Source organism: Actinomycetaceae bacterium MB13-C1-2 (assembly GCA_035621235.1).
Taxonomy (GTDB): domain Bacteria; phylum Actinomycetota; class Actinomycetes; order Actinomycetales; family Actinomycetaceae; genus Scrofimicrobium.
The window spans coordinates 403,700-461,370 of the sequence record CP141731.1 but is presented as its reverse complement, the minus strand read 5'-3'; the positions used below and the strand labels follow the sequence as shown (position 1 = coordinate 461,370).

The 57,671-nt window shown below is 56.9% G+C and carries 50 protein-coding genes (2 of these 50 running past the window's edge); 32 read left to right on the top strand and 18 right to left on the bottom strand.

The window, feature by feature from the left end; translation table 11 throughout:
- On the top strand, positions 1–526 hold the 3' portion of the coding sequence (locus U6G28_01880; GenBank protein WRS30465.1) for a hypothetical protein. It extends 257 nt beyond the left edge of the window; the window shows 526 of its 783 coding nt (coding positions 258–783); its start codon lies beyond the left edge, outside the window; it ends in the stop codon at positions 524–526.
- Between the two features lie 161 nt (positions 527–687).
- Here U6G28_01880 and U6G28_01875 read toward each other — a convergent pair whose 3' ends face one another.
- Positions 688–879 (bottom strand): hypothetical protein, encoded by a 192-nt coding sequence (locus U6G28_01875; protein ID WRS30464.1) that lies wholly within the window; start codon positions 877–879, stop codon positions 688–690.
- A 166-nt stretch (positions 880–1,045) separates the two neighbouring features.
- On the opposite strand from U6G28_01875, the gene U6G28_01870 reads away from it, so the two are divergent.
- From U6G28_01870 to U6G28_01835, 8 genes are all read left to right on the top strand, one after another.
- Positions 1,046–2,107 carry an FKBP-type peptidyl-prolyl cis-trans isomerase gene (locus tag U6G28_01870; GenBank protein WRS30463.1) on the top strand — a complete coding sequence of 354 codons (1,062 nt, stop codon included), beginning with the start codon at positions 1,046–1,048 and terminating at the stop codon, positions 2,105–2,107.
- A 264-nt stretch (positions 2,108–2,371) separates the two neighbouring features.
- On the top strand, positions 2,372–3,412 hold the full coding sequence (locus U6G28_01865; GenBank protein WRS30462.1) for a LacI family DNA-binding transcriptional regulator: 1,041 nt from the start codon (positions 2,372–2,374) through the stop codon (positions 3,410–3,412).
- Positions 3,413–3,659: 247 nt separating this feature from the next.
- Positions 3,660–4,385, top strand: coding sequence for an SDR family oxidoreductase (locus tag U6G28_01860; GenBank protein ID WRS30461.1), 726 nt, complete (start codon positions 3,660–3,662; stop codon positions 4,383–4,385).
- Positions 4,386–4,402: 17 nt separating this feature from the next.
- Positions 4,403–5,674, top strand: a complete 1,272-nt coding sequence (locus U6G28_01855; protein WRS30460.1) for an extracellular solute-binding protein — start codon at positions 4,403–4,405, stop codon at positions 5,672–5,674.
- Between the two features lie 6 nt (positions 5,675–5,680).
- Positions 5,681–6,619, top strand: coding sequence for a sugar ABC transporter permease (locus U6G28_01850; GenBank protein ID WRS30459.1), 939 nt, complete (start codon positions 5,681–5,683; stop codon positions 6,617–6,619).
- A gap of 2 nt (positions 6,620–6,621) precedes the next feature.
- Complete coding sequence (locus U6G28_01845) at positions 6,622–7,446, top strand: carbohydrate ABC transporter permease (protein ID WRS31177.1); 825 nt, start codon at positions 6,622–6,624, stop codon at positions 7,444–7,446.
- Between the two features lie 7 nt (positions 7,447–7,453).
- The gene (locus tag U6G28_01840) at positions 7,454–8,437 is read left to right on the top strand and encodes a zinc-dependent alcohol dehydrogenase family protein (protein WRS30458.1); all 984 of its coding nucleotides are present in this window, start codon (positions 7,454–7,456) and stop codon (positions 8,435–8,437) included.
- A complete protein-coding gene (locus U6G28_01835) occupies positions 8,434–9,276 on the top strand; it encodes a PfkB family carbohydrate kinase (GenBank protein WRS30457.1) in 843 nt (280 codons plus the stop codon). Before U6G28_01840 ends, U6G28_01835 begins: the two co-directional genes overlap by 4 nt.
- A gap of 106 nt (positions 9,277–9,382) precedes the next feature.
- Here the strand turns inward: U6G28_01835 and U6G28_01830 are convergent, their stop codons facing one another.
- The 6 genes from U6G28_01830 to U6G28_01805 form a co-directional block, all read right to left on the bottom strand.
- A complete protein-coding gene (locus U6G28_01830) occupies positions 9,383–10,132 on the bottom strand; it encodes a GntR family transcriptional regulator (GenBank protein ID WRS30456.1) in 750 nt (249 codons plus the stop codon).
- A gap of 162 nt (positions 10,133–10,294) precedes the next feature.
- The gene (locus U6G28_01825; protein WRS30455.1) at positions 10,295–11,626 is read right to left on the bottom strand and encodes a M20/M25/M40 family metallo-hydrolase; all 1,332 of its coding nucleotides are present in this window, start codon (positions 11,624–11,626) and stop codon (positions 10,295–10,297) included.
- Complete coding sequence (locus tag U6G28_01820; protein WRS30454.1) at positions 11,623–12,387, bottom strand: ATP-binding cassette domain-containing protein; 765 nt, start codon at positions 12,385–12,387, stop codon at positions 11,623–11,625. Before U6G28_01820 ends, U6G28_01825 begins: the two co-directional genes overlap by 4 nt.
- A 9-nt stretch (positions 12,388–12,396) precedes the next feature.
- Complete coding sequence (locus tag U6G28_01815; protein WRS30453.1) at positions 12,397–13,425, bottom strand: ABC transporter permease; 1,029 nt, start codon at positions 13,423–13,425, stop codon at positions 12,397–12,399.
- 7 nt (positions 13,426–13,432) lie between these two features.
- Positions 13,433–14,455 (bottom strand): ABC transporter substrate-binding protein, encoded by a 1,023-nt coding sequence (locus U6G28_01810; protein WRS30452.1) that lies wholly within the window; start codon positions 14,453–14,455, stop codon positions 13,433–13,435.
- A 40-nt stretch (positions 14,456–14,495) separates the two neighbouring features.
- A complete protein-coding gene (locus tag U6G28_01805) occupies positions 14,496–15,539 on the bottom strand; it encodes an ABC transporter substrate-binding protein (GenBank protein WRS30451.1) in 1,044 nt (347 codons plus the stop codon).
- A 402-nt stretch (positions 15,540–15,941) separates the two neighbouring features.
- On the opposite strand from U6G28_01805, the gene U6G28_01800 reads away from it, so the two are divergent.
- The gene (locus U6G28_01800) at positions 15,942–16,946 is read left to right on the top strand and encodes an SIS domain-containing protein (GenBank protein WRS30450.1); all 1,005 of its coding nucleotides are present in this window, start codon (positions 15,942–15,944) and stop codon (positions 16,944–16,946) included.
- A gap of 282 nt (positions 16,947–17,228) precedes the next feature.
- Positions 17,229–18,230 (top strand): SDR family oxidoreductase, encoded by a 1,002-nt coding sequence (locus tag U6G28_01795; GenBank protein ID WRS30449.1) that lies wholly within the window; start codon positions 17,229–17,231, stop codon positions 18,228–18,230.
- A gap of 542 nt (positions 18,231–18,772) precedes the next feature.
- Here U6G28_01795 and ptsP read toward each other — a convergent pair.
- Positions 18,773–20,461, bottom strand: a complete 1,689-nt coding sequence (ptsP, locus tag U6G28_01790; protein WRS30448.1) for a phosphoenolpyruvate--protein phosphotransferase — start codon at positions 20,459–20,461, stop codon at positions 18,773–18,775.
- Between the two features lie 186 nt (positions 20,462–20,647).
- On the opposite strand from ptsP, the gene U6G28_01785 reads away from it, so the two are divergent.
- Positions 20,648–20,905: an HPr family phosphocarrier protein gene (locus tag U6G28_01785; protein ID WRS30447.1), complete on the top strand. Its 258-nt coding sequence runs from the start codon at positions 20,648–20,650 to the stop codon at positions 20,903–20,905.
- Positions 20,906–21,074: 169 nt separating this feature from the next.
- Here U6G28_01785 and U6G28_01780 read toward each other — a convergent pair whose 3' ends face one another.
- A complete protein-coding gene (locus U6G28_01780; GenBank protein WRS30446.1) occupies positions 21,075–23,993 on the bottom strand; it encodes an FAD-linked oxidase C-terminal domain-containing protein in 2,919 nt (972 codons plus the stop codon).
- A gap of 189 nt (positions 23,994–24,182) precedes the next feature.
- Between U6G28_01780 and U6G28_01775 the strand changes: the two genes are divergently transcribed.
- The 7 genes from U6G28_01775 (at position 24,183) to U6G28_01745 (ending at position 31,026) form a co-directional block, all read left to right on the top strand.
- Positions 24,183–25,130 (top strand): aldo/keto reductase, encoded by a 948-nt coding sequence (locus U6G28_01775; GenBank protein ID WRS30445.1) that lies wholly within the window; start codon positions 24,183–24,185, stop codon positions 25,128–25,130.
- A 53-nt stretch (positions 25,131–25,183) separates the two neighbouring features.
- Positions 25,184–25,870 (top strand): NAD(P)-binding oxidoreductase, encoded by a 687-nt coding sequence (locus tag U6G28_01770; GenBank protein ID WRS31176.1) that lies wholly within the window; start codon positions 25,184–25,186, stop codon positions 25,868–25,870.
- Between the two features lie 173 nt (positions 25,871–26,043).
- Positions 26,044–27,135, top strand: coding sequence for a YdcF family protein (locus U6G28_01765; protein WRS30444.1), 1,092 nt, complete (start codon positions 26,044–26,046; stop codon positions 27,133–27,135).
- Positions 27,136–27,224: 89 nt separating this feature from the next.
- Positions 27,225–27,962, top strand: a complete 738-nt coding sequence (locus tag U6G28_01760; protein WRS30443.1) for a phosphoglyceromutase — start codon at positions 27,225–27,227, stop codon at positions 27,960–27,962.
- Positions 27,963–28,136: 174 nt separating this feature from the next.
- Positions 28,137–28,661 (top strand): CarD family transcriptional regulator, encoded by a 525-nt coding sequence (locus U6G28_01755; protein WRS30442.1) that lies wholly within the window; start codon positions 28,137–28,139, stop codon positions 28,659–28,661.
- 25 nt (positions 28,662–28,686) lie between these two features.
- Positions 28,687–29,550 carry a 2-C-methyl-D-erythritol 4-phosphate cytidylyltransferase gene (locus U6G28_01750; protein WRS30441.1) on the top strand — a complete coding sequence of 288 codons (864 nt, stop codon included), beginning with the start codon at positions 28,687–28,689 and terminating at the stop codon, positions 29,548–29,550.
- 78 nt (positions 29,551–29,628) lie between these two features.
- The gene (locus U6G28_01745) at positions 29,629–31,026 is read left to right on the top strand and encodes an MFS transporter (protein ID WRS30440.1); all 1,398 of its coding nucleotides are present in this window, start codon (positions 29,629–29,631) and stop codon (positions 31,024–31,026) included.
- A 216-nt stretch (positions 31,027–31,242) separates the two neighbouring features.
- On the opposite strand, the gene ispF is transcribed toward U6G28_01745, so the two are convergent.
- Positions 31,243–31,734 carry a 2-C-methyl-D-erythritol 2,4-cyclodiphosphate synthase gene (ispF, locus tag U6G28_01740; protein ID WRS30439.1) on the bottom strand — a complete coding sequence of 164 codons (492 nt, stop codon included), beginning with the start codon at positions 31,732–31,734 and terminating at the stop codon, positions 31,243–31,245.
- A gap of 252 nt (positions 31,735–31,986) precedes the next feature.
- On the opposite strand from ispF, the gene cysS reads away from it, so the two are divergent.
- The 3 genes from cysS to U6G28_01725 all read left to right on the top strand — a co-directional run bounded on the left by cysS (position 31,987) and on the right by U6G28_01725 (position 38,202).
- The gene (cysS, locus tag U6G28_01735) at positions 31,987–33,513 is read left to right on the top strand and encodes a cysteine--tRNA ligase (GenBank protein ID WRS31175.1); all 1,527 of its coding nucleotides are present in this window, start codon (positions 31,987–31,989) and stop codon (positions 33,511–33,513) included.
- Positions 33,503–34,489, top strand: coding sequence for a 23S rRNA (guanosine(2251)-2'-O)-methyltransferase RlmB (gene rlmB / locus U6G28_01730; protein WRS30438.1), 987 nt, complete (start codon positions 33,503–33,505; stop codon positions 34,487–34,489). The genes cysS and rlmB overlap by 11 nt, the downstream gene beginning before the upstream one ends.
- A gap of 86 nt (positions 34,490–34,575) precedes the next feature.
- Entirely contained in the window at positions 34,576–38,202 is a 3,627-nt protein-coding gene (locus tag U6G28_01725) for a proline dehydrogenase family protein (protein ID WRS30437.1), read from the top strand.
- Here the strand turns inward: U6G28_01725 and U6G28_01720 are convergent.
- From U6G28_01720 to U6G28_01710, 3 genes are read right to left on the bottom strand one after another with little or no spacing between them, the layout of a single operon-like run.
- The gene (locus U6G28_01720; protein ID WRS30436.1) at positions 38,199–40,532 is read right to left on the bottom strand and encodes a transglutaminaseTgpA domain-containing protein; all 2,334 of its coding nucleotides are present in this window, start codon (positions 40,530–40,532) and stop codon (positions 38,199–38,201) included. The two genes, U6G28_01725 and U6G28_01720, sit on opposite strands and share 4 nt — an antisense overlap.
- Positions 40,525–41,637 (bottom strand): DUF58 domain-containing protein, encoded by a 1,113-nt coding sequence (locus tag U6G28_01715; GenBank protein ID WRS30435.1) that lies wholly within the window; start codon positions 41,635–41,637, stop codon positions 40,525–40,527. Before U6G28_01715 ends, U6G28_01720 begins: the two co-directional genes overlap by 8 nt.
- The gene (locus U6G28_01710; GenBank protein WRS30434.1) at positions 41,634–42,605 is read right to left on the bottom strand and encodes a MoxR family ATPase; all 972 of its coding nucleotides are present in this window, start codon (positions 42,603–42,605) and stop codon (positions 41,634–41,636) included. Before U6G28_01710 ends, U6G28_01715 begins: the two co-directional genes overlap by 4 nt.
- 159 nt (positions 42,606–42,764) lie before the next feature.
- Between U6G28_01710 and U6G28_01705 the strand changes: the two genes are divergently transcribed.
- The 8 genes from U6G28_01705 (at position 42,765) to U6G28_01670 (ending at position 50,282) form a co-directional block, all read left to right on the top strand.
- Complete coding sequence (locus U6G28_01705; GenBank protein ID WRS30433.1) at positions 42,765–44,048, top strand: adenylosuccinate synthase; 1,284 nt, start codon at positions 42,765–42,767, stop codon at positions 44,046–44,048.
- Between the two features lie 178 nt (positions 44,049–44,226).
- On the top strand, positions 44,227–45,567 hold the full coding sequence (locus U6G28_01700) for a dihydroorotase (protein ID WRS30432.1): 1,341 nt from the start codon (positions 44,227–44,229) through the stop codon (positions 45,565–45,567).
- Between the two features lies 1 nt (position 45,568).
- Entirely contained in the window at positions 45,569–46,453 is an 885-nt protein-coding gene (locus U6G28_01695) for a dihydroorotate dehydrogenase electron transfer subunit (GenBank protein WRS30431.1), read from the top strand.
- Positions 46,450–47,544, top strand: coding sequence for a dihydroorotate dehydrogenase (locus U6G28_01690; GenBank protein WRS30430.1), 1,095 nt, complete (start codon positions 46,450–46,452; stop codon positions 47,542–47,544). The genes U6G28_01695 and U6G28_01690 overlap by 4 nt, the downstream gene beginning before the upstream one ends.
- A complete protein-coding gene (pyrF, locus tag U6G28_01685; protein ID WRS30429.1) occupies positions 47,541–48,281 on the top strand; it encodes an orotidine-5'-phosphate decarboxylase in 741 nt (246 codons plus the stop codon). Before U6G28_01690 ends, pyrF begins: the two co-directional genes overlap by 4 nt.
- Complete coding sequence (gene pyrE / locus U6G28_01680; GenBank protein ID WRS30428.1) at positions 48,274–48,927, top strand: orotate phosphoribosyltransferase; 654 nt, start codon at positions 48,274–48,276, stop codon at positions 48,925–48,927. Before pyrF ends, pyrE begins: the two co-directional genes overlap by 8 nt.
- Positions 48,928–49,857, top strand: coding sequence for an aspartate carbamoyltransferase (gene pyrB / locus U6G28_01675; protein ID WRS30427.1), 930 nt, complete (start codon positions 48,928–48,930; stop codon positions 49,855–49,857).
- On the top strand, positions 49,854–50,282 hold the full coding sequence (locus U6G28_01670; GenBank protein WRS30426.1) for an aspartate carbamoyltransferase regulatory subunit: 429 nt from the start codon (positions 49,854–49,856) through the stop codon (positions 50,280–50,282). Before pyrB ends, U6G28_01670 begins: the two co-directional genes overlap by 4 nt.
- A 162-nt stretch (positions 50,283–50,444) precedes the next feature.
- Here U6G28_01670 and U6G28_01665 read toward each other — a convergent pair whose 3' ends face one another.
- From U6G28_01665 to U6G28_01650, 4 genes are all read right to left on the bottom strand, one after another.
- The gene (locus tag U6G28_01665; GenBank protein ID WRS30425.1) at positions 50,445–51,134 is read right to left on the bottom strand and encodes a hypothetical protein; all 690 of its coding nucleotides are present in this window, start codon (positions 51,132–51,134) and stop codon (positions 50,445–50,447) included.
- Positions 51,135–51,136: 2 nt separating this feature from the next.
- Positions 51,137–52,051 (bottom strand): ABC transporter ATP-binding protein, encoded by a 915-nt coding sequence (locus tag U6G28_01660; GenBank protein ID WRS30424.1) that lies wholly within the window; start codon positions 52,049–52,051, stop codon positions 51,137–51,139.
- The gene (locus U6G28_01655; protein WRS30423.1) at positions 52,048–52,590 is read right to left on the bottom strand and encodes a GntR family transcriptional regulator; all 543 of its coding nucleotides are present in this window, start codon (positions 52,588–52,590) and stop codon (positions 52,048–52,050) included. Before U6G28_01655 ends, U6G28_01660 begins: the two co-directional genes overlap by 4 nt.
- Before the next feature lie 378 nt (positions 52,591–52,968).
- Positions 52,969–53,427, bottom strand: coding sequence for an META domain-containing protein (locus U6G28_01650; GenBank protein ID WRS30422.1), 459 nt, complete (start codon positions 53,425–53,427; stop codon positions 52,969–52,971).
- Positions 53,428–53,739: 312 nt separating this feature from the next.
- On the opposite strand from U6G28_01650, the gene U6G28_01645 reads away from it, so the two are divergent.
- Both U6G28_01645 and U6G28_01640 read left to right on the top strand, forming a co-directional pair.
- A complete protein-coding gene (locus U6G28_01645) occupies positions 53,740–55,881 on the top strand; it encodes a DUF2156 domain-containing protein (protein ID WRS30421.1) in 2,142 nt (713 codons plus the stop codon).
- A 340-nt stretch (positions 55,882–56,221) separates the two neighbouring features.
- Positions 56,222–56,965 (top strand): GTP pyrophosphokinase family protein, encoded by a 744-nt coding sequence (locus U6G28_01640; protein ID WRS30420.1) that lies wholly within the window; start codon positions 56,222–56,224, stop codon positions 56,963–56,965.
- A 139-nt stretch (positions 56,966–57,104) separates the two neighbouring features.
- Here U6G28_01640 and U6G28_01635 read toward each other — a convergent pair whose 3' ends face one another.
- Positions 57,105–57,671, bottom strand: partial view of an acyl-CoA dehydrogenase family protein gene (locus U6G28_01635; protein ID WRS30419.1) — the final stretch only. It continues 582 nt past the right edge of the window; the window shows 567 of its 1,149 coding nt (coding positions 583–1,149); its start codon lies beyond the right edge, outside the window; the stop codon is at positions 57,105–57,107.

Here is a 57,671-nt window from a genome sequence, read left to right as displayed (position 1 = left end):
CGGTTTGCCAGGAGCACTTGCAATGGTTGCGACCATCCCGGCTGACATGGCGCAGTATCTGGGTCATATGCTGCGCATATCCCAGAAACTTGCGTACATCTTCGGCTGGCCGGAACTATTCAATGATGAGGACGAACCGGATGATGGCACTCAATCGATCCTGACTCTCTTCTTGGGTGTTATGGCAGGTGTACAGGTTGCTAATGCTGCTGTTGGTCAATTGTCCGTGATGATCGCCGAGCAGCTTGCTCGGACATTGCCTCGTAAGGCCCTCACGAAGGGTCTGGTATACCCTGCTGTAAAAGCCGTTGCGAAGATACTTGGGGTGAAGATGACCAAACAGCTCTTCGCTCGCTGGGTGTCCAAGGCGGTTCCCGTTGTCGGCGCTGCCGTTTCAGGCGGGGTCACCTTCGCGACGTTCGTGCCCATGTCTAACCGCCTAAAGACTCACCTCGGCGGCCTTGAGCTGGCTCGATCTGAGGGCGAGCAAGGTCTGGTCCAGGAGCGTTCGAGCGAAGCCGTCTAAAGAGGCTGGGGCGTTTGGCCTAAGACTAATCTCGTCGGGCTAATCGTGCGCGTCTCGTCTAGAGCCCGCCTGGGTCCGGGACAGTTACGTAGTTGAGAGTCCGCACGACCAGGACTAGCGTTGGGACGGGTCAAATGCCCGAGGCAAGACCCGGAAGCGGCTCAAGGGTTCACGACGATGTGGCTATACCAAGCCCAGCCAGTCGGGTAGCCAATCACCACCTCAACTCCAAACGTACCGCTACCAACTGCGCTCACTATGCGCGCGCTCATTGCGGTCAGGACGTTGCGAAGTGAAGGACTCGCACCGTGCGAAATCGCAGCTCTCCATGGCTGGTTTTCGGACGGAAGCATAACTCACCCCGTAGCTTCCCGGTCGCTAACTCAGCTGGCGGACCGTGCCGTCTTTTGTTCTGCTTGCAGGTCACGCACAGGTTTTGTTCAGTTTTTCTGTGTATCGTTGCCGGGTACGTGTCACGGCCTGGCCTGTTGGCAAACCTCATCCGTAAAGGACTCAGTTGTGAAGTCTAGTGTTCGCCTTATTCTGCCGCTTGTGGTCTGTCCCGCGCTGCTTCTGGCAGGTTGCTCAGCTGCCTCGGAGCCTGCGCAATCGAGTCAGTCCTCGGAAAGCAGTGCAGGAGGCGGCGGAGTCTGCGACGTTACGGTCCGTGAGTCTAGCGAGTCTGGTCAATCCGGTTCGGTTATCGAACCGGATGAGGCCGCAACTAGTGCTGCCATGGACACAGTGACCCTGAGCAAGGACGTTGCGGCCGCGCCGACGGCAACCTTTGATGCGCCTCTGGATGTCACGACTGAGGCTGTGCGCATTACGGATCAAGGCGATGGCGACACGATCGAAGACGGTCAGATCATCTCGGTGAACTACATGGTCTGCGACATAGTCACCGGAGAGAAGATGTACTCGACCTGGGGTGCCAACGCGGACGAGGATTCCCCGTTCAGCACTTCCTTCACTTCCAGCGCATTCGGTGAAATGGTGGTTAACGCGCTCACAGGTGAAAAGGTCGGGACGCGTTTTCTCTGGGCTCAGCCGGGATACGGCGCGGACCAAAGCTACACGGGAGTCGCTTCAAATGGCTATCTCTACGTCATGTCTGTTGCTGGCGTGAAGAGCATTCCTGATGAGATTTCGGGCACCGAGATAAAGTCCACGGATAAGAACCTGCCCACGATTGATTTCGAGAACGGGAAACCCGCGGTCACGATCCCGGATACTTTTGTCGCGCCGACGGAGTTAGTGGTTCAGCCACTAGTCGAAGGTGATGGCGAGACTGTGGAAGCCGGACAGACGGTGGCTGTGAAGTACACCGGATGGCTCACGGACGGAACGCAGTTTGATTCTTCGTGGGACCAGACGGGATCAGATCAGGTCGTATCATTCCCAATCGGGCAAGGGAACGTCATATCTGGTTGGGATAAGGGATTGGTTGGACAGAAGGTTGGTAGCCGCCTGCTCTTGGTAATCCCCTCTGAGATGGGCTATGGAGAGAATGGCAGTGGAACCGTTATTCCGCCTAACTCCGATCTGGTTTTCGTGGTTGATATCTTGGCGGCGTACTGAGTTTAGGTTTGTATAGACAAAATGTGGGCTAGCTGAACCGAAACGAGATGTTGTAAGAGCAAAATCCCGGACGCCCGAGCTGCAGCGTATGCCAGCCGGTCTGATCGCTTTGAAGTAGATCGTATCGACAGTCATCTGTATCTTCATAAGATCACGGTGTCAATAAGTCGCTATAGTGCTACATTTCTGCCGTCCAAATTCTCAGTGCTACTTGCGGTCGCTGGATACAATCCGAAATATCATTCGGTATTTGGGAGGCCCTGGATGCAGTCGCCATTGGGTATCAATGGATCCACAGACCGTGTAACGATACGCGAGGTTGCGATCCTTGCGGGGGTTGGCACCAAAACGGTTTCGCGGGTTATGAATAACGAACCGAACGTTAGACCCGAAACCGCCGCTCGTGTCCGCGACGCTGCAGCAAAGTTGCGCTATGAGCCCGACCTATACGCCGGAAATCTTCGGCGTCGGGATCGCAGCACAGGCTCAATTGGGCTACTTCTCGCCGATGCGTCCGACCCGTTTGAAGCCTCAATGCAAAGGGCGATCGAGGCAGAGGTAGAGCGCCGAGGAATGGTCATGATTACCATGAGCGTTGATGAGAACCCGGCTCGTCAGCGTCGAGCGGTGAACGAGATGCTTCGCAGGAGAGTTGACGGGCTCATTCTCATGCCCGCAGGACGTTCTGATGGGTATTTGACCGAAATTCAGGAGCGCGGATTGCCCATGGTCTTTGTCGACCGTCACGCCGATGGGTCCGCTGCAGATACCATACTGACCAACAACGTTGAAGCCTCGCAGGTCGCCGCCCGTCAGTTGGTGAATCTTGGGCACCGCCAGATAGCACTGGTTGGCAAACCCCACGAAATTGAGACGGAGCGAGTCCGAGAACAAGGATTTCTTGACGAGGTACGCCGCACGGGTGGGGAAGAGGTCGACGTTCAGGTGCGGATGGGAATGTCCGATGACAAAGAGACGACGAGTGTGGCGTTAGAGTTGCTTCAGAGCTCAAAGCCGCCTACGGCATTCTTTGCCACACAAAACATGATTACCGTAGGCACTGTCCGAGCGTTACATCGGCTCGGCCTGCAGGATCGTGTAGCACTGATCGGGTTTGATGATTTTCCCTTGGCCGATGTACTTGCTCCGGGAATTACTGTGTTGCAACAGAATCCTGCGGAGATGGGCCGTATAGCTGCGCGCCGACTTCTGGAGAGGATCGATGGCTTAGAAGGAGATCCGCGTCTAGACATTGTCGTGTCCCCACTGATTCAAAGAGGATCCGGCGAGATTCGCCCCGGGTGACTCCTCACAAGGTCTAGACGAGCACATTTCTGCAGTAATGGTGCTGGACAACGGTGTCATTTTCGCATGTGACTAAGATAACGGATCAGTAACAATCCGAGATCAGGCTAGATTTCTAGTCCCAAAAACGCCTAATAATTGCGTTGACAACGTTGTCGAACTGGCCAGTTCGGTGCGAACTTGTCGCTGCGTTGTGACGTGGCGGTCAAGGCGGTTGACGTGGCTGGCAGTGGAAATGGAGGCAGTTATGAAGGCTGTGGTAACGGGGGCGGCTAGCGGTATCGGCGCAGCTTGCGCCAATCTGCTTCGGGAGCGTGGGTATGAGGTCGTTGAGTGGGATCTAAACTCCTCTGATCCAGTGGACGTCTCGTCTACAGACTCCGTGCGTAGAGCTACGGATCGTCTTGGGGGGACAGTAAACGTCGCGGTCTTGGCCGCGGGAGTTTCGCGCATGGCACCTCTAGTTGAGACGAGCGACGAAGACTGGAACTTCCAGATGGGCGTCAACGCCTTCGGTCCCTTCAACTGTCTTCGATCCTTGGTTCCTCTGATGAAAAAAGGTGGGTCTGTTGTCGTCCTCGACTCCATGGGTGGCCTCAGGGGCGCGCCGTTCCTATCGGCCTACTGTGCAAGCAAGTTCGCAGTGAGTGGGTTGATCGAGTCTGCAACCCCAGAACTTGCTCCTCTGGGCATTCGAATCAACGGAGTGTGCCCCATGTATGTACGCACCCCGATGGAAACACGTGAGTTGGCGTGGGAAGGCGAACTTACTGGGCGCACTCCCGAAGAAGTGTTTGCGGGATACGAAGCAGACACACCCTTGGGTCGCGTTGCTGAGCCCGAAGAAATAGCGGAAGTAGTCGCGTTCTTGGCGTCAGATGCGTCCGGGTACATGACCGGAAACCTGATTCCTGTAAGCGGCGGAGCACATCTGGGCTTCACTGTTGATGACCCAGGATCAAACGAAGAATAGTGAAAGGAAAAGCTATCATGCGACGGTCAAAACTTGCGGTAGCAACCGCATCGGGGGCAGCGCTTACCCTTGGAGCTTCACTGATTGCGGGTTGCGCTGTGTCAACAAAGGACACCTCGGACGGCGACATCATCAAGGTTGTTGCTCAGGCGGGCGGTCCGGGCGAATCATTGAAAGCGGCGGCTGAGGAGTACACCAAACAGGGCCTCGGAAACGTCAGTGTCGACCTCTTCGATTACGACGGCGTGCGTGAGCGGACAATTCTCGGATTCAACTCAGGTCGCGATTCCTACGACGTCTTCGACGTTGCGTACGAGTGGATGCCCGAGTACATAGACGCTGGCTATCTTCGCCCGATGGATGAGGATATTGAGCAACGAGCGGATGTAATTGATCTAGATGACTTCGTTCCGGCCTATGTCGATTGGGCGACAGTTGACGGGACGCAATATGTTCTTCCCTGGTTCGGCGCCGTCTACATGCTTTACTATCGAACCGACCTTCTTGAGGAAGCCGGTGTTGATGTTCCTACCACGTGGGAAGAGTACGTTGATGCTGCTCGTACGCTACAAGAAGCAACCGGTGTAACAGGCACGACACTGATCGGTAAGCGTGACGATCCACTTATGTGCGAGTTCTGGAGTATCGCTTGGTCCTTCGGAGCGGACATCTGGGACGGTAGTCAGTCAACAGTCGATTCGCCGGAAACACTCGAAGCACTTGAACTCTGGAAGAATGTGCTCTCCTATGCTCCACAGGATGCGTTGAGCGCCGATTGGCCGGCTGCCGCAGCGGCCTTCAGTGAAGGCAAGACTGCGATGATGATCAACTTCAGTGATACTACGGATGCGATTTTGGCCGATGGGGTTGAGATTGCTGACAAGGTCGGCTTTGCGCTTCTGCCTGCAGGGCCTACAGGAGTGAGCACTCCGAACTTGGGTGGCCACGGCCTCGGTATCTCCTCGGCTAGTGACAAGGCTGAGGAAGCAATGGATTTCATCGCATGGGCGACGTCTGCTGAACAGCAAGAGGTCGGCCTTGATCATGGCGGCTCGACGAACCGTATCTCTCTCTTGGAAGATCCGGTCCTTCAAGAGCGTTTCCCCTACTACGCCGCCGCCCTCGAGAACTACCGGCAGGCCGTCTATTTCCCGGTGACTGCCGACTGGGTCGACTGGGAGGCAGCGATTGCCCCCTCACTATCCGAAGGAATGGCGGGTACCACTCCTACAGCTGATGCTGTTTCCGCAGCGGGCACGAATCTATCGAAGCTAATAGTCAAGGAATGATCTAGCTTGACAGCCACCGTATTGCAGCCAGTAGGGCAAAAGTCCGCTAAGGAACCTCGGGGGTCCGTTCGCAGAGGAGGACTCACTCCCTGGGCCTTTCTTGGTCCTGCGCTGATTCTGATAGTCGCACTACGCGTCTTTCCAATGCTCTTAGCGCTTGGAATGTCATTCACAGACGTTCAATTGAGCTCATCAGCCGAGACGCAGTTTATTGGCACGGAGAATTACGAGGCGATCCTGAACTCTGCCGAGTTCGGTGAATCGATTCTAGTGACGCTCAAGATAGTGGTTCCGGCTCTTGTTCTGGAGATGGTGCTCGGATTACTGATTGCTTTGTGGCTGAACAAACCAGTTGGGAGCCGGAAGGTTGCGCGCGGCGTCATGCTCGTTCCCTACCTTCTGGTCCCGGTGGTTATCGGAAACATTTTCCGGATGATCTACAGTGCCCAGTTCGGACAGCTGAACTACATGCTCGGGTTGCTCGGCATGGATCCTCAAGCGTGGCTAACTAACCCCAAATTGGTGCAGTGGTCGGTCGTCTTCATGGAGGTATGGCACACCACGCCATTTGTCGCTTTGATGTGTCTGGCCGGACTCGCGGGAATCTCAAAGGACACGATTGAGGCCGCGATGGTTGACGGAGCGGGGACATTTCAACGGTTTTACTATGTCGTCCTTCCTTCCCTTCTCCCAATTCTTGGGGCGGTGTTCGTCCTGCGAGGGATGGACGCTCTTCAGTTATTTGATGAGGTCTTCGTGCTAACTGGCGGTGGGCCCGGAAGACTTACGAGTGTATTGAATCTGTTCCTGTATCAGTTCGGTTTCCGGCAGTTCAGGTTGGGAGAGACCTCCGCGGCAGTGACGCTAGTTGTTTTGACGTTTGCCGTGGTTGCTATATGTGTCCAGGTAATAAGGGCAGCGCTCAAGAAGGGGGCGCATCAGTGAAAATGCTCCTGAGAATCCTGAAGGGAATCGGAAATGCCATCGTCTGGGTGGTGCTGATTGGCGTGAGCATCTATCCACTGCTCTGGACGCTAGTGATTTCTCTGAAAGATGATCGCGCGGCGTATCAATTGCCGGTGCAATGGATCTTCAAGCCTGATTTCAGTACCTACCATGAACTGCTAACCAACGGGGACTTCATTGCAGCGTTGATCAACAGCATTGAGCTTGCGGGGATTGCGACGCTACTCTGTGTGTTCCTTGGCGCAGCAGCCGCTTACGCGCTGGCCAGGTACGAGCTGCGATCTGCAGGCACGATCACTATGGTGTTTGCGATCACCCGCATTGTGCCTTCTTTCGCAATCGTTCTGCCGACATTCTTTATCTTCCGGCAGTTGAATCTTCTAGATTCGATGTTTGGCCTCGTCATGGCGTTGACCGCTTTTCAACTTCCACTGACTGTCCTAATCATGGTCGGCGTATTCAAGAATGTGCCTGCAGCAATCGATGAAGCGGCTCGGATGGACGGCGCCGGCATGATTCGGGTCTTTTTCCAGATCATGCTACCAATCGTTAGGCCAGGTCTCTTCGCCAGTGCAGTGGTCACATTCGTACTCATCTGGAATGAGTTCCTGTTCATTCTGGTGCTCGCTGGCGACAAGTTGGTCACGATCCCGATGTTCATTGCCAATTTCCAGACGGATAAAGCAATTCTGTGGAGCCAGATTGCGGCTAGCAGCGTCATCTCGATTATTCCAGTCGTAATTCTGATCATCTTCGCCCAGAAGCATCTGCTTGCGGGTCTCGGTTTCGGAGCAGTTAAGGAGTAGTAGTCATATGAAGGCAGTGGTGTTGCAAGGAGTTGGGGACGTAGAGGTCGCAACGGTTGATGATCCAACCCCGGGTCCCGGCGAAGTCCTCGTAGCGGTGAGAGCCTGTGGCATTTGTGGCACGGACTTGCACATTCAGGAGGGACAAGAGGGAGTCTTGCCTGTCACACCTGGACATGAGTTCTCGGGCGTGGTTATTGAGGTTGGATCGGGTGTAGACAATGTAAGCGTCGGAGATTCTGTGTGTGCTGACCCCAACATTCCTTGCGACGTATGCCCATTCTGCCAAGATGGTCGTGTCAATCTTTGCGATAACTACACTGCCCTCGGAGTGACACGGGCCGGTGCTGCTGCGGAAATGGTCGTGGTTCCCGCAAGGCTCTGTGTAGTGGTTCCGGAGGGAGTTCCACTCGAGCACTACGCGTTCGCCGAGCCTCTTTCGTGCGCGCTTCATGCAATGGACTTGGTGGACCTGGCTATCGGGCAGACCATGTTGATCTACGGCGCCGGAACTATGGGCTTGTCCATGTTGCAGCTCGCGGTAAAGGGCGGAGCCGCTCCAGTTGCTGTGGTAGATCTGAACCCCGACAAGCTGGATCTTGCTCGTGAACTTGGTGCGGATGAAGTGGCTCTGAAGGCTGACGAGCTTAGCGAGCAGAAGTGGGACGTCGTTGTCGATGCGACAGGTGTCGCCAAGGCAATCAGGGACGGGCTAAAGCATGTAAGGAAGGGCGGGACATTCCTCCAGTTTGGTGTAGCGAACTTGGATGATGAAGTTTCAATTAGTCCTCACTGGATATACGACGAAGAGATTCGCATCATAGGCTCGGTCTGTCCGGCGGATGCATACCGCCGCGCGACGCAATACATCGCTTCTGGGCGTTTCGTTGTTGAACCCCTGATCAGCCACAGAGTTACTCTTGAGGAGTACTCGGAAGCAATCAAGATGTTCCGGGAGGGTAAGACCCGAAAGGTTCTGGTCTGCCCATGAGAATCGTTGCTTTGGGGGACAACTGTCTCGACGTCTACCTCGAACAGGGCCACTTAACTGTTGGCGGAAATGCCTTGAATGTCGTGGCGAACTGCCTAATTGCCGGACACGAGGCGCACTACGTCGGGCCGGTTGGGAGCGACACCGCCGCGCAAGAAATCGTACGGTCCCTGAATGCCAACGACATAAGTACAGACAACGTGTTTCCGATGGTTGGCCCATCAGGAGTTACGCTTATCCGCCTGGTCGATAACGACCGTCAGTTTCTGTTCGAGGAATTCGGTGTCTGCGGAATGTGGACTCCCAGTATGCCCGAATCGCTGACTGTGGATGGTCAGTTCGACTGGATCCACGTCGGCGGACCGAGAACTATGGACACAGACTTCAGCACGATCAGGCAGTATTCGCGGTGGGTGAGTGCGGACGTATCTACATGGGATGTTCCCGAAGACCTGGATCTGAATGATGTTGATGTCGTTTTTGCGTCCTCAGATGATCGTCCCGGGGAGGCGATTCTTCCGCTGGCTCAATCGATTCTTAATCTAGGTGCCTCAGAGGTGGTGATCATGTCTGGTCCTCATGGATCTACATGGGTTGATTCAGATGGTTTGGTTCCGTGCAACTCTCATCCGGCGAAGCGTGTGGACACTTGTGGGGCCGGAGACTCCTATATTTCTGGTTTCATGATGGCTCGGGCAGCGGGTGCGGGGCCCGTAGAGGCTACAGAAGCCGGAACCGTTAGTGCCACCAAAACCATTCAGCACGTCGGCGGATTCCCGCAGAAGACGCATCCTATTCCTGAGTGGGTGCTCAGCGATTACGAGCAGTACATCGTCTAGGCCGCGAGTTTGCCCACCCAGCTAGTCCCTGCGGTGAAGAGCCTCGATCAACGCTTCTTCGCCACGGGGACTAGCTTTCGTTCGAATTCCTAGATGTGGGGTGTCCCTACCTGTTGCGGAGCACTCTGTAGGTGATGTCGGTTCCGCGATGGTAGTCACGAGCGAACATGACAGGTTTTCCGGTCTTCGTTAAGCAGATTTCGTCTGTTAGTAACCATGGCCCGAGACCCGACAGGTTGTACCTGTTCTCCCACTCTTCGGGAAGGTCAACCGCTGAAATTACCGCCAGTGACGACTCAATTCTGTGACCCTGCATGGCGAGGGTTCGAGCGACAGATCCGCTCCAGTCACGGTACTCTAGCGGTCCGGGAAGTAGCTCTCTTGGGATAAACCCCTCACTGATAACCAATGGCTTATTGTCGCCATAGCGGATTCTCAGGACTCGGAGGACGGGGTCGCCCAACTCAATCTCAAGAGGACTGGCCACGATTTCCGGGGCGCCGATCTCCTCTACCTCGAGCACGGCACTGGTTACTTCATACCCGAGGCCCTCGAGCATTTCAGTAATGCTTTCGTAGACGGTCATCGGGCGCTCAACTCTAAGCGAAGACAGTGTTGAGACGAAGCGACCGTGCCCCTTGACAACTGTTAATACACCCTCTTGCTCAAGTCGACTAAGAGCTTCGCGTAGAGAAGACCTAGAAATACCAAGTTGATCCGATAGTTCAATTTCTGACGGAATCCGATCGTGCGGACGCAACTTCTTCTCTTCGATGAGTTGTCGAATGCGATGATATGCGCGATCGACTGTAGAGCCCCGCTGGTTCGCAGACTTCTCTGTCTTAACGGTCGTCACTAAGTGCCCCCTGGATCTGAATTCGGTGTTGCTACGCAACACAATTGCAGCAACGAACCGTCCTAAACCCTAACAGAGGCGCGGTGGCGCGTCCCTGTTATGTTGCTGTCAGGTGACACCCTCTGCTATTTGGGGCATGAGGGCCGTACTGGCTCCCCTCTCTCAAACTGAGAGGCTCCTATCCAGTCCGCACCAGTTGATCGCGGTTCTCGCGTACATTTTGGCGGCGGAGGCTATCAGGGAGATTTCTACGGATTCCTCGGGGGAATGCGCCAAAAGCAGGTCACCTGGGCCACAGACAACAGCTCGGCTACCTGCGGCTTCGTAGAAAGAAGCATCGGACTGTGCACCAGCTGGAACGGGCTCGGGCTGGTTTCGTGTGCCAAGTTGAGCTGCCACGTCATTGCGTGCTTCAAGGGCTACACGTACGAAATCGGACGTTGGGTCCGTGTAGGCCGGTGGCCAAGTATCAGTCCATTCGAAGTCAGATGGGTGCTCCCGCAACCAGGGGTCTAGAGCTTCCGCCTTTCGGACGTGGTCGGTTATCTCATCCTTGATCTCCTCCGAGGTGTATCCAGGAGGGAATGAAAGTAGGTAGTCAAAGCGAGCTCGGTCAGGGAAGTACGCCGGCGCAGCAAACCCAACATCGGCTTTTAGGGCGCCGGGGTGGATGATGAATGCGCCGGCAGGGAACTGAGGGTGACTCTTGGTGAATCCCCACTGGTCTTCGAGCTGTCTCAATGCTTGATAGACATAGAATCCCTTGTCAATCGCATTAACGCCAACAGAGTCGCCACCTCTGCCCGGGCGGATAGCTTGGTTCCTGGACGCCCAGTGAGTTGACTTACCGCGGACTGTCACGCTGAATAAGTAGTTCCCCGCAGCGGTGTTAGATACGACTAAGGGTGAGTCCGCGGACGAGGTGGGTTCGGCGACCAGGACCGCATCTGGAGTACGAACTTGGGAGAGCAACGCTGAGGTTCCGGCCAGGTGATCCATTGTTTCTTCACCAACTACGGAATGTAATACCAGGTCACCCTTCAACTTCACGCCTGTGAAATTCAGTGCCTTTACTGCAAGCCATCCGGCCACGAGTCCACTCTTCATGTCGGTGGTGCCGAGGCCGAATAGTCTTCCACTCTCTATCCGCGGCTCCAGTTGACCGGCCCGTGTCGGTGCCACAGTGTCGATATGTCCGGCAAACGCAAGAGACCGAGCGGTCGGATCCGATCCGGGTGTTCGTCCCTCGATATTGGGCCTACCGAGCTCCGCTTCCACGCGGGTAATCTGCATCCCGAGAGACTCAAGTCGTTCCTGGAGAAGATTGTTTGCGCGTGCTTCTCCACCTTCCTCGGTGGATCCGTCAACGCCCGGTTGCTTTGGATTGACGCTTCTGATCGAGACCAGCTCTGTCAGAAGCTGAATAGCCTCTTCCAGATTCGCGTCAACGGCATCATCAACGGTCTGCGCTAGGTCGGTTCTTGCTTCACTCATCGCCCTGCCCCCACGAAACCGGTAATTGCGGATACTAGCGAGTTTCGGTCGAACTCCGAGCGCGGTGCGTCCGCCACGACCTGTCCCAGTCGAAGAACCACTATTCGATCGCAAACTTCCAGGACGTGGGGAAGAGTATGCGAAATGAATACGACCCCGAGATCGTTCTTCTTCGCCTGCTCCACGACCTCAAGAACTTCCTCAGATTGCCTAGCGCCGAGATGGTTTGTCGGTTCGTCAAGCAAAATGACTTTGCTTGCCCATGCAACTGCTCGGCCGATTGCTACGGCCTGTCGTTGACCCCCGGAAAGCTCTGCCACGGTTCGTTCGGAGCCGGGCACGGCGATGCCTACACGGGCCAGCTCAGCGTGGGCATCCTTGTCCATCTTCTTGTTGTCGAGGAAGCCCAGCGCACCCAGGATCCCTTTCTTCGTGAGCTCGCGTCCTAGGAAGACATTGGCACTGACGGTCAGGTGAGGACAAAGGCCCGCATCCTGGTAAAGAGTCTCGATTCCGGACTCCAGGGCTTGGGCTGGAGACTCCCATTCCACCCGTTCGCCTTCAAGCAGTAGCTCCCCTGAGTCGGGCCTGTGGACGCCCGAGAGAACCTTTATCAGGGTGGACTTGCCAGCGCCATTGTCGCCCACGAGTCCGACGACTTCCCCGCTGCGGACGGCAAAATCAACGTTCTCAAGCGCGACCACACTGCCGTATCTTTTGCTGATGTTTCGTGCCTCGTATAGAGGCGCGGCCTGTGTCATTGTCCTACCTCAGTCCTTGTTCTTTTGTCCCATAGTCTGAACCGCTACCGCGAAGGCGATTAGCGCGCCAACCACTATCTGCTGTGCGTTAGGCTCAACTCCGACGAGAATCAGTCCGCTTAGTACGCTGGTCGTGATGAGCGCGCCAAGTGCTGTTCCCGTTACTCGCCCACTACCACCGGTCATTGCGGCTCCTCCGATGACGACGGCGGCAATGGCCTGGAGTTCTCCGCCCTTCCCAGTAGCGGGGGAGCCCGATCCGAGTCGGAAATATACGAACATTCCGGCAAGGGAGGCCAAGAGGGATGCGATCAGGTATACCTTCATCAAGTGTCGGTTCACGTTAATGCCTGCAACGCGGGCAGCAAACGAGTTTGAACCTATTGCGTAGGTATGCCTGCCGAACTTGGTCTTGGTCAGGATTAGCGCAAACGATATGAGTATCAGCAGTACACCCACAAGCGGCCATGTGAGAACACCAAGGAATCTGGTATTCCCGATTTGAACGACCGCCGAGGGAGCGCCCGCAATTTGCACGCCACCCGTGATAACCAGGGTGCTGCCGGTGCATGCGCCCATCGTTGCAAGCGTCGCGATGAACGGTGCAAGACCAACCTTTGTGATCAGCAGCCCGTTGATAGTGCCGACTATCAAGCCGACACAGAGGGCTGTCAAGATACCGAGCAAAATGCTCAGAGCGGGTGCCATTCCATTTGCGGTTGTTGCGCGGATCGTCAAGGCGGCACAAACGCCGGAAAGACCTGCGAGTGAGCCGACCGAAAGATCGATTCCTCCGGTGATTATTACGAAGGTCATGCCCGTTGCCATCAGCATAATCGGACCGAAATCTTGGAGGATATTTCCGAAGGCGGCCGTCGAAAAGTAGCGCGGGTTCAGCAGGGAGAAAACCAGAACCATTAGCGCATAGACGACTATCAGCATGACTTCTTGATTTCCAAGAAGCCTCTTCAGTTTCTGTGCCGGGGTGGATGCCTCCTCAATCCTAGCGACGAGGTTTTCAGGTTTTGTATCACTCATTGGGTTCTCACTCGGCGTATTGGTATTGGCGTGTATTGCTCAAGTTGTCGCGGTTCATGATCTCGTTCGGAATTACGACCTCAGGCTCTATCTCGATAGATTCATCGCCTCTGATCGTCGCCACCAGAAATTCGAGAGCAAGACGAGCCTCTTCGGCCGGTTGCTGCGCAACAAGTGCGGAGACTGAACCGTTTTCGAGCTCCTCTACCTGGGTGGAGTAGGCGTCGTAACAGATGAGTGCGGGAGCCTGATCCTCCGCCACTCCATAGAGGGCGGCAACGGCTCCTGTGCACGATGTTCCATCGACCGCAAAGACACCGGCAAGGTCAGGATGTTCCAGCAGCGTAGTGCTCAGGATTGTGGTTGCCTCAGAGGGTTGGCTGTATGCATATTGAACATCAAGTGCTTCAATGCCGGGGTAGTCGTTCTCTAGCGACTCCAAAAACCCTTCCACGCGTTGCGTACCGGTTGTGTTAGTCGGTGAGGCGGAAATAATGAGAACTTTGCCTGATCCGCCGGTCTGAGCATCCATTTCTTCAGCGGCTTTCTGGCCGCCGTCGCGATTGTCGCCCGTGATATGAGAGATCAGGGTTTCGCGGTCATTGACTGTGGTGTCGACGGTAACGACAGGGATCCCCATTTCGGCGGCTCTGTCCACGGCCGGCTGGAGTGCGTCAGCGTCCGTGGGAACCAGGACCAAGCCGTCGATGTCGTCAGCGAGTGCAGCATCGACGAATGGAATCTGCGCTTCGGGTGAGTACTCGTCGGAGGCACCCTGCCAAAGAAGTTCGACATTCAGTTCTTCTGCAGTCGCTTTCGCCTCGATCTCCATCGCCTTGAAGAAGGGGTCAGAGGCAATGCCCGGAATAAACGCTATCCTCAGTCGCTCAGTCGAGCTTGACTCCGACTTCACAACGGTGTCATCACTCTGAGCGGAGGAGGAACTGCTCTCCCCTCCCGACGAACAACCGGTGAGTGCGATCGCAAGTATGCCAGCGGTGGCTAGGGCCGAAAGTTGCAGAGATTTCATTGGTAAGTCCTTCCTTGGCAGGATGCCCGTGTAAGTCCGTTTACTTAGACGCGTAGGTGTAGATACGCGTTTCTTCCAGGTTGTCCTGAGTCATTACAACGTTGGGAACAACGACGCTTGTCGCTGCGGCCTCTTCTCCCTGGATGGCTGCGATTGCGGCTTGCAGTGCCAGACGAGCTTCCTGGCCGGGATCCTGTGCGATTAGGGCTGTGTAGATCCCGTCCTCTAGTTCCTCAACCTGGTTTTGGTAGGCGTCGTAACCGATGAGGACCACGTCGCCTGTTAGGTTGGCGTCGCGAAGTGCTGCGACGGCTCCAACGCCCGCGTTCCCCTCCGCTGAGAAAATCCCCTTGATATCTGGATTGTTCAGAAGCGCCGCTGCCACCTTGGTGGTGGCCTCAGACGGTTGGCTGTACGCGTAGTCAACGCCGACGATTTCGATGGCTGGGAAATTCGTCTCGATTGCTTCCTCGAATCCTTCGACTCGCAGGGTGTCAGTTGTGATGGTAGGTGATCCGGAAATTATGAAGACTTTGCCTTCACCGCCGATCAGCTCGGCCATGGTTTCCGCCGCTTTGGAGCCGCCGTCTTTATTGTCACCGGTGATGTGAGCGACCAAATTGTCCTGGTTAGTCACTGAGGTGTCTACGGTCACCACGGGAATACCCAGCTCGATTGCACGGTCAACCGGCGTCTGGAGCGCGTCAGCGTCGGTTGCCGCGATGATGATGGCGTCCACGCCGTCGGCGATCGCAGAGTCAATGAACGGGAGCTGCGCCTGCGGTGAGTACTCCGCTGAGCTGCCCTGGTAAACGAGTTCAACTCCGAGCGCTGTGGCTTCCTCCTCTGCGGCGATCTCCATCGCTCCGAAGAACGGGTCCGAGGAAATACCCGGGATGAAAGCGATGCGGTACGTCTCGTCAGCCGGTGATGTCTCAGCCCCCGCCGAGTCGGGGCTGGCACTTCCTGACTGGCCATTCGATTCATTCGAGGTGCCTCCAGATGCGCAACCGGCAATGGCCGATGCACCCAAAACGGAAGCTGCGAGTACGGATACTAGTCGGTTTCTATTCGTGGGGGTCATTGGGTCTCCCAACACTTCGTTGTGTACGCAGTCGGTCTTAACTGCTCTAGCTCACGCGTGTGAGGCTACCCATAGTGTCAGACAGCATAGTCTTAATGTCAAACAACAATTTGATAACACGTTTTCAATATCTAGAAGTCAGACTATTCGCTAATACTCCGGTCTAAGAACGATGGGCATCCGTCTCAGCAGCGGGTTTTTGGAGTCGTCTGTTCGGGGTTGGGTACGCCGAACGACTCCCAAGCGGATGGTCCCCCGGATCCGTAACGCCGAGTTACAGCAGCAAATGACACTCAATACCCCGACCTAAAGCAGAATGTTGTTCAATGTGTCTGATTTAGGTTGCTGGTAGTCTGACTGCAAGATATGGTAGTCATACCCCACAAAGAAAGTGAGACAGAAATGGGTTACGACGAGTACAAGGCAGTGTTCGATGTGGCTGCTCAGAACATCCCGGCAATCCGAGAGGCCGTCCGTGATGCCGTGGATAAGAAAGGGTGCGACCGCGTTCTCTTCACGGGGGTCGGGGGCATCATGATGCTGACTCTTCCCTCCGTGGAGTTCATGCGCCGCCAGAATGGGTTCCCGATTCACTATGAGCTGGGCGCGGAACTCCTCGAGGACATGCCCGCCTACATCGATGACAAGACCCTGGTCGTCACTCCGTCCGTTTCTGGAACTACCGCTGAGACGATCGAGTTGATGGCTCGCTTGGGCGAGCTAGATGTCAAAGTTCTAGCGCTCACCGGTAATGCTGATAGCCCGATCGCAAAGGCTGCAACCTACAACGTGACGACCCCGATGGCCGACCCAACTTCGTCCGAGGTTGTCTTCTTGCAGACCTTGGTCGTCGCCCTGGAGTTACTTGGCAAGGACTCGGGCCTTGACGTAGAACGGACATTCGCTGAGTTGCAGAAGGTTCCGAACGTTCTGATTTCCGTGAAGGAACAGTGTGAGCCGACTGCGCGCAAGCTTGCCGAGCATCTTGCTGACCATGATTATCACATCCTTACTTCTGCCGGGAATACCTGGTTCGAGGTCGACTACTACGCAATGTGCATTCTTGAGGAGATGCAGTGGATTCGTACCCGAGCGGTGCATTCCTCTGACTTCTTCCACGGCACACTTGAACTGGTCGAAAAGGGGGTTAGCGTTCTGATTCTCAACGGCCTCGGCCCTATGCGTGCACTCTCCGAAAGGGTCGCTCGGTTCGCCCCGCGTGTTACCGATTCCAGTGTTGTCGTAGACCTCGAGGACTTTAGGCTGGATGGTCTATCGGACAAGACGCAGGAACTCATTGCCCCGGCAATTCTGGCAACTGTTTTTGAGCGCACATCAAAGCAGTTGGAGGACATTCGTAATCACCCGCTGACGACGCGCCGCTACTACAAGAAGATGGATTACTAGAGTTCTGCGTTCAATTTGACTCAGTGTCCCGCATGCCTTGAGCCAGGCGTGTGGGACACTGTTTTGTGCGTTGGTGCTATGAGCATCGGATTTCTTCCGAACTTTTGTCATATAGGACTTATGTCCGGGGTAGTGGTGGTAGCGTGATTGCACCCGCTCTCAGAAGCCCCTCAAGTTCGCCGACGAACTTGAGGGGCGGGAAAGCGTCTACTGCAGATCAGGATAGATAGTCGTCGAAAGACACTCGTCGGGCAGAGCTGCCCGAACCATTAGGGAGAAACAATGACACCTCACGAACACCCACTCAATGGACACCGCACAATTAAGGAATGGCTAGCGCACCCCAAAGGAGGCCCGGTAATCCGCGGTTTCTTTGAACAGGCGGGCGTTGACGATGCCACGATCGAGATGATGAAGTCGCTCCCACTTGGAGGCATGCCCGGTCTTAGCCAGGGAAGATTTTCTCAGGAGCTGGTCGACAAACTGATCCTGGAAGCCAACGACGGCGTCATGCCAGAAGAGGAGCCAGAACTCGGTGCAACCGGTCAGCGCTTCTTCGGGAAGACGGTCATAGTCACAGGCGCGGCATCCGGCATAGGACTTGCGACCCTGAGGCGCATCGTCTCTGAGGGCGGTCGAGTGATCGCCGTCGACATGGCTGCAGAGAAGCTTGAGGACGTTGCCGCGAATGCTCCGGCAGGTACGGTCGTTCCAGTCGCGGCTGATATCACCAAGGATGACGATGTTGCGCGCATCATGGAAGCTGCGGGCCCCAAGGTCGATGGCCTGGCAAACGTTGCCGGCATCATGGACGGGATGATGCCATTGCACGAGACCGACAATGCCCTCTGGGAGCGTGTCATTGCTGTGAACGTGACCGGATCATTTAAAGTCTCTCGCGCCGTTCTTCCACTCATGATCGAGGCGGAAGAGGGCGCCATCGTAAACGTTGCCTCCCAGGCTGCACTTCGAGGCAACGCAGCAGGCACTGCTTATGGCACCTCGAAACACGCCATCGTTGGTATGACAAAGTCGGAGGCGTTTCTCTACGGGCCTCTCGGTATTCGTGTCAATGCGGTCGCGCCCGGCGGTGTCGCCACCGGAATCGAGGGCGCTTTCAAATCGGAGTTCGCGGAGAAGAGGATGGCACCGTTCCTTGCTCTCCTACCACCGATCTCTACGGCCGACACACAGGCGGCGGCAATCACCTGGTTGCTGAGCGATGATGCGATGAACGTAAATGGAATCATCATGCCAACGGACGGAGGCTGGTCCGTTCAGTAGCCCGTTTACCCATATCCACCCACTCGGTAACCGCGCAGACCGGTATTTTCTGTGCAAAGTTGCCCCAGCCCGGACTACTCAGCCATCCGCGCATGTGGAATACGCATGATCACGCTGATGAGTACCACGGCTACAGAGACCAGCCATCCTCGCATGTGGAATACGCATAGATTGGGGAATAGTCCCGGTTACGGATTCAGGGCTTCACGGACTCCTAACAACCCGACGCAGACTCAAAGGAGCGAGGGCTCCATGACCAAAATCCGGGGTGTCGGTGAGCAGACTGTTGCTGACACCCCGAGTTCTGGCGTTTTTGTCCTCGTACAAGATTTCCGGCCAGCTATGCAAAACGCACCGAGAGATCAGGACAAAACGGCTCGGAACTGGAGTCGTCAAACCAGCGGGAGCAAAACGTATCGCGAGAGATCAGGCCAAAATGGCTCGGAACTGGAGTCGTCAAATCAGCGGGAGCAAGACGTACTGAGAAACTGGACGACAAACGGCCTACCCGATCTCAGCGACCTTTCTCGCGTGGATTCTTGCTATGCGAGGTCCAGGGCCTTACGGGCACGGGTTCTCGCATCTTTCGCGTCCCGTGACCCGCGTATCGCATCAGCGGCTTGACGGCACTGGTTCATCGTTACTTGGTCAAGCTGGGCTCCGACGGCGGAGATTGCGCTGGTTGCCATCGACAGACTCGTGATTCCCATACCAATGAGCACACAGGCAAGTATGGGGTCGGCGGCAGCCTCACCGCACACGCCAGCGGGCTTTCCCGCCCTCCTACCGCCCTCGGCGGTTTGCCGAATCAACTCAAGAACCGCCGGTTGCCAGGGGTCGGTGTACTCGGCGAGGTGAGGAGACATCCGATCTGCAGCCATCGTGTACTGGGTTAGGTCGTTGGTACCGATCGAAACGAAATCGACCACCTCAAGGAACTGATCAATGAGCACCACTGCCGCGGGAACCTCAATCATGACTCCAGGGACCAGGTCGCGCTCCCGACAGAGCCCGGCAAACCACTCGGCTTCGGGGAGCGTTGAGACCATCGGAGCCATTACCCAGACGGCAGTGCCGGGTGATGTTTTCTTGGCCTCAGCTATTGCGTCGAGTTGATGGAACATGAGCTCGGGATTGTGCCCTGTTACCCGTATGCCTCGGACCCCGAGCGAGGGATTGAACTCTTCGGTGAGAGTCGCGAACGGGACAGGCTTATCGGAACCGGCATCGAGGGTGCGAACCACAACTTTTGAATCAGGAAACGCCTCGAACACGGCGGCATAGTCGGTGGTCTGCTCCTCAACAGTTGGTTCAGTGGCCGTATCAAGGAACAGTAACTCGGTTCGGAACAGGCCGATTCCTTCCCCCTGACTCGCGGCGGCCTTCTGAGCGGTCGCGCTGTCCTGGACATTGGCCAGGAGTTGAACAGGAACTCCGTCTGCAGTCCGAGCCGGCCCCCGCCAGGCACGAATTAGCTCCAAGCGTTCCCGGTCTTGCTCCACCAGTTTTGCCGCTTCGTCTGCATCCACTCCGGTAGTTATCGTTCCCTCGGAAGCGTTTACCAAAACAGGAGTCCCATCGGCGATCTCACTAAGTCGGCGCGCGGCCACGATACATGGGATCGAAAGCTGCCGCGCGATGATTGAAGTGTGCGAAGTTGGACCCCCACCCTCCGTCACAATTGCAACGTAGTTCGCCGGATCCAAGCCCGCCGTGTCAGCCGGGGAGAGGTCGTCTGCTAGAAGCACTACCGGGTAGTCAGCCACGGGAACTCCCGGTTCCGACTGTCCCTGCAGCCGGGCGATCACCCTGTCCCTGATGTCACGAAGATCCGTTGTGCGCTCAGCCATAAGACCACCGGTTTTCTCGAACATGTCGATGAAGGTGTCCGTAGCGGCCATCGTTGATTGAATAGCGGGAACCCCAGACATGATCGACTTTTTGATCATTCGAGCCCAACCTCGGTCAGTGGCTAAACCAGCCGTCATTGTGAGAACTTCTTTGGCTGGTCCGCTAGCTTTTTCGGCTCTACTCTTCAGGCTGTTTGCCACGGCTTCGGCCGCCTTAGAGAAGCTCTCCGCCTCCGCCTCCCGCCGGTCGTCAGGTACTTCCGGAGCAGTTGAAGGGGGAAGTTGCGGCCTGCGGGTCCATGCTGCCGGCGCGTATGCGAATCCCTCTACAACTGGAGTCCCCTCGATAACAAACGGTGCGCTTGTTGGATCCTGGCTCACGGTGTTTTCCCTTCGCTAGGCAAGAAATAGCCGAGTAATCGATCCGGGTCACGGGTCGCGAGTTCCACATAAGCGGATCTCTATCGGAGCCTCCTTGCTCGGTAAGATGATGATTTAAAGGATAGCCCGGCGGAGTCGACACGGGTGATGCCGCCGAAGCTCCGCGAAAAGACGAAAGAGAACTCAATGGCACAGAAAACCGTCAAAGTTGGCTCTAGAGTCGGTCTCCACGCACGCCCCGCCTCCCTGGTGGCGGACAGGGCATCGGACTATAACGAAGAGATACTAATAGCTGTTGAGGGTGGGGACCCGGTTGACGCAACTTCCCAAATGATGATTATGACCCTGGGCGCTGACCACGGAGACAAAGTAGTCATCGAATCGGAGAATGAAGAGGCAGTCGAGGTGCTGGCTGCGATGATCGAGTCCGACCTGGACGCCTGAAGAAGATTCGGTCAAACCTAGAGTCTCAGCTTGGTTCGAGAAACGGTTCTATCAAGCTAGGTTGATACGCGTCCCCTTGATACACCTCCCCTTCAGACCGAGAGATTCATCGGGCGTGATAGTAGTCGTTCAATTCTCTCTGAAAGTCAGCCGCTTCACCGTGGTGGGGCTACGGGATAAGGTCGGTTTCCATGCGACCCGCCCGCAGCAACAAGCTTGGCAGAGCGGTTCCCTTTACCGAGGCGAGTTGCTCGGCCTGAGTTCTGCACGAGTAACCGTCGGCCAGATAAATGGAACCCGCTGTCGCATTGCCTAACGACGGAAGCAGTTGGTTTTCGGCAACGGCCACCGAAATCTCGTAGTGTCCCTTTTCCATCCCGAAGTTACCGGCAAGACCGCAGCACCCAGCGAGCGCCTTAACCTCGGCTCCCAGTCCCTCCAATAGGGCCATGTCCTTGTCGTAACCCATGACCGCATGCTGATGGCAGTGAGGCTGAGCGATAATCTGTGTTCCGTCAAGGCGATGGTCATCAAACCATTCGGGTTCCGGGCCTAGTTCAGGATCAGTGAGCAACTCAGCGAGCGTCATGGTCATGGACGCAACCGCATGGGAACGAGGGTCATCTGGCAGCAGTTCTACCAGATCACTTCGCAACACTGCGGTACACGAGGGTTCGACGCCGATAATCGCTACCCCCTTCTCTGCGGCGGGCCCTAGGACGTCCAACGTCTTTAGGAGTCGTCTCTTCGCACCATCCAACTGTCCGGTCGAGATCCATGTCAGTCCGCAACAGGCATCGGACGAGGGAATACGAACCTGGTATCCGGCCTCCTGCAATAGGTCGACCATGTCGCGTGCGGCCGTTGGATCAAGGTATTCGCTAAAGGAGTCGGCCCAGAGAATAACGTCGCGCTTGGTGGCTACCGCAGCTGAAGTCTTCCTTCGGCGGAACCAGCGACTGAATCTCTGCGTGGTGAAACCCGTCATCTGTCTGCGTGAATCTAGACCTGATACCCAGAACACCGCCTTGCGAATCGGAGAAACGCCCATCGCCCAGTTCGCAACTTGGGCGATAGGAGGCACGGCGGTCACCAATGAGGACCAGCGAGGCAACTGTCCCAGAACATAGTGGTTCATTGGGCGTATGCGTCCGGAGTACTTCTGATACAGCACTTCGGACTTGTACATTGACATGTCGACACCGGCGGGGCAGTCGGTGCCACACGCCTTGCACGACAAACACAGGTCCAGTGCTTGTTCGACCTCCGGGGCATCCCACGTCCGTCCAAACGCGCCCCTTGCCATGTCTTGAAGTACGCGAGAACGACCGCGGGTTACGTCCTTCTCGTCCTTGGTTGCCTGGTACGAGGGACACATAAAGTCGCCGATGCCGAAGTTGTCGGCGCGGCACTTCCCTACCCCGACGCAACGGTGAACGGCATTGGTGAAGTCACCGCCGTCCTCCGTAAACGAAAACCCCTTTGCTCGGATCGGTTTTGCGCCGGGTCTACGAAGCGAGTTGGTGATTGGTTCCGGGTCCACCAGAACACCGGGGTTGAGGAGGTTCTGGGGGTCAAAGAGCCCTTTGAACTGTTCGAAGACCCGAATCGCCTCGTCCGAGTACATGTGCGGAAGCAATGCTCCGCGAGCACGACCATCTCCGTGTTCACCGGAGAGGGAACCACCGTAACTTCCGACAAGGCGGGCGGCATCTTCCATGAACGAGCGGAACCTCGGAACATCGTCCTGCTCTTCCAGAGGTAGGTCAATCCTGACGTGAATGCAGCCGTCACCGAAGTGACCGTAGGGAAGTCCGGTGAGAGAGTACTGGTCCATCAGCGCGTCAAAGTCACGGAGGTACGGCCCGAGATTTTCGGGTGGAACTGCGGCATCTTCCCATCCCGGCCAGGCCTGGTTCCCGTCCGGGGTCCGCCCGGCCAGGCCAACTCCATCGGCCCGGATACGCCACAGTGCCGCGGCTTGTTCCGCGCTTTGAACGACGCGATGGTCGAGTGCACCGGAGGCCGCGACCAGTTCGTCGGCCGCGCGTAGTGCACTGCGGACCTGTACGCCCTCATCCGCATTTTCGTCGTCAGGAGATGGGCCAACTTCGCAGAACAACCAACCTCTTCCGCGAGGAAGGTCAGGGACGGAGTCGTTGTGGCGGCGCACCACCTCGACCAGCCTGGAATCCATGCCTTCAATGGCGAGGGGATTAAAAAGAAGGAGTGCGGTCACCGCCTCAGCGGCCGCCACCATGTCCGAGTATCCAAGGACGACCAGGATGCGAGCACCGGGAATAGGGTGCAGATTGACGGTTGCCTCAAGCAGTGTGACGCAGGTGCCCTCCGTGCCAACCAGGGTCTTTGCGAGGTCGGTTCCACGTTCGGGAAGGAGATGTTCAAGTGAGTAACCGGAGACCTGCCGACCGAACCTGCCGAGCTCGGTGCGAAACAGGGCGAGATTCTGTGAGACTAACTGGCTCAGGCCGGGAATTAGGTCCAGTTGCGATTTGCCGGCCCCAGCCATGAAGCGGCGTCCGAGGCCATCGACTACGTCTGCCCTCACCACATTATCTGAGGTCTTTCCGTACTTAAGCGCGTGCGGGCCGCAGGCGTTGTTTCCAATCATTCCACCGAGCGTGGCTCGGTTCTTGGTGCTGGGGTCTGGGCCGAACCAAAGTCCTTCGGGGGCGGCAGCGTTCTGAAGATCTGAGAGGATCACTCCAGGTTCTAGCCGAGCCAGGCCGCTACTGGAATCGATGTCGAGCACCCGGTTCATGTAACGGGAGAAGTCGATTATCACACCGGGTCCGACTGCGTTTCCGGCGACCGAGGTTCCGGCTCCGCGCGAGGTTATGGGGACTGCGAGTTCACGTGCGACTTCGAGCGCGCCGATAACCTCGTCCTGACTCCTCGGGAACGCGACCATCCGAGGTGGGACTCGATAGTTCGAGGCGTCCGAAGAGTACTCTGCGCGTCTGCGACTGGAATCATCCACCTCGACCACGTCGGAGAGTTGACGGTACAGCTCGGAATCGGAAGACAGCAACGCTGTGCTCCGAGTCTTCTCCGCTCCTGTTTCCACCCCGTTATTCTCACACTGTGGCCGGGTGAATGTGTTCGCGTCCACCTTGGGAATGTCTGCTTCGTCCGTGGATTGCTAGGACGACCACAGGTTTGCAAAGATGATAGGCCAGGTCCAGCGAAGCACAGATAGACTGGACTATCTGGCAGTTTGCGGCAGTCGTTCGCAGGCAAAACGAAGGGTGGAAGTATGACGGTTATTGGAGCATCAAGCTTGGACGTCTATCCTCTCTGCCTCGGAGGTAACCCGTTCGGCTGGACGGCCGATGAATCGGCCTCGCATGCGGTACTTGACGAGTATGCAGATGCGGGCGGAAATTTCCTAGACACGGCCGATGTGTACTCTGCGTGGCAAGAGGGCAACAAGGGCGGTGAATCAGAGACGATCATCGGTTCGTGGCTCAAGAATCGGAAGCGGGACGAGGTTGTGCTTGCGACGAAGGTCGCCAAGCTCCCGGGATACCGCGGCCTTTCGGAGAAGAACGTTCGTACCTGTGTCGAGGCTTCGCTCCGGAGGTTGCAGACCGAGTACATCGATCTCTATTACGCTCACGAGTTCGATCCCAACGTAAGCCTTGAGGAATCAGTTGCGGTCTTCTCTAGTTTGCAGAAAGAGGGCAAGATTCGGGAGGTTGGACTCTCAAACTTCACGGCGCAACAGATTAGAGACTGGATAGCCGAGACACAGCGACAGGGTGTTCAGGCCCCCGTTGCTGTACAACCGGCATACAACCTCGTTTGGAGAAGGTCTTTCGAGTCCTCTCTTGAAGCCGTTTGTAAAGAGTTCGATCTTGGAGTTATTCCATACTGGTCGTTGGCATCGGGTCTGCTGACCGGCAAGTACCGCTCGCAGGAAGACATTACAGGGGCGCGGGAGAGTTCTTTGAAGCGTCAGGCTAGCCCGCGTGCGTTCGAGGTAATCAATGTGGTTAGAGAGATCGCGGCCGAACATAATGTGGAGCCGTCATCGATTGCGATAGCCTGGCTGCTAACTCGTCCGACAATCACCGCCCCTCTTGCTTCGGCTCGTGTGCCGGAGCAGGTGCCGCCGGTGCTTGAGGGAGTGACTTTGACGCTTACTGAGGAAGACGTGATCCGTCTGGACGAGCTCTCGGAGGGATTAGGCAATGACGACTAACCTGTCGAGGACTCATCGAGGGGAAACAAGGAAAGGACGACTCTGTGGCTAAGATGCGTGGGCCCGTGGTGATCCTGGGTGGACACGGTCAGATCGGTCAGATCCTCACCCGACAGCTGGTTGCTAAGGGAATTCCGGTCCGCTCGGTTATCCGGAAGGGAAGACAGGTAGCGACCGTCGAAGAACTGGGCGCGGAAGCAGTTATTTTCAACCTTGAGGCGCTAAACGCGAGCGATTTGGCAGGGGTCTTCAAAGGCGCGTCGGCCATTGTTTTCGCGGCCGGTGCTGGACCGGGGTCTGAACCCCGTCGTAAACGTACGGTGGATTACGGTGCGTCGGTGCTGGGGCAGAGGGCAGCCATGGAAGAGGGCGTATCTCGGTTCATACAGATTTCCGCATATGGGCTGCAGTTCCCGGTTGAAGATGATGCCTCCGATAACTGGCGCGAATATGTGCGGGCGAAACGAGATGCGGACCTTGAACTCATGGAGTCGACCCTGGACTGGACAATCGTACGTCCCACAAGGCTGACTAACGATCCGGGCCGGGGGACGATCTCCGCGGGTCTTGATGTCCTAGCGGACGAAAATCCGCTACCCATTCCTCGTGAGGACGTCGCCAGCGTGGTTGTGGCTTTGTTGGAGGGCAATGATCTGCTGGTTCGGGAGTCAATTGATATCGCCGGTGGCGACACTCCGGTTGATCGCGCTCTGGCAGAGCTGACTTGGCTCAACCCCTGAGTCAATCTGCACTGCTGTTGCTGACGCGCTCACGCGCCAGGTATCCCCGAACTGATCGAGGTCTGCTCGTGAGCGGATCTCCGCATCCTTGATGATGAGCGGTTGGAGGCAAAGCCGGACCAAAATAGGGCACAACTGTCATCAACGTCGGAGATGGTCGATAGGGTTGGGGAGTGCAATCCGTAACCGAGTGGTTTCCCCAGTTTGTCGCGGTCCTTATGCAATGGCTACCGCTAGCGATCTTGGTCGCCATCCCGGTGGTTATGATCATTCGCGATCCAAGACGGATGCGGTGCGCATTGCTGTCGACGTTCTGGGTGCTCCTTGCTCTGCAGTATCTTTTGGCCGACGCGGTGAATTGGATTGCGAAGCTACTAAAGCTTGAGGACATGACCTATGTAACCCTGGGCGTGCTGGTATTGGGATTCTTAATGGTCTTGGGGGTCGCGTTTTTCCTCGTTTGGGCGGGAATTGTGCTGCTAAAACGCGAGGGTGTGTCAGTAGCTCATTCGCTTTCTCTGGTTTTAGGGCTCGGGGTTCTTGGCTATCTTGCGCTGGTTCTTCTCTCAGTTTTCCAAAGCCTGACCGATTTGGCATTCCTGCTGATCATGCTGGGGATACCGATCTTGCTATTCTCGTACGTGCTGATCAGCTACATTCTCTACTCAGCGGTCTATGGTTTTGTGGCAAAGCGATGGGGCAAACCCGGCCAGTCGACCGTGGTCCTTGGGTCAGGTCTAATCGGTGATCGAGTACCACCACTCCTGGCGAGGCGTGTTGATCTCGGTGTTGCGAGCTTTCGGAAGTCCTGGAGTCGCTGGGATGATCCGGCACTGGTGATGTCCGGCGGTCAGGGATCTGACGAGGCAACCAGTGAGGCTGCGGCAATGATGATCTATGCCGAAGACGCTCATCCTTTGCTCCGGGAACTACCCGAGGGCGCGACACTGTTTGTTGAGGACAGGTCGGTCAACACTGAGCAGAATCTGCTCTTTAGTCGGTCCATTCTGGAAGAAAACGGACGCACAGATCGGTGGACGGTAGTCACCTCGAACTTCCATGCGTTTCGCGCTGCGAACCTGATGAGCAGACTCGGGATCAGAGGAAATGCGATCGGAGCCGGGACCCGTTCGTACTTCTGGGCTAGTGCCAAGCTGCGAGAGTTTGCGGCCATGCTGGCAATGAACAAGAAGGCCACAATTTTCTTCGCAGTCGTTTCGTTCATTCCGTTCCTAGTGACCGCATACTCAAGAATCTTCGGATAGGTGAGTTTGAGTTGTGCCCGCACCGCTGCTCGGGGCAACATATCTGTTAAGACTTCAACTTCGAAGGCCCCAATGACGAAGGATGGCACATGACCTATACCCTGGTATTACTACGCCACGGCGAAAGCGAGTGGAACGCGAAGAACCTGTTCACCGGCTGGGTTGACGTCCCACTTTCTGAGAAGGGCGTCGAAGAAGCCAAGCACGGTGGAGAGTTACTGAAGGAAGAGGGAGTCCTCCCTGATCTTCTATTTACGTCTATGTTGCGCCGCGCGATCACTACGGCGAACCTGGCACTTGACGCAGCGGATCGTCACTGGATTCCAGTCGAGCGGAACTGGCGTCTGAACGAGCGTCACTATGGGGCTCTTCAGGGTCTGGACAAAAAGGCGACTCGTGACAAGTACGGTGAGGAACAGTTCATGGAATGGCGTCGTTCCTACGACACCCCGCCTCCTCCGATCGAGCCGGGTTCCGAGTTCAGCCAGGATGGCGATCCTCGTTACGCGGGTGACCCAATTCCGCAGACCGAGTGTCTGAAGGACGTCCTCGAACGCATGCTTCCGTACTGGGAGGACAGCATCGTACCGGCACTGCAAACGGGGAAGACGGTGATGGTTGCAGCTCACGGAAACTCGCTACGCGCGATCGTGAAGCACCTTGACGACATCTCTGATGAAGACATCGCTGGGTTGAACATTCCCACGGGTATCCCGCTGGTTTATGAACTGGATGAGGAAACACTGAAGCCGATTAAGAAGGGTGGGCGCTACCTCGACCCTGATGCACAGGCGAAGATTGACGCGGTGGCGAACCAGGGTAAGTAGGCGCTAGCTAAAAACGAGAATCTGGTCCCGCTCGAAGTGTCGAGTGGGACCAGATTTTTGCCAAGAACACGACGTTGCGGGTGGCTATGCGGATGGCTGAACTCAGAAACTACTTCAGTTGGTAGAATATGTGAGGAAAATTATCGCCTGGCCTGAGAGCGGGAGCCCAAAAGCATGACCTTCAAAGTTGGGGAGACAGTTGTCTATCCTCATCACGGCGCAGCCCTGATCGAAGAAATCATCACTCGTGAGTTCAAGGGTGAGGACAAGACTTACCTAGTTCTTCGTGTCGATGACGGGGATCTGACTATCCAGGTCCCGGCCGAAAACGTCGACCTGGTTGGTGTACGCGACGTGGTCGACGAGAAGGGCGTTGAGAAGGTCCTAGGCGTCCTGCAGGAAGTGGACGTCGAAGAACCGCCGAACTGGTCGCGTCGCTTTAAGGCGAATCAGGAAAAGATTGCCTCGGGCGACATCGTTCGTGTTTCTGAGGTCGTTCGTGATCTCTACCGACGTGACGCCGACAAGGGTTTGTCGACCGGTGAAAAGCGAATGTTGTCTAAGGCTCGGCAGATTTTGACCTCCGAGATCGCGTTGGCGCGGGATGAGGACGAGGAAGCGGCGACCGAGTTCCTCAACGGTGTACTCGACAAAGGTATCGAGATGGTGAGCGGATCTGAGGAGAAGGGCGAGGACTAGCCGGTCTTCGCTTAGGGCGGCAACCGTGAAAGCCTGGGTGGTACTTACTGCGGCGGGCAGCGGTTCACGCCTCGGGGCTACTGTTCCGAAAGCTCTAGTTTCGGTTGACGACAAGACCATTCTCGGTCTGGCACTTGAACGGATAGCAGGGAGCGATCATGTTCAAGGAGTGGTTGTCACCTGCACGCCGGGCTATGAGAAGGATTTTGAGCGCGTAGTCTCGCGGAGTCTTGGCTCCGATGTTCCGTGGATGGTTGTTCCCGGTGGGACTAGTCGCCAGGGCTCGGTGTATGAAGCACTCAAGGCGATCGTCCTCTATTTCGACGTGGCGCGACACAATGCGCGGGAGCTAAGCCCGGGGCAGGCAGTAGGCGCTACGGTTGACGCAGCGTCTCCTATACCGCGCGAATCGGCGCATGCGGACGCTGAACCGGTTGAGGAAGCTGACCGGTCACCGGACTTTGGTGGTCCCGCTGCCGACCTTCCGGTCCTGGTTCATGATGCTGCACGGTGCTTGACCCCTACCGAGTTGTTCGACTCGGTCATTGAGGCAGTTTATTCCGGTGCTTCAGCGGTGATCCCTGTGATGCCGGTCGTCGACACGATCAAGGCAGTTGACCCGGCGACGGGCATTGTGCGGAGCACCCTAGATCGAACAACGCTGCGTACCGTGCAGACTCCGCAAGGTTTTAGATGGGAACCCCTGTATCAGGCGCACGTTGCTGAAGCCTCTCGCGGCGCTTCTGAGACTGACGCTGCGACCGATGACGCCGGACTTCTTGAGGCGCACGGAGTTCCGGTGTTGACGGTCCCGGGTGACCCGAAAGCGTTCAAGGTAACTGTTGCTGCCGACCTTGTCGGGTTAAAAAGATCGTTGAAGAAAACGTGAACAAGAATGGCCCACCGCGAACACTCTGGTAACTTCGAATAGTTCGGCGCTGAACAAATCCATCAACACGGAGGACAAATGTCAGTCGAAGAGAGTGCACTGGTGCCCGGCGGGGAGACTCCGCTGAGTGTTGGCTCAAGCCAGACAGTAGGCAAGTCGAAGATAGCTAGTTGGGCTCTGTGGGACTGGGGTTCGGCGGCATTTAATGCCGTAGCGACGACGTTCGTCTTCACAATCTTCCTGACGGGCGACGGGAACTTTACCAGTAGCTATCAGGCGAATCAGTATCTGTCGTGGGGTCTGGCAGCTGCGGGTGTGGTTATCGCACTACTCGCGCCAATAACCGGACAGCGAGCTGACCGCAGTGGAAAGGGCGCGAGGGTTCTCGGTTGGTTTTCCTTGCTGGTCTTCATCTGCCTAGGACTAATGTTCTTTGTCTATCCGCAGTCCCCGCTCGGTCCAATCGGGGCGCTATGGCTAGGTATCGGACTGTTGGGCGTTGGCAATATCTTCTTCGAATTTGCCTCAGTCAACTACAACGCAATGCTGAACGACATTTCGAACTCTGAAAATCGAGGAAAGATCTCGGGTATCGGTTGGGGTGCTGGATATCTCGGTGGCATCGTCCTGTTATTGATCCTCTACTTCGGTTTCATCAACCCCGAAGTCGGACTTTTCGGCATAACTAGTGCGAACGGGATGGATGTCCGTGTCTCAATGGTGATCGCGGCTCTTTGGTTCGGTATCTTCTCTCTTCCGGTAATTCTGAACCCTCCGAAGAAAAAGACAATCAAGCAGGCGGGACCACGCGAGACGCTACTCGATTCATACAAGCACCTCTTCGCCACGATAAAGCTGCTTTGGAACGAATCGCGCAACACTCTTAAGTTCCTAGTTGCCTCAGCCATATTCCGAGATGGACTGGCCGGAGTGTTTACCTTCGGTGGAGTCATCGCCGCTTCGGTTTTCGGGTTCAGTCCCGGTGAGGTCATCATCTTTGCGATCGCGGCGAACGTCGTCGCCGGATTGGCAACTATCGCGTTCGGTCCCCTTGATGACAAGTGGGGCTCACGCACCATCATCATGATCTCACTGGTGCTGATGGTCTTCCTCGGACTTGGAGTGTTCTTCTTCCAGCAGTACGGCCCGAAGATTTTTTGGATATTTGGCCTGGGTCTGACGGTGTTTGTTGGCCCGGTTCAGTCGGCATCCCGGACTTTCTTAGCGAACTTGGCGCCTGAGGGACGTGAGGGTGAAGTCTTCGGCCTTTATGCCACAACTGGCCGTGCGGTCAGCTTCCTTTCTCCACTGATGTACGGCTTGGCCATCACGTTGGGCGGAGCGATTATCGGCGGGACCCCGACGTACTGGGGGATCCTGGGAATCGTGCTCATCCTTGTCCTCGGTTTGCTACTGATGATCCCGGTGAAATCACAGAACGAGCAGATAAGACTTCACGATCACCCGACAAGCTGACAGTGGTTCAAGCAATCCACTTGAATGATGGCGGCGTTACCCTAGTGGACCGAGTAGGGCGGGTTTGCCGCCCGCTTAGCTCGCGGTGGCATCAGAAGAGGAGCCTCCCGAGTGTTTGCTACCGTGACAGCGCGGTAGCTCGAAGGTCTCTTGCGTTTTTCGTTCCCAACGTGCCACGGCAGTAGATACGTTGCGTTCGCTCAATAACTGGGTTGGTTATTGGGTGAGTAGTGCGGTTGCCAGTGCGGCGAGGCCCTGTTCTTGTCCGAGGAATCCGAGTTTGTCCGTCGTAGTCGCCGCCAGTGTTACTTCCGCGCCTCCGAGCGCTTCAGAGAGCGCCGCCGCTGCTTCGTCTCGGCGAGGACCGATCCGAGGGCGTTCGCCAATCACCTGAACCACAACGTTCTCGATCAACCATCCGTTTGCATCGAGGAGACGCTTAGTTTCTCTGAGCATCGACTCTCCACTTGCTCCGGCCCATCTCGGGTCCGAGGTGCCGAACACGCCTCCCAAATCACCGATACCCGAAGCAGTCAGCAAAGCGTCGCAGATTGCGTGGGCTACAACATCGGCGTCCGAGTGCCCCTCAAGTGCACGTTCACCCGGCCATTCAAGGCATGCGATGTGCAGTGTACGTTCAGAGTACGTGCCTTCTGCTTCGAACGCATGCACATCAACACCCTGACCAACTCGAATCCGCTGTCTCATGCTCTGAATCATAGGGGGCATCATCATGGGGGTATCGCGTGATTCGTCGTTCCTTACAAGGTTGCCAATCAGATAGGGGACTTTTCGCCGCGTTTTCGCGGCGTGTTGCTCCCCTATCTGATTGGCAACCGGAAGGGGTTTTGGCGGGCGAATGCTGAGAGTGCGCGGATGAGAAATATATTGTCACGCAGACGAGGAGATCTGGGTTCTTTCGGGGTGAAGTTCAATCTCATCGACAAGTACCATGGAGCCATGGATCTACGCCTATATGACACCAAGTCGGCTGCACTGGTTCCGTTCGAACCACTGCAAGAAGGCAAGGCGTCCATTTACCTGTGTGGTCCAACGGTTCAGGGTAGCCCCCACATTGGTCACCTCCGGGCCGCCGCCAGCTTCGACATACTGATTCGTTGGCTGTTGCGCAGCGGCCTGGATATAACCTATGTCCGCAACGTCACTGACATCGACGACAAGATACTGAACAGGGCGGCCGACAGCCGTGAACCCTGGTGGGCGGTTGCGCAGAGGTATGAGCGCGAATTCCAGAGTGCCTACGCAACGCTCGGAATGATTCCTCCAACCATCGAGCCGCGCGCGACCGGGCACATTACCGACCAGATCGAACTGGTACAACGGCTTATCGAACGCGGCCACGCGTACGAGGACGGGGCGGGTAGCGTCTACTTCGACGTGTCCTCTCAGCCTGACTATGGTTCTCTCACCCACCAGAATCCCGCGGACCTTCTTAATGATGACGAGGAGTCAACCCCCGGCAAGCGCAGCCCCCACGACTTCGCACTGTGGAAGGCTCGCAAGGACAGCGAACCTGAGACCGCTTCGTGGCCGTCACCCTGGGGACCTGGACGCCCGGCCTGGCACTTGGAATGCTCAGCGATGTCTAAACGTTATCTCGGCGAATCGTTCGATATTCACGGAGGCGGCATCGATCTTCGTTTTCCCCATCACGAGAATGAACAAGCCCAGTCACACGGGGCGGGCTGGGACTTCGCGAATCTTTGGGTCCACAACGCATGGGTGACAACTCAGGGCGAGAAAATGTCCAAATCAGTTGGCAACACGCTGGCTCTTGACTCGCTGCTGCAGCAGGCTGCGCCCCCGGTCATTCGCCTGGCATTGTCGTCGGTCCACCACCGTTCAACTATTGAGTGGGGGCCGCGGACACTGGAGATGGCTCAGGCCAACTGGGACAAGATTGCGGGATTCGTTAGCGAGGCGACGGGGATTGTCGGAGAGCCCGAGTCCATCTTCCTCGACCCCACACAACTTCCTGAAGAGTTTACTGAGGCGATGAATGACGATCTCAACGTTTCTGCTGCGCTCGCGGTCATTCACGAGCATGTGAAGCTTGGTCGAAAAGCTCTAGCCAATGACGAGGAAGAAGCAATCCGTGAAGAATTGCTTCTCGTACGCTCAATGATGGATGTCCTCGGGGTTGACCCGGGTTCCTCCGACTGGGCAGATAACACGTCGGATGCGTCAACTCTCGGTGACCAGACGGCCGGGGTAGCAGCAGCGCTGATTGACGAGGTCCTCCGGATGCGTCAGCGTGCACGCGAGCAAAAGGACTGGGAGCAGTCGGACAGCATCCGCGATGCACTCGCAAAGTTGGGCATCGCAATCAAAGATCAGCCCGAGGGAGCCACGTGGGGTCAGGAAGGCTGGGCGACCTATTTGAGTGGAGTCTCGCGGGCATACGGGCAACTGCGCCAAACCCGAGCCGAAGCACTAGGGATCAGGAAGAGGACTGATGAAGGGTAACCAAGCGCGTCGAGGTGCGACGTCAAAGAAGTCTCAGTCCAACGCGGGCCCGAAGGTTGGGTCCGGGGGACGTCACCGCAAGGCCCTCGCAGGGAAGGGCCCGACACCTAAGGCTGAGGACAGAACTTGGCATCCGGCTCACGCCAGAAAACAGGAGCGTGAGCAAAAGGCCAAGCAGGATGCCGCAAGAGTCAAGGCACAGACGAGAACTCCGGTTCGCGCAACAGAGGGCAACGAAATAATCGTCGGGCGTAACTCGGTCCTGGAAGCGGCGAGGACAGGGATAGAGGTTAAGCGGATCTTTATCGCTGCGGATCCTGCTCAGGGCAAGATGCAAGAGGTGTATGAGGCGCTGGCGAACACGGGCGCTCCGTTTGTCGAGGTCACTAAGCGCGATCTGGACCGGGCCAGTGATGGTGCCGCACACCAGGGGATAGCAGTCGAGGTCTTGGGCTACCAATATCTCGATCTCGATGAACTAATCGTTGACGCTCTGCAGAAGGCTGAGCCTGGCATGCTGGTGGCCCTCGACCACGTGACCGACCCTCACAACCTTGGTGCGGTTATTCGTTCTGGAGCGGCGTTCGGAGCCGACGGCCTCATCCTCCCCGAGAGGCGAGCCGCCGGGATCGGGGTTACGGCGTGGAAGGTGTCTGCGGGAGCTGCAGCAAGAATGGCCGCGTCGCAAGTAAATAACCTCGTGAGGGCGCTTGAGAAGTGCAAGGAGGCCGGATTCTTCATTGTCGGTCTCGATGGCAACGCCGATTTCTCGGTCAGAGGATTGGAACTGGCAACTGAGCCGCTGGTTCTAGTCACCGGAGCTGAAGGTTCAGGGCTTTCACGTTTGGTTCGCCAGACGTGCGATGTCATCGTTTCGATCCCTATGACCGGCGAGGTTGAGTCACTGAACGCCTCGGTCGCCACCGGGATTGCGCTTTACGAAATTAGTCAGGTTCGCGCTAAGGGCAAGAGCTGAGTGCTAGCCCTTAGCCCCGAGACGTGCGGCAGGTAGAGGCGAACCTCGAGACGACAAGTGAACAAGAGAGATTGGGAGAAGGAAGAGTGGCCACTGCTAAGAAGGACACAGACGATCTCAAGATAGCTGGCGACCGTGCGACCGAAACTGCGCGGCGTTGGACGGAGCTTTCAACCCGCTTTCCAGCGGCGCAAGCAGCACGACTGCTGGCCGATGTACTAGATGACCCCAGCGGGCTCCCGTTCACCGTTGAGTTTGTTGACGGAGTGGTCCGCCCGGAGGATGTGAAGGTTGCGGCCGCAAACCTATCCCGACTAATGCAGGAATCACCGGAGTTCCTCCCCACATGGCTGAGGTTTCCCGCAAAGGCTGGTGGCGTAACCGCGAAGCTGGCTCCCGAAGCGGTGGTTATCGCCGCCCGCAGGATATTTCAGGCATTGGTCAAGGACTTGGTTTTGGATGCCAGACCGGAGAAACTGGGCGCCGCGATCAAGAAACTTAAAGAGAACGGATCTCGCCTCAACCTGAATCTGCTGGGTGAAGCTGTGCTGGGTAACAGAGAGGCCGCTTCCCGTCTCAGCAAGACCTTTGATTTGCTAAAGCGCGACGACGTTGACTATGTCTCGCTCAAAGTGTCTTCGGTAGTTGGCCCGCACTCAGAGTGGGGTCATCAACAGGCCGTAGATAAAGCATCTGAGATGCTACTTCCACTGTTCCAGTATGCCGCCACGTCACCCACTCCAAAGTTCATCAACCTGGATATGGAGGAGTACAAGGATCTGGACCTCACCCTCGATGTGTTCGAGAAGATCATGGACCGCGAGGAGCTGTTGGATCTTGAGGCCGGCATCGTGATCCAGGCTTACCTTCCAGACGCCCTCCCGGCGATGAAGCGAGTTCAGGAGTGGGCTGGCGCCAGGCGTGCTCGAGGCGGAGCGCCAATCAAGGTCCGTCTTGTTAAGGGCGCCAACCTTGCGATGGAGACTGTCGAGTCCGAAATCCACGGCTGGCCGCTAGCGACTTGGGAGTCCAAAAAGGCGACCGACGCGAACTATCTCCGAGTGCTCGACTGGGCTTTCACCCCCGAACGGGTGGAGAACGTTCACCTTGGCGTTGCCGGTCACAACCTGTTCAGCTTGGCGTTGGCGTGGGAGCTCGCCCAGCTTCGGGGGGTTACCGATGCGATCGACTTCGAGATGCTGGTTGGGATGGCCGACGGACAGGCACAGGCAATCCGGGATGAGGTGGGAGACGTTCTGCTCTACGTTCCCGTTGTTCATCCCCGGGAGTTTGATGTCGCGATCGCCTATCTGGTTCGCCGTCTTGAAGAAAACGCAGCTGAACAGAACTACATGTCCTCAGTCTTCGAGATCGGAACAGATCCACAAACCTTCGCCAAAGAGGAAGACCGCTTTGAGCAATCGCTAAAGATGGCGGTGGGCGAGGGAGATAAACGTTGCCACCCGGCTCGGATGCAGAATAGGCAAAAGGAAACGGCTCGACACATCGAACGGGGCCTTCGCGCCCCCGGAGGCGGTTGGCGCTTCTCCAACACGTCGGATACCGATCCGGCATTGGTTGCAAACCGCGACTGGGCGGAAGAGATTCTCTCTAAGGTCCCGAAGTCAGAACTAGGGTTGAAGACCGTGGAGCAACGGATCGTAAAGACTCCGGCCGGGCTAAATCGAACTATTGAGGCCGCACTCAAGGCGCAGAAGAAATGGGCGGCAAAACCCGCGAAGGAGAGGGCCGACATTCTTCACAAGGTCGGCGTGGAGCTTGCCCTTCATCGCGGTGAACTCATCGAAGTGGCAGCATCTGAGCTCGGCAAGACAATTGGTCAAGCGGACGTTGAGGTGTCGGAAGCCATTGACTTCGCGCACTTTTATGCAGAGCAGTCACTGCTACTCGAAAAGGTTCACGGGGCCGAGTTCGAGCCAGTGAAGCTAACCGTTGTGGTGCCGCCATGGAACTTTCCTCTGGCAATCCCATTCGGCGGAATGGCCGCGGCGCTTGCTGCTGGCAGTGCCGCGATCCTGAAGCCAGCGTCCTCCGCCAAGCGGTGCGGGGCCATGCTGGCGGAGATTCTCTGGAAGGCTGGAGTACCAAAGTCACTTGCTCCACTGGTGATTCCGGCCGATCGCGAGGTCGGACGCGCACTGATCGACAATGACCTAGTCGACCGGGTCGTGCTCACTGGCTCATCCGAGACGGCACAGAAGTTCCTATCATGGCGCCCAGAACTCGGATTGATCGGCGAGACTTCGGGGAAGAACGCAATGATTGTGACGCCTTCCGCCGATCTTGATCTCGCTGTGAAAGACCTGGTTAATTCCGCATTTAGTCACGCGGGACAGAAGTGCTCAGCTGCTTCCCTCGTCATTCTGGTCGGTTCGGTCGGGACTTCCAAGCGTTTCTACAACCAACTGCTTGACGCGGTTAGTTCGCTGGAGGTTGACTGGCCCACTAATCTCGCCTCCGAGATGGGTCCGTTGTCTGAGGAACCGGGAGAGAAGTTACTTCGAGGCTTGACCAAACTTGAGGCCGGACAGCATTGGGCAATTAAGCCCCAACAGAAGGACGGCAGCAATCGTTTGTGGACCCCGGGTGTTCGTGCCGGAGTAAAACCGAATAGTGAGTTTCATACGGTCGAGTACTTCGGCCCGATTCTGGGTGTTATCCGAGCTAAGACGCTCGCTGAGGCCGTTGAGATTCAGAACGCGACGGACTACGGCCTGACTGCAGGGCTGTACTCGCTGAACTCAGATGAGATCAAGTTCTGGCTTGACCGAGTTCAGGCCGGTAATGTTTACGTGAACCGTGGAATCACTGGCGCAATCGTTCGTCGTCAGCCTTTCGGCGGATGGAAGCTTTCGTCAGTTGGAGCGACCGAGAAGGCCGGCGGGCCGAATTACCTCTTCTCGTTCGGTGCCCTCAAACCACAGGTTGAGTCCACGGAGTACGAGGAGGTTGCTCAAGAGGCTATCTCGTACGGGGAGAGAGCTGCTGACAAGAGCCTGCATGTTCGTAAGCCGCAACTGGTTGACTTGCTTGAGGCAGCTTCGACTGTCTTGGACGATGACGAATGGGAGGTGTTGGAGCGCGCCGCCTACAACGCAGAGCACGCCGCTACCTCGGAGTTCGACCGAATGAATGACCCGAGTGCGCTGGCCGCTGAGCGGAACGTGCTTCGATACATTCCGACCGATGCGATTATTCGGGCGGAAGGTGATTGGTCGCTAGTTGACGTCCTCAAGATTGCTGCTGCGGCTGTGGCAACCGGAGAGTTTATCGAGAGTCCGGCTGGTGGCTCTTCCCTGGTTCGCGTCGCTCCCGGCCAGTTTGATCCGCTCGCGACGACTTCGGCAGTGGTCGAGCTTTCGACTGACAAACCGTTGCCCTGGACCATTGATGACTGGGCGACCAAATACGGCTTCAGTCCCATGATTCAGGATCGTGGTGATTTTATCGAGATGCTGAATGGGGACGAGGTTAGCGATGAGGTGCGGGTACGTGCTCTCGGTGTGACGCGCGGTGATATCCAGAAGGATCTCGGTGGCTCGATCGCGGTGGCGGTCTGGGATGGTCCCGCAACGACTGCAGGACGGGTCGAGGCACTACCGTTCTTGCACGAGCAGGCGGTTTCTATCACCACGCACAGGTTCGGCAACCCGACCTCGATCACGAACGGAATTCTGGAGGAAGCTGATTAACCGCGCTGCCATTGTCGGGCTAGGGAACGAGGGACGAGGATCGCGCGAATCCGAGCGGCCCGACTAGCGGAACTCTTCATCCCCGCAATCGATACGTTGAGGGCTTGAACCAGGTCGGTTCTGGCCGTTGATTGTGAGGATTTGGCGTACTTCTCAAGTTCCATGGCGCCCCGAATCCGTCTTGCCGCGGCGGCAGACTCGAAATTGAGAACGCCTCTGTCTTCCAGGTTCTCGATGAGCGCCTCTGCGGTCTTTGCTCTGGGCTTTAGCGCGCCCGAATCAGATCCGTCAAGAAACCCGAGATCGGCCGCTGTATCGACGAATTCATCCCAGGCGGGCTGGGCCGACCGGAGTCCATTTACGATCTTGTTCTTGCGCCAGGCGGTGCGACCAGTTCGCAGTCCGGCAGGCACGGCCAACAAGAGAACGAGAGAAAGAAACCACCAGGCGGAGGATAATTCTGAGGCACCATTGTCCGCGTTCGTTTCGTCTTCGACAATGTTTGCCTGAGGGGTGGGCTCCGGAGTATCTGGTTCCTGAGCCAGGGATTGCTCTTGGGCAGGCTCAGACTGTTCGGGCACGACTTCCTCCCCGGTGTCGGCGCGGAGTCCGGCCCCGCCGGGCGTCGGCTCAAATGCGACCCACCCGAGGTTATCGACGTACACTTCCGGCCACGCGTGCAAATCCCCATTGCTGACGGTTGCGGGAGAACTGCCGTCGAACTGACTGGCATAGCCCACGGCCAAACGGGTCGGGAGTCCAAGTTCCCTAGCCATCACCGCGAAGGCCGAGGCGTAGTGGACACAGAAACCGCTTCGCTGGTCAAGGAGAGCGGTGATGACCGAATAGGGGTCGTCGGGATCAGCGCCCGGATCGTAGGGCGCTGACTCGTTGTACGTGAACTCACCGCTGCGGAACCACTCCTGAAGCGCAAACGCCGTGGTGATTCTGTCACCTCGGTCTCCCGCCGCTTCCCATGCTGTCTCAGCGATTACCGCGGGGACTTCTCCAGGAAGATCGAGGTAGCGCTGGACCTCTTCGGGGGCCTCGAGTATCGAAGAGTATGGCGCGGATTCCGTCGCTGAAAGGTTGGCGAGATTGTCGTACAAAAGCGGCATTGAAGTAGCGGAGTAGCGATCTCCGGTTTGAGTTCGTCCGCCGGGGCTAATGGCCGTTGGCGCGTTCACCGTCCACAACCAGCGGGATACCTCAAAAGAAGTGTCTTCTTCACCAGCGGTAACTCTGAGCGCAGACTGAGGCAGAGGAAGCCAGTCGCTGAGTAAGCCTCGGATCGTGATGGTGACTTCTTGTGTTTCATCTTGAGGGAAGTCATACGGGATTGGCTCGGGACTTACCGTGTCTGCCTGTCGCCAGTGGTAGACGGGGGATCGGGTCTGCGGCATCTCCTCGTCCGGCAACCAACGACCATCTGTGAAGTCGGCCAGAGTCGTCAGCGTGAAGCGGTAGCTTCCCGGGACACTCCCGGTGTAATTGAAGGCCGGAGTGGTGCTACGAGCGCGGAGATCGCGAGCGAGTGTTACCGTCACGTCCGGAACGTCAGCAGAGACAGGTGATGGCAAAAATGCCTGATTCCACATCTTGTCCCGAGCCGCCGGTGCGGCAGCGACCAATCCTCCCGCCATAACAACAGATGCACCGACTGCAAGCAGTGCGATGCCCGTGCGACGCGGAGCCTGGATCCAGACAACTAGAGCGAGGATGATCCCCGCGCCGAGTAGTAGCCCGCCGGGAATCCGGACACCTGTGATCATGGTGGGGACCAGCATTAGCAGCGATAGAACCAATACGGTGGCCATCGGGCTGTTCCCAACAATCAACAGAACCATGCAGAGCACAGAAACTAACAACGCCGCAAGAACTAGAACATCCTCAAACGCGCCGTATGGCGCAAAGGGGGCGATCTCTTGCGAAGTAGTGACCGCTACTTCGTCGATCATTGTTGAGGGGTGACTCAGCCAGAGGTGGATTGCCGCCTTCTCGGCCTGCCCCTGTTGCCACAGGAGCCAAACCAGCGTGGCGCCCAGACCGCCGCTTGCGGCAGACACTCCTCGACGTCCCGGGAACAGGACAAGAACGGTACTGGCGAGAAGAATCGCAGCTGCACCAATGGTGAGTGCTTCAGAAATCCAAGGGCCCTTGAGGAACAAGCGCTCTAAACCGAGAAGCGTAACGCCCCACATGAGGGTGACTAGGACTGCTCGTCCCAGGATCGAAGTGCTTTCGTGATCCTGCGTTTGACTGGAAGACGGAGGATGATCACGGCCCGGCTTTTCCTTGTTAGCGATGCCCTTATGGGGTTTTCTAGCCACCAGAACCCCTCCGCGTTAGGGGAACCTGGTACTGATGCCAGGGCGTTTGTTTACGGAGGAACTGTTCGTCGCGGATGACCCAGAGGATTCCCCTAAAGCGAACCGATCTCAACCGAATATCGAGCTGAGAGGTAAGGCAACCGCTCACTACTCCATCCGGTTCGGAGCGCGATCCAGACTCGTCTGCGTCCGAGGGGCGGATCATCTGTGCATACGCTAGAGACCGCAGCACTTCAAGTCTTGTGCGGCACCCGGGGACCCAGAGCTCTCCTACCTGAAGGTTGAGAGGGCGGCCCGAGCCGATCCAGTCCAGTGCGACTGTGGCGGTGGCCGAGACGGCGACCTCGAACTCGTCTGTACTGGCGTAGCAGGCTCTATCGGCGACAAGCAGAAGTGTGCGATCCTCCTGATGTTCGGGCTCAAAAAGATTGACTAGCAATTGCCCTTGCCTGGCGCTCTGCTTCCAGTGAATCTGTCTGGGGGCGTCCCCGCTTCGATAGTCGCGGACCGATCCTGCTGGAGTTCCGGGGCTGTCGGTCAGCGCCCCGTGCGAAGCGCTGCCCCGCAGTCCGCGGTCATTTCTTCGATGGCTCGTCCCGGGCACCGATTCAAGTGGAACGGGAAGAACCAAAATCTCTCGCGTTACCCCGATTCTCACCGTTCGCACTGTAAGACCGAGAGGATCCGGAATGTTGATACCAGCGATGGTTGCTTTGAACGGTCCTCGTCTGCCGAGGCGGACGGATGCCGTGGAAGTGATGGCGTGATGTCCTGGCGCGCTGAGCGCGGAAACGTACGGTTCTCCACCAACATCCCAAATGAGTTCCATCGGGAGCACGCGCTCTAGGGAGTGGCTGATGGTCCCAACAAACGCCACCTCGTCTCCGACCGACGGATCGTGGGCCAGAGCATCGAGCCTCACCCGGATATGGGCGAACAGTGGAATCGTTAGGCCCCAAAACAGTGCCAGAGCCAGCGAAGACCCAAAGAACGCGACCAAATACCAGATGTCCCGTAACTGAAGAACTATCCACAGCAGCCAGAAACCCACGGCCGCGGCGAGAAACCCCCAGCCTCTTCGAGTTAGCCTGACCGGAACTCTCATCTAACCGGAGTGCGGGATACTATCTCGGCAACCACGACTGTAGCGGCCTGGTGTGCTTCGGTTACGCTCGCAAACCTGCCAGAAAGCGAGAGACGGTGGGGGAGGACAATCTCCGCTAGAGAGGCAATGTCATCGGGAGAGACGAAGTCACGTCCACGGGTCGCGGCGCGAGACTGTGCCATCCGCGCCAGGTGCAGGGTCGCACGAGGGCTGGCACCGAGCGAAAGCTCCGGATGTGTGCGCGTCGCAGAGACAATAGAGACTAGGTACTTGGAAACTTCCTGGCTGATATGGATGTTTGCTATGACCTGTTGGGCGGCAAGGATCTGGCCAATAGAGGCTACGGGCGTCACCTCGTCCAAGGGATCGCCCGGGCCTCGCGCCGTAAGCATTGCTACTTCGGCGGTATTGCTCGGGTATCCCAGGGCAATACGGGTCATGAACCGATCGCGTTGGGCCTCTGGAAGAGGGAACGTGCCCTCCATATCCTGGGGATTCTGGGTTGCCACAACAGCGAAAAGACGCGGTAGCGGACGTGTTTTACCGTCGAGGGTAACCGCCCGCTCGGCCATTGCTTCAAGTAAAGCGGACTGCGCCCGGGGGGTAGCTCGATTTACCTCGTCCGCAATCGCGATGTTCGTGAAGATCGGTCCTGGGTGAAAACGGAACTCACGACTGTCCTGGTCATAAACCGAAAGGCCGGTAATGTCTGTGGGGAGCATGTCCGCTGTGAACTGAATGCGTCGGACATCTGCTTGGATCGACCCGGCGAGGGCCGAAGCTAGTGTCGTTTTCCCGGTTCCAGGTACATCTTCAAGAAGCAGATGGCCGCCTGCAAGAAGGGTAAGAATCGCAGACTCGACAGCGGCGGGCTTCCCGTTGAGTACCTGACTAAGGGAGGTCGCGATACGGCGCGCCAGCCCATTTACGTCAGCCAGTTCTTGGGTCGTGTGCTGCTTGGTCACCATCGAATTCCCTTCGCCCCCTCAACTTTAGGGGTCAAGGTCGGGTATCGGTAGAACATAACGGTCCATGTTCGTGAGCGGACGTGGACACTAGCGGAGCGCGGATTGCTAGCCCACTAGACTCGATTAGTAACTAGTCCCCTTCACAAAGGACCAGGGATCATGCCAGGGATTATCGTCGTTGGAGCCCAGTGGGGCGACGAAGGCAAAGGCAAAGCCACAGATCAACTAGGGACAGACGTCGATGTGGTGGTGAAGTTTAACGGAGGTAACAACGCCGGTCACACGGTTGTTATCGGCGACGAGAAATACGCGTTGCACCTACTTCCGGCGGGAATACTCTCACCGACTGCGACCCCGGTTCTCGGCAGTGGGGTTGTTGTTGACCCCGAGGCGTTATTTGACGAAATTGATGCGATGGAGAGTCGTGGAATCGACTGCTCAAGGCTAGTGATCTCGGCAAACGCTCACGTGATCCCGCCTTACAACCGCCTAGTAGACCGCGCGGTTGAGAAGGCGCTCGGAGCGGGTCAGATTGGGACGACCGGACGAGGGATTGGCCCGACTTACGCCGACAAGGCCTCCCGGATCGGCATTCGCATCCAGGATCTATTGGATGAGGAGATTCTGCGCGCCCGCGTAACCCGTGCGGTGCGCGAGAAGCAGGAAACCCTCGGTGCCTATGGGCTTGAAGAAGAGATTGACGCTGAGCAGATCACCCAGCAACTGCTGGAGTTCGGCAAGCGGATTGAACCAATGATCGTGGATGCCTCGCTACTGGTCAACGAGGCGTTGGATGCGAACAAGAAGGTCCTATTCGAGGCGGGACAAGCGGTAATGCTGGACCTTGACCACGGGACATATCCGTACGTCACCTCGTCCAGCACCACCGCGGGCGGTGCGCTGACGGGTGTTGGCGTGGGTCCGACCAAGATCGACCGTGTGATCGGGGTCGCTAAGGCTTACACCACTCGTGTCGGTGAAGGTCCGTACCCGACTGAGTTGTTCGGGGAAGCGGGCAACCATTTGCGTGACCTTGGCGGGGAGTACGGTGTGACTACAGGACGACCCAGGCGAGTTGGCTGGGCCGATGCGGTTGTGTTGCGTTACGCCACACGGATCAACGGTCTGACGGACATTGTGCTGACCAAGTTGGATGTCCTCGACAGCTACGAAACGCTTCCGGTTGCCGTGGGGTACGAGGTAAATGGTCAGGTCACGCGGGAGATGCCGGTTCTTCAGAGTGAGTTTGCTGCTGCGAAGCCTGTGTACGAGGATCTGCCGGGCTGGCAGGAAGACATCACGGGGATTCGGGAGTACGAGGATCTGCCCGAAGCGGCCCGGAACTACATCGAGTTCCTTGAGGAGCAGGCCGATTGCCGAATCTCGGCGATCGGGGTCGGTCAGGACCGGGAGGCGACAATAGTGAGGCATCCCCTCATCTAGCGCCGCTCCCTCCTCCCTTTTTTGGTTTGCCAATCAGATAGGGAGCCGACACGCCGGAGAGACGGCGTGAAACGGCCCCTATCTGATTGGAGATTCCCGCACGGTGGTCCGCCGACGGGGACGCGGGCCATTCGCCCTCGTCTAATGATGTAACCTGTCCTCAGCCACCCCGGGGGTAATGATGAAAGTACTGCTACGCGGCGGCCAGGTTTTCCTGGATGAGCAACTGCGTAGGGTGGACCTTTCCCTCGTGTCGGAAGGCAATGACCTTCCGCTGGTTATTGACAGGATCACCGAACCCGGGCAAATCAATCCTTCTGGTTATCGGATTCTAAGCCTTAGTGGAAAGCTTGTTCTTCCCGGCCTTGCAGATGTCCACGTGCATCTGCGCGAGCCGGGTTTTTCATACAAGGAGACCATTCCAACCGGAACTGCGGCGGCTGCCCGAGGTGGGTTTACCACCGTGTGCGCTATGCCAAATCTGGATCCCGCCCCGGACAACTTGAACGAGCTTCGACGGCAGCAGGAGGATTATGCCACGAGAGCCCTGGTCGAGGTTTTCCCATACGCCTGTCTAACCGAGGGTGGAAATGGACGAGGAGAGCTTTTGGACTACGAGGCTCTGGCGGCCGAGGCGGTTGGGTTCTCTGACGATGGTTTCGGGGTTCAATCCGAAGACCTAATGCGGGAGGTCATGACCCGGGTTGCTGCCGCCGGAGGTATCGTCGCTCAGCACTGTGAAGACCTTGAGCTTTCCGGTGACGGCTACATTAATGATGGTGAGTACGCTCGCCGTCACGGTCACATCGGTAAGCCCGGAGCTTCCGAGTGGACTCAGCTTGAACGGGACCTGCGCTTGTCACAGGAGACCGGGTGTAACTACCACGCCTGCCACGTCTCCACGACAAGGAGTGTGGAGCTAATCCGTGAGGCAAAAGCAAAGGGCCTTCCGATCACAGCGGAGGCCGCACCCCACTACCTGGTCCTATCTGATGACATGCTTCAGGACAACGGACGATTCCGAATGAACCCCCCGATTCGTTCGCGAGCCGACATGGAAGCCGTCGCGGGCGCGTTGGTTGACGGCACGATTGATTTGGTTGCGACGGATCATGCGCCTCATTCTGCTGACGAAAAAGATGTCCCTCTCAAGGATGCAGCCAACGGAGTCGTTGGACTTGAAGTGTCCGTTCCAGTCATCTACACCCACTTCGTTCGAAATGGGCGGATGACCATTGCCGATTTCGTTCGCGTTATGAGCACGGCTGGGCGTGAGCGTTTCAGACTCGGCGGAGGAACAATCAAGGAAGGCATCGCCGCCGATCTGATCATCTTCGATCCTGAAGCCGTGGGTCCGGTCGATCCAGCCCAGTTCCTCTCAAAAGGACACGCCACCCCATTCCAGGGCAATGAGCTCTACGGTCGTGTTGACCTCACGATTTGCCAGGGGGTCCCGGTCTGGGACCCAGGGACACTTATTCCCTTACCCGGCTCCGAAGCAGAGGAAGTGACTCGCTGACATGAGCTCCGTGCAACTCCTTCGGGTATCAGAGAATCGGCAGATTGCCAGAGATACCTATTTCTTGGAGTTGGCCGGCGATACGTCAGATTTACGCAGACCGGGGCAGTTCGTGAATGTTGCGGTTCCAGGGTTCTACCTGCGTAGGCCGCTGTCAGTTTGCAGTTGGAAGCCGGGGCAGTTGACCCTCATGTACAAAGTCTTGGGTGGGGGCACTGACGCTCTGACTCGGATATCGATTGGAACTGAACTTAGTGTCCTCTCGGGGCTTGGGAACGGGTTCTCGCTTCCCTCAGGAGTTCGGCGCCCGCTGATCGTTGGAGGGGGAATCGGGGTAGCTCCAATGCTCGCTCTATCCGAGTTCTTGATCGAGGAGGGGACCGCTCCCAGGGTAATTCTCGGGTTTGGATCAGCTAACGAGGTTGCTCTCGTCGAAGAGATAGAAGCACTCGGCATTTCCGTCACAGTTGCCACCGTAGATGGAAGCAAGGGAGTTCAGGGCCTCGTTACCGACGCTATGGCGCAGTTGCGCGGTGATTTGGCGTCGTCGCTCAGTGATCCTGAGGAGGCCGTAACTCACGAACTCATTACCGACCAGCAGGATTTTTCGGGCGAACTGTCATTGGGCGGCTATGACGGCGAGGCTTCGACTGATTCTGCCAGTCAAGACAACTCAACCCCGTGGGACTTCGTCTATGCCTGTGGTCCAACTCCGATGCTCCGAGCGGTGTTTGCTTGTGCGCAGGTCCCGGGTCAGTACTCAATGGAAGAGCGCATGGGGTGTGGTTTCGGTGCCTGCATGGGTTGCACACTGCCGACGGCCGGGGGCCTCAAACGCATCTGTAAAGAGGGGCCGGTCTTCGGAAGCGAGGTGCTGGTGTGGTGAACTCAGCGAGTTCAGGTAACCAAAGCTCTGAGTTCGGTGTCGGCCCGTCGGTCGCTCTCGGAGCCGCGATTGCTGCGAACCTGCGAGCGGATCGAGCGTTGATGAGTGATACGAAACTCTTTGCGGGTCAGGGTTCCGAATCAGACTCGACCCGCTCGGGTTGTGGGAAGCAGGACCCCGTCCCCGAGCTCTCGGTCGATCTTGCGGGCGTGCGGCTTCAAAACCCACTAATTCCGGCCTCCGGGTGCTTTGGTTTTGGCGAGGAATTTCTTGACTTCTTTGACCCCAACATCCTGGGTGCCGCGGCACTCAAGGGGACGACGCGTGAACCCAGGGAAGGCAACCCAACTCCTCGTATCGCCGAGACTCCTTCAGGAATGATCAACTCGATTGGACTGCAAAACCCGGGCATCGACGTTGTCGTGGCTGAACGGCTCCCGGCACTTGCGAAGTTTTACCACCAGCCTGTAATCATGAACGTCTCTGGCTTCTCAATCGACGAATACGTTGAGTGCTGCGAAAAAGCAGACGGGCTCAGCGAGTTCATTGAACTGAATATCTCATGCCCGAACGTGCATGGGGGAGGAATGAGTTTTGGTGCCTCGTGCGCCGCGGCGTCGGAGGTCACTAGAGAAGTTCGACAGGTTGTAAAAGAGTCAAAGCTCTTCGTCAAGCTCAGTCCCAACGTCACCGATGTCGTCGAGATCGCTCAGGGGTGTGTTGATGCGGGTGCGGACGGCCTCACTCTCATCAATACTCTGCTGGGAATGCGAATAGACGTGAAACGACGTTGCCCAGTGATCGCGCAGTCCATCGGAGGCTTTTCGGGTCCGGCAATCCTCCCGGTTGCGTTACGTATGGTCTACCAGGTGGCGCAAACCCTGGCCGTCCCGATCATGGGGAGTGGCGGGATTGCCACGGCCCACGACGTAGTAGAGATGATGATGGCCGGCGCCAGCGCAGTCCAGATCGGGGCAGAGAGCCTGCGGAACCCGCTGGTAATTCCACAGATTCTTGAGCAACTTCCCGAGGTAATGGCCGAACTGGGCATTACTAACCTTCAAGAGATCATTGGAGTCGCAAAACAGTGAGTAGCAATAACCTGAGTGTCGGAAGTAGGCAGAGTGACGTGATTGTCGCCGCTGACTTTCCAAGTGTGCGTGCTCTGGATACGTTCCTTGGGAAGCTGGAGGGCGAGCGCCCCTACCTTAAAGTCGGCATGGAACTGTTCTATGGGGCTGGTCCGGACTTGGTTCGTGGGCTGAAGGACCGGGGATATTCGGTGTTCCTCGACCTCAAGCTGCACGATATTCCGAACACGGTCGGTAGCACGATGCGGGTTCTGCGTGACCTGGGCGCTGACATGGTCAATCTGCACGCTAGTGGCGGCGCAGTGATGATGGAGGCTGCCCGCGAAGGGCTGACACGTTCCGATGGAACCCGACCGCTCTTGATCGCTGTCACACAACTGACCTCAACCAGTGCGCGGATGATGAATGAGGAACTTGGAATCCCCGGCGCAGTCGAAGACTCGGTCGTTGGGTACGCGTCCCTCGCTAAGAATGTTGGACTGGACGGCGTGGTTTGCTCACCTCGCGAAACAGCGTTGGTGAAAGAGGAGTGCGGCCCGGGGTTCCTGACGGTGACCCCGGGGATTCGATTCGCTGATGCGGCTGCTGATGACCAGGTGCGGGTGATGACCCCTGCAGACGCGCGGGTTGCCGGATCGGACTTTATCGTGGTGGGTCGCCCAATCACGGCGGCGCCTGATCCGCTCGCGGCATACCAGCGATGTGTCCATGACTTCGTAGGAGGAGCAAATGAGTAGTTCCAGGAGGGAAATCGCTAAGCAGGTTGCTAGTGATCTCCTCGAAATCAAAGCGGTTTTTTTGCGTCCCGAGGAACCTTTCACGTGGGTCAGTGGAATCAAGAGCCCGATCTACTGCGACAACCGGCTTATCCTCTCAAGGCCGGGGGTCCGAAAGCGGGTCGAGCGTGCAATGGCAGACGTTGTTCTCGAAGCCTTTCCAGGAACGGAAGTCCTCATGGGAACCGCAACCGCCGGAATTGCCCACGCGGCGCTCAGTGCGGAACTGTTGGGCTTACCGATGGGATATGTTCGCGGCGGCGCCAAGGGACACGGACGCGGCAACCAGATTGAGGGCGGTTACACTGCCGGTCAGAAGACAGTGGTGATCGAGGATCTGATCTCAACGGGAGGTTCCTCGGTAGAAGCCGCGAATGTCTTACTCGATGCTGGCCTTGACGTTCAGGGAGTTCTGGCAATATTCACCTACAACATGGGTCGGGCGAGTGAAACCTTCAAGGGCGCGGGCTTAACCTGCGCCGCGCTTACTAACCTCGACACTCTGGTTCAGGTAGCCGAGCAGCGGGGGTTCCTGACTGCCGAACAAGCCCCGGAAGTCCTCCGCTTCCGAGACGACCCATCAGCCTGGTGGAAGGAGTCCGCATAGATGCGCCACCTAATCGATATCCGTGATTTCTCCAAAGAGGAGATTGATGAACTGCTGGGTGTTGCCGAACGCATCATTGCTGACCCGATAGCGTTTCAAGACCGATGTGCTCACAAGCGTCTGGCGACACTGTTCTTTGAGCCCTCGACCCGTACCCGGCTCAGTTTCGAGGCGGCGATGCAGGCTCTGGGCGGTAGCGTCTTGGGTTTCTCTAGTGCCGACTCCAGTTCGGCTGCGAAGGGTGAGTCTGTGACGGATACGGTCCGAACCGTCGCATGCTACGCCGACATCATCGCCATGCGGCATCCGAAAGAGGGCGCCCCATTCCTCGCCTCTCGCAGGTCAACCGTTCCGGTGATTAATGCGGGCGATGGTGGACACAACCATCCGACACAGACTCTCACGGACCTTCTCACGATTCACCGTGAGAAGGGACGGCTCGACAACCTAAAGATAGGGATGGCAGGCGATCTCAAGTTCGGGCGAACAGTACATTCACTGATAACCGCAATGCTGCAGTACGAGGGAATCTCGTTCGTACTCATGTCGCCCCCAGAACTGCGCATTCCCTCATACCTGCGCGAAATGCTTGATCGCGAGGGTGTTCCGTATCTGGAGACGGACGAAATGGAGGCTCATCTCGGGGACCTAGACATCCTTTACATGACCAGGGTGCAAAAGGAGCGGTTTTTCAACGAGGAGGATTACGTGCGACTGAAAGACCGATTCATCCTGGATACGGAAAAGATGCAGTACGCGGCGGCAGAGATGAAGATTCTCCATCCTCTTCCCAGAGTCAACGAAATCTCGGTAAAAGTAGATGACGACCCGAGAGCGGTCTATTTTGACCAGGTCAAGAATGGGATGATCGTGCGGATGGCGCTGATTCTGAAACTGCTGGACGAAGCCGGAAAGGAGTCGACGAAATGAACATCGACGGAGTTGAGAACGGAATCGTCATCGACCACATTCAGCCGGGAGACTCAATGCGGATATACCGCCTGCTTGAGCTAGACGAACTGGACTGCTCGGTTGCGATCATCCAGAACGTCGTCAGTCGAAAGCACGGGCGTAAGGACATCATCAAGATCGACCAGGACATGGATGTAGACCTGGACGCACTGGGATACATTGACCCGCGGATCACGGTCAACATTGTTCAAAACAATGAACTGGTCGCCAAGAAGCACCTAGAGTTACCGAGGCGACTGTGGAACATCGTGGACTGTAAGAATCCACGGTGCATCACCTCGGTGGAGGACGAGGTGGATCAGGTATTTGAACTGGTTGATCCCGAGCGGGAGCTGTACCGTTGCGTCTATTGTGAGGCAGCGGCCGAAAAGCAGGCGCTGTAGCTAGGGTGCGTCTCCTAAATCCCTGCTTGCTGTGGTGATCGGGAAATCCGCGTTTGCTACGTTGTTATCGTCGGCTTTGCCACCAGCAAAGCCTCCTCTTCCGCCCCATAACCACGAATTCCTCGGGCATCCTCGCCCGAGCACAGATTCAGGAAACACGCCCTAGCGGAATTCATACTTACGGAGTGCTAGATAGCCCAATGCGCCGATTGCAATGGATGCTACGAGGCACGTCCCACCAACCTCGAGGGGCGTTAGCCCCGAGAAGAAGGTCAGGGTTTGAGGCCACCAGCTATTCGCTGTTATGGCCCAGATAGGCACCAATAGTGCGAGGATCAGTGCGAGTATTAGGGCGACCATCGACATCATTCCGTACCGTTTGTAGACAACTGTGAAAACGTAGGCGACCTGAAATAGCACGACGCAAACGAAGGTGAACAGGATCCAAGTCACCAGCGGCCCCTGGTTCCAGAACCAGGGGAGATAGAAGGTATAGGCTCCAACCCACCATCCACCCGTTAGATCCTCCGCCCATCCGAGTGCTATGGCGAACAGCGCGAGGGAACCCGCCGCGCCCACGGCTGCCAAGAAGGTTGACACCGAGTACTCCCATCGGGTCACGCCCATGGCTAAGGCAAATGGGAACGTAAGCAACACCGACTGGATGCCAGCGGTTGCAAAGAACCAGATGGGAGCATTGGCCGCCCCCGAATATATGGTTTCCTGCGTGGGGACAATCAACGCTATCAGCACGACGATACCCGAGGCGAAGACCGCGATGATTGCCGGCACCCAAAAGTATGCCGTGGCGTTTGCGTACTGCATACGTACTGCTCTTAGGATTCGTTCCACGATTAGTCCTTCTCGGCTCGGGCTGCAGAGTGCAAGGCGATTGCGGTCGAGAGCGACTGTAGGGGCAGTGGTGAAATGTCCAGCCCCTGTCGCATTGCTTCCTCTCGCTGGGACTCGCCTATGTATCCGAGGACGTCGTAGCGACTAATTCCGCCAAGAGGCTCACTGTTTAGCACCTCAAATCCAGAGCAGAAATCCTCCACCAGTGCTGTCGGCCCAACGATTGAATGCGACCGCTCCAGCAGTTCTTCAGCCGATTGATCGAGGACGAGTTTTCCGTGATCCAACAATAAGACGTGGTCAATGAGGCCCCCAATCTCGTCAATGAGGTGGGAGGAAATAAGGACAGTTCTCGGGAACAGATCGATCTCTTGCGTCAGGTATCTGTAGAACCTGTCTCGGGCCACGGCATCCAGACCTAAATAGGGTTCGTCAAATAAAGTTATCTGGGCGCGCGATGCGAGGCCAACGGTCGCCGCTAGCGCGGAGGCTTGACCGCGGGAGAGCTTTTTCGTTGCAGTTTTTCTGGGTAGCTCAAACAGATTTGCTAGTTCATCGGCGGCTGTCTGGTTCCAGTTCGGATAAAACCAGCTGGCAGTCTTCAAGACTGATGGACAGGTCGCTTGGTCAGGGTAGCGCTGGTTCTCTCGGATAAAGCAGATCTGCTCAAGCGCCCGGGGGCTTCCGGCGGGATTCTGTCCCCCGATGCGCACTGAGCCGGAAGTCGGAAAGCTCTGCGCGTGAAGGATCGACATCAGCGTTGTTTTGCCTGCCCCGTTGCGCCCAAGTAGCCCATACACGGTGCCTGGTTCTAGGGTCGTGGACACTCGGTCGAGGGCAATGGTGTTCCCGTACCGTTTAGTGACGTCATTGACGCGAACAAGGGGAATCGCTGTCTCGGTGGAAGTGAGACTCATCGGGCTTCTTCCGAGCCGGATCGTTGCGTAATTTCCGGAGTACCAGTGTCCTCGGTCGGCCGGTGGCTGGATCCGGGGATTACCGCCGGGCCATGCTTAGTTGATGCCTCCACCTTTGGGAGCATGCCGACACTTGTAGGGAGTCGGTCGGCATCTGTTTTGCCCGATCCGGCGTCCGTGGATAATGAACTTGCTTCGGCTTCGACCATCTCGATCAGCTCATCTGTGTGCAGCCCGATGACGCGTGCTTCCATAACCAATGGCTTGACGTACTCCTCATTAATCGAGGTGCGACGTTTCGCAAGCAACTTCTTCCGAGCACCTTTGGTAACGAACATCCCGAGTCCACGTCTGCGTTCTACGATTCCTTGATCCTGCAGAAGGCGCATCCCTTTGGCGGCCGTCGCTGGATTGATTCGGTAAAAGGTAGCGAGTGCGTTGGTCGAGGGAGCCATACTCTCCTCAAGAAGTGCGCCGCTGACAATTTGGTTCTCGATCGCTTCCGCGATCTGTACGAAGAGGGGACGATCTGAGTCCATCGGGCATTCCCAACCTATATGGTTCATTACTTGACTAATGAACCATATAACCGACGTAGTCGAGAACGCAAATAGGGTCCGCTTTTCCACATGTGTAGGTATGGAGGTTGCTCACTGCCTCGACAAGTGCGGGCCTAAGTTGCCGCCGCGCTCAGAGATTCTTGATCGGGGTGTTCGTCGGCTCTGTGCTTCGAAAGGGAGCCTGGATAGCATGACAGCAATGCACGCAGTTCTTCCATGCCCTGGGGAGAGGTTGCTGCACTGAGTTAGTCTGCGCGATATGACTATCGTCGGGCCTGGGTAACTTCCAAGTGACCTAATGGAGGATCAGTGGATTGATGGAGCTTAGTCTGTCTGGGGATGCTTCGACACTCGCTGTCAGCGGGTGAACTCCAGCGACTCGCCGTTGGGGCCAACCAAAGTTAGCGTTCCAGATTCTGTCAGGGTGGAAGAGGAAACGTTGCCCAAGACTGTTCCCGCGATGTCGTCGACCTCGCCGACGATTCCCTCGCAGAGCATCTGGGTGGTGAAGACTTCATTAGTGGTTAACATTTCGTCCTGAACACGTATCGTTCCACCCTTTTGGTTGCACTCTGCAGAGAAATGGAACTCGCCGTTGTCTTGGACAGTTAGTTGCCCCTCCGGTATCCCCTCAAGCACACCATCTGGGCCAGAAACCCCAGTGAGTATCCATTCTCCTGCCAAGGAGTCCAACGTGATCTTGGCTGAGGGGTGAACCCCAGATGTTGAACTCGGAGAGTCAGAACTACATCCCGCAATGGCGAGGGTTGAGGCAAAACCGAGTGCCATGGCGAATGCGGCAAACCGTTTGTTCATCGGAGTCTCCGTTACTGGGTTGTGTCCGGCTGGGTCATGCAGCCCTAGCATCTCACTGTGGCCGCAGGGAGTAAATGGATAGATCCCTGAGTTGGGATGGGTTCGCAATCCGCAACTGACAAACGTAATTGGTAGCTGTGTAAGAGGGGAAATTTGAACGCCGGGCCACTGCGCCTGTCGGCGCTAATGCCGCTCGTGGCGGCTGAAGTTGGAGCCCGGGGCAACGACCCGGCGTCGAGACAAGTCTACCCCACGAAGACGAGCGCGGGGTTGTCTCGTTTACCTGTTCTGTGAAGACATAAACTGAGGAGCGTGGATGTAGATCAGCAGTCGAACTCCGAGGTAAGCAAGCCTATGGCAACTGTCCGACTAGACCGAACGATAGCCTTTCTTCGCACGGTGCCCTTTACTGCGCTCTTCACGCTCGTCTTTCTCGTTATCGGGGCGTTCACCGGGAGCATGTTCACTCCGGCATCAGAGAAGCCCTGGTATGAATTTGTTGCGACTGGCCTTCCGGCGTTCGAACAGGGCAGATGGTGGACCGTGTTCACGTCGCCCTTCGTCGCCTCACCGCCGCTTGCATACCTGTCTGTGTTGGTCCTAGTAGTAGTTGGTTTCGGATGGGCCGAGCGGAGCTTTGGTACCTGGCGCACCGTAGCGATTGCACTCAGTGGACATCTCGTTGGCGTTCTCGGCTCAGCAGCAATTGTTGCTATCGTCGCCCGCACGGGGTGGCATTGGGCAGAAATGCTCTCGCAAACCTACGACGTTGGACCCTCGTGTGCCGCGTTTGCTGCGCTGGTCTTCGCAATTGCCACTCTGCCGTCGCCGTGGCGATTGCGCGCCCGTGCCGCTGTGGTGGTCTGGGTCGGGGTTTCGTTGCTCTATCTTGGAAACCTATATGACCTTGAACATGCTGTTGCGCTTGTAGTAGCACTGATTGCTACGGGCGTGATTCCTTCTCTAAGGCACAAAATGAGCCGTCCGAGTCATCGTGAACGACGCCTTATTGCCCTGTGGGGGCTGATCATTATCGGCGTTATCCAGGTTATCGCGATGATCGTGCCGTATGACGGGCCCCTGGGACAGCACAGTGCAAGTAGCAGTTTCTGGGATGTTCTCCTCGATCTGGTAGTGATTGCCCTCATCGCCAATGGGATCCGCCGCGGGCACCGTTTCGCATGGATTGTCGCGTTGGTCCTTGGTGCCTACAACGTGCTCACAGCGGCGCTGTCATTCCTATCGATTCCGGCTCTCATCGATGACGGGTACATTGACCAACCCCAAGATATCTTGGGACAGTTCGTTGCACCCGCATTCTTCTGGCTTGCGCTCATGGTGTTTCTGATTGCCGGACGTGACGCATTCCGAGTGCCGCTACGCAAAGCAAAGCGACAGTTGCAAGCCAAAGAGATCTCTCGCGCTGACATGGTCGACCAACTACACGGCCTGGGTGGGGGGACCATTTCATGGATGACTAGCTGGCCCGACAACCTCCGCATTGAGGTTGAGGACGGCGCGCTCGCCTATCAGGTGCACTCGGGGGTTGCCATTCAACTTGGCGATGCCGTTGTCTCCGCTGGCCGCCACGCAAATGCTCTCAGTGAGTTCGTGACAAAGGCTGAAGAGGCGGGCTTTGTGCCGTGCGTGTTCTCGGCAGGCGCTGCTACTGATCAAGCGAAACCTGAGGGTTGGCGCTCGATCGTGGTAGCCGAGGACACTATCGTTGATCTTCCGGGGCTCGCGTTCACTGGTAAGGCGTGGAACCACGTGAGAACCGCAATCAACCGGGCGGGGCGCGAGGGTATCGAGTTCCGCATGCTTCATCTGAACGAAGCTCCCTGGAGCCTGTTAGCGCAGGTGAGGATGATTTCGGAGCAGTGGACGGGTGACAAGGGTTTGCCGGAAATGGGTTTTACCCTCGGTACGGTTGACGAAGCGCTCGATCCGGAGGTCCTCGTCGGCGTTGCCCTTGATCAAGAAGGCAATTTGCACGGTGTAACCTCGTGGCTCCCCGTGTACAGCACCACAGAGCCCGGTCGTATAGCTGGTTGGACTCTTGACCTTATGCGCAGGCGCGATGAGGGTTTTCCACCGGTAATGGAGTTCCTCATAGCATCATCAGCGAAGCACTTTTCTGAGGCTGGCTATGATTTTCTGTCGCTTTCTGGTGCACCCCTAGTTCGTGGTAGCGAGCAGGACGACGAAGCGATATACAGGGTTCTTGACCAGTTGAGCTCGCTTGCTGAACCGCTCTATGGCTTCAAGTCTCTGCATCGTTTCAAGCAAAAATTCAATCCGCGCGATGAGGAGTTGTATTTGCTCTACCGTGACGAAGGGGATCTTCCCCGAATTGGCATAGCCATCTTGCAGGCGTACCTACCTGATACGAAAATGCGCGACATTGCTTTGTCTGCGGTGAGTACGGTACGGGAAAGCCACGACGCGGACTAGGGCTGAACGCTAAACGGAATCCTCCTATCGGTGACTGTTCGAAGTCATCCCGTCGGCAACAGGTTGCAGGTTCTCAAGCTCTACTTGATGTGAAACCAGTGCCGCCACGGCGTTGGCGTAGCGTCGAATGGTAGATTGCCGCGGGTCTCTAGTTGGCTGGTCTACATGGTCGACGGTAGCGACCTGATTATTCTGCAAGCGCGGTGCCACTACCGATCTTTAAAGTGGCTATCTGAATGGAACTATCGGGCTAACGGCATAAGAGAAAGAATCTTCCAGCGACCCTTCAGGATTGTCGGGTAGCGTGAGGCGCGGTAACAGATGAAGGAGTACCAACCCGATGAGTGTGGAACTACCCGAGGGCGATCAAGTTGAAGTGATGCGGCGTCTGCGTGACGGAATCACAGGGTTCCTCCTGAACTATGAGTTCGCCATTGACGAGGTAATGACCAAGATCAACATCCTTCAGTCCGAGTTTGAGCACATGCACGAATACAGTCCCATTGAGCACGTAACTTCGCGTCTGAAGTCAGTAGACAGCATTGTCGATAAGGTTCAGCGACGGGGCGGAGCAAGAACAATACGCGAAATCCGCGATATGGTACGCGACATCGCGGGCGTGCGGGTGGTGTGCAGCTTTATTGAGGACGCCTACAAGATCGCGGAGGCGCTTACTGGGCAACAAGACGTCACTGTCATTGAGACCAAGGACTACATCCAGAACCCGAAACCAAACGGCTACCGAAGCCTGCACCTCTTGATTGAAGTTCCGGTGTTCCTCTCCTCGGGCCCTGTGGATGTACCGGTGGAGGTTCAGATACGTACCATCGCAATGGATTTCTGGGCCAGTCTTGAACACAAGATCTACTACAAGTTCGACTCTGAGATACCCGAGGCGCTACGCACTGGTCTGCACGAAGCCGCGCTGACTGCTGGCAGGTTAGACGTACAGATGGAGCAGATTCACCGCGAAGTTACCCAGCAGCGTCCGTCGCGCAGGCATTTCCCCACCCTCGATGATGATTGGGAGATCGAGTTCCCTTCCAGCGAGGGATTACGGCAGTTCTTCTCTCGCAACGACTGACTTGATCCATCATGCGATCGCGCTTTGGGGTTGGCCATACTGGTGGATATGTGCGGTGGGACTCGCGTGAGGCCGCCTCCGGTGCGTGAGTATCTGCCGGTGTGGCCCGCGAACCTCTGAGGATCGGCTTCGCCACCGACTACTTGCTTGTCACCGGCCCGAGAATCGCGTTTGCCCACGCGCTGTGCAACGATTCCTGGTCCGAGGGCTGGAACAGTCCCGCCAATACATCGCGATACAGGCGAGAAAGCTCGTTCTTCTCATAGTAGGAAGAACCGCCGCACGCCCTGATGCACTGCTCGACCGCACGAAGAGAAGCTTCCGACGCCGCGTTCTTTACCGCAGAGAAGCGAGGTAGCCAAGCAATAGAGGGTTCCTCATCCGACTCCACCAACGCCGCGAGTTCTCGGATTTGCGGTCCTATCGGGTTCATAATCAAGGCAGCCTCGGCCAAACGCCAACGGATTGAAGGATCATTCGAGTAGACATCCTGGTTCATGACCGACCTGCGTTTCTTGACGTGCTCGGCTGCGACTTCAATCGCTCGCTCACCGATACCCGCGTAGGTGGCACCTAACAACACCTCGAAATGGGTGAAGATACCTAGAACAATCGGATCCGTCGAAGGACCTGGATTAATCCGACCCAAAACCCGGGTCACTGGTGCCGTTGCTCCGTCCAGCACGGTTGTGTTCGACTGGGTTGC

What these genes read in the sequence shown, in the direction of transcription:
- U6G28_01875 (WRS30464.1), bottom strand. Translation starts at nt 879, where the DNA reads ATGCTTCCGTCCGAAAACCAGCCATGGAGAGCTGCGATTTCGCACGGT.
- U6G28_01865 (WRS30462.1), top strand. Translation starts at nt 2,372, where the DNA reads ATGCAGTCGCCATTGGGTATCAATGGATCCACAGACCGTGTAACGATA.
- U6G28_01860 (WRS30461.1), top strand. Translation starts at nt 3,660, where the DNA reads ATGAAGGCTGTGGTAACGGGGGCGGCTAGCGGTATCGGCGCAGCTTGC.
- U6G28_01855 (WRS30460.1), top strand. Translation starts at nt 4,403, where the DNA reads ATGCGACGGTCAAAACTTGCGGTAGCAACCGCATCGGGGGCAGCGCTT.
- U6G28_01845 (WRS31177.1), top strand. Translation starts at nt 6,622, where the DNA reads ATGCTCCTGAGAATCCTGAAGGGAATCGGAAATGCCATCGTCTGGGTG.
- U6G28_01840 (WRS30458.1), top strand. Translation starts at nt 7,454, where the DNA reads ATGAAGGCAGTGGTGTTGCAAGGAGTTGGGGACGTAGAGGTCGCAACG.
- U6G28_01835 (WRS30457.1), top strand. Translation starts at nt 8,434, where the DNA reads ATGAGAATCGTTGCTTTGGGGGACAACTGTCTCGACGTCTACCTCGAA.
- U6G28_01825 (WRS30455.1), bottom strand. Translation starts at nt 11,626, where the DNA reads ATGAGTGAAGCAAGAACCGACCTAGCGCAGACCGTTGATGATGCCGTT.
- U6G28_01820 (WRS30454.1), bottom strand. Translation starts at nt 12,387, where the DNA reads ATGACACAGGCCGCGCCTCTATACGAGGCACGAAACATCAGCAAAAGA.
- U6G28_01815 (WRS30453.1), bottom strand. Translation starts at nt 13,425, where the DNA reads ATGAGTGATACAAAACCTGAAAACCTCGTCGCTAGGATTGAGGAGGCA.
- U6G28_01810 (WRS30452.1), bottom strand. Translation starts at nt 14,455, where the DNA reads ATGAAATCTCTGCAACTTTCGGCCCTAGCCACCGCTGGCATACTTGCG.
- U6G28_01805 (WRS30451.1), bottom strand. Translation starts at nt 15,539, where the DNA reads ATGACCCCCACGAATAGAAACCGACTAGTATCCGTACTCGCAGCTTCC.
- U6G28_01800 (WRS30450.1), top strand. Translation starts at nt 15,942, where the DNA reads ATGGGTTACGACGAGTACAAGGCAGTGTTCGATGTGGCTGCTCAGAAC.
- U6G28_01795 (WRS30449.1), top strand. Translation starts at nt 17,229, where the DNA reads ATGACACCTCACGAACACCCACTCAATGGACACCGCACAATTAAGGAA.
- U6G28_01785 (WRS30447.1), top strand. Translation starts at nt 20,648, where the DNA reads ATGGCACAGAAAACCGTCAAAGTTGGCTCTAGAGTCGGTCTCCACGCA.
- U6G28_01775 (WRS30445.1), top strand. Translation starts at nt 24,183, where the DNA reads ATGACGGTTATTGGAGCATCAAGCTTGGACGTCTATCCTCTCTGCCTC.
- U6G28_01770 (WRS31176.1), top strand. Translation starts at nt 25,184, where the DNA reads ATGCGTGGGCCCGTGGTGATCCTGGGTGGACACGGTCAGATCGGTCAG.
- U6G28_01760 (WRS30443.1), top strand. Translation starts at nt 27,225, where the DNA reads ATGACCTATACCCTGGTATTACTACGCCACGGCGAAAGCGAGTGGAAC.
- U6G28_01755 (WRS30442.1), top strand. Translation starts at nt 28,137, where the DNA reads ATGACCTTCAAAGTTGGGGAGACAGTTGTCTATCCTCATCACGGCGCA.
- U6G28_01745 (WRS30440.1), top strand. Translation starts at nt 29,629, where the DNA reads ATGTCAGTCGAAGAGAGTGCACTGGTGCCCGGCGGGGAGACTCCGCTG.
- ispF (WRS30439.1), bottom strand. Translation starts at nt 31,734, where the DNA reads ATGAGACAGCGGATTCGAGTTGGTCAGGGTGTTGATGTGCATGCGTTC.
- cysS (WRS31175.1), top strand. Translation starts at nt 31,987, where the DNA reads ATGGATCTACGCCTATATGACACCAAGTCGGCTGCACTGGTTCCGTTC.
- rlmB (WRS30438.1), top strand. Translation starts at nt 33,503, where the DNA reads ATGAAGGGTAACCAAGCGCGTCGAGGTGCGACGTCAAAGAAGTCTCAG.
- U6G28_01715 (WRS30435.1), bottom strand. Translation starts at nt 41,637, where the DNA reads ATGAGAGTTCCGGTCAGGCTAACTCGAAGAGGCTGGGGGTTTCTCGCC.
- U6G28_01710 (WRS30434.1), bottom strand. Translation starts at nt 42,605, where the DNA reads ATGGTGACCAAGCAGCACACGACCCAAGAACTGGCTGACGTAAATGGG.
- U6G28_01705 (WRS30433.1), top strand. Translation starts at nt 42,765, where the DNA reads ATGCCAGGGATTATCGTCGTTGGAGCCCAGTGGGGCGACGAAGGCAAA.
- U6G28_01700 (WRS30432.1), top strand. Translation starts at nt 44,227, where the DNA reads ATGATGAAAGTACTGCTACGCGGCGGCCAGGTTTTCCTGGATGAGCAA.
- U6G28_01695 (WRS30431.1), top strand. Translation starts at nt 45,569, where the DNA reads ATGAGCTCCGTGCAACTCCTTCGGGTATCAGAGAATCGGCAGATTGCC.
- pyrE (WRS30428.1), top strand. Translation starts at nt 48,274, where the DNA reads ATGAGTAGTTCCAGGAGGGAAATCGCTAAGCAGGTTGCTAGTGATCTC.
- pyrB (WRS30427.1), top strand. Translation starts at nt 48,928, where the DNA reads ATGCGCCACCTAATCGATATCCGTGATTTCTCCAAAGAGGAGATTGAT.
- U6G28_01670 (WRS30426.1), top strand. Translation starts at nt 49,854, where the DNA reads ATGAACATCGACGGAGTTGAGAACGGAATCGTCATCGACCACATTCAG.
- U6G28_01660 (WRS30424.1), bottom strand. Translation starts at nt 52,051, where the DNA reads ATGAGTCTCACTTCCACCGAGACAGCGATTCCCCTTGTTCGCGTCAAT.
- U6G28_01655 (WRS30423.1), bottom strand. Translation starts at nt 52,590, where the DNA reads ATGGACTCAGATCGTCCCCTCTTCGTACAGATCGCGGAAGCGATCGAG.
- U6G28_01650 (WRS30422.1), bottom strand. Translation starts at nt 53,427, where the DNA reads ATGAACAAACGGTTTGCCGCATTCGCCATGGCACTCGGTTTTGCCTCA.
- U6G28_01640 (WRS30420.1), top strand. Translation starts at nt 56,222, where the DNA reads ATGAGTGTGGAACTACCCGAGGGCGATCAAGTTGAAGTGATGCGGCGT.